Below are 57,671 nucleotides of genomic sequence, written 5' to 3'. Positions count from 1 at the left end.
GCGCACGGCGATGACGTCGGCCTGCTTGCCCGGTTCCAGCGATCCCGTGGTCTCGTCGAGCCCCATGGCGCGGGCACCGCCGCGGGTCGCCATCTCGAGGACCTGCCAGGAGTCCATGGCCGCCGCGTCGAGCGTGCGCAGCTTCCCGAGCAGGGAGGCCACCTTCATCTCCTCGAACAGGTCGAGGTTGTTGTTCTCCTTCTCGCCGTCGCTGCCGATCCCGACGGCCACCCCGGCCTCGAGGAGTTCGGCGACGGGGGCGAAACCGCTCGCGAGCTTCATGTTGCTGACCGGGTTGTGCGAGACGCCGCCACCGCGGGCGGCGAGGAGTTCGATCTCGGACGGGTCCAGCCAGACGGCGTGGGCCAGGACCGTGCGCGGGGTGTCGAAGAAACCCAACCGGTCGAGGGCGTGCACCGGACGGGCGCCGTAGCGCTGCTGGAACTGCTCGATCTCGACCTCCGCCTCGGAGCAGTGCGTGTACAGCCCCGTGCCGTACTCGTTGGCCAGGGCGATGGCGCGGCGCTGACCGGCCTCGTCGGCGTAGAAGGGGTGTTCGAGACCGACCCAGGGCACGATGCGGCCGTCGGCGGCGCCGGCCCACTCGCGCAGCATGCGCTCGTTGTCGTCGAGGGTGTCGAAGTAGTCGTGCTCGGGGTGGGCCCCGACGTAGTTCACGGTCACGAGCCGGTTCCCCAGCTGCGTGGCGGCCCGAGCGGCGCCGTCGAGGTAGCGCCACATGTCGACGACGGTCGTCGTGCCGGAGAGCAGACCCTCGGCGTAGCAGAGCCACGCGGCGGCCTCGGCCTCCTCGGGGCGCAGCACCCGGTGCATCGGGTCGATGTGCAGCCGGAGCCACTCCCAGACCGGCAGGTGTTCGGCTGTGCCGCGCAGCAGACCGGAGTGGTGGTGGGCGTTGACCAGACCGGGCATGAGGACCCGACCGGGCAGGTGCTCCACCGTGGCGTCGGGGTGAGCGGCCTGCACGTCCTCGGGCGTCCCGACCGCCACGATCGTCTGGCCGCTGACGGCCACGGCCCCGGGGGCGAGGATGCGGTGCCGCTCGGGACCGGCACCCGCGAGCGGCACCACGACGTCGGCGGTGAGGATGGTGGTGAGGGGCACGGGCACAGGGTCCCAGAACGGCCGGCGGGCGGGGACCTCGGGACCGCGCGTCGTAGGCTGACCCGGTGCGGGGACTGGAGCTCGGGGTGGCGGCGCTGCAGGTCGAGCGGGTTGCCCTGGGGTCGCGCCCGGTCGACTACCGCGAAGCCTGGGCGCTGCAGCGGGCCCGGCACACCGAGGTCGTCGCGGGTGATCGACCGGACACCGTCCTCCTGCTGGAGCACGCCCCCGTCTACACCGCCGGCAGGCGGACGAACTCCTGGGAACGTCCCGACGACGGAACCCCCGTCGTCGACGTCGACCGCGGTGGGCGGATCACCTGGCACGGACCGGGACAACTCGTGGGGTACCCGATCGTGCGGCTGCACGGGGCGCTGGACGTCGTGGGGTACGTGCGCCGCCTCGAGGAACTCCTCATCGCGGTCTGCGCCCGGTTCGGTGTCGAGGGCTACCGCGTGGCGGACCGCACCGGCGTCTGGACGGGAGCCGAACCGCTGGCCCCCGGGTGGCGTTCGGAGGGCAAGCTCGCCGCGATCGGGGTGCGGGTCGCGAAGGGGGTGACGATGCACGGTTTCGCCCTGAACTGCGACACCGACCTGCGGGGTTTCAGCCACATCGTCCCCTGCGGTCTGCCCGACGCCGGAGCGGCGTCGCTGAGCGCCCGGTCGGGGCGCCGCGTCGGCGTCCTCGACGCCGCGGACGTCGTCGAGGAACTCCTCCCCGCCGCGCACCTCCCCGGCTGAGGTATCCCGGCGACGGGCTCGGACCGGGAGCTCAGATCGGGAGCAGCTGGATGGCCGACCCCTTGGCGTAGCGGGCCTGCAGCGCGAGCCGCTGCGAGGACGAGCTCGCGGCGTCGCGCAGGACGTCCCACATCTTGCGGTAGCGGGTCGCCCTCCAGCGCAACAGGTTCGCCGGCGGGTTGTCGGGGAAGAACGTGCGGTGGACGGCAGCGTAGTCACCGGTGCCGATCCCGTGACCGGCCGAGGCCTCGTGCAACCGGACGTGCAGGGACGGGGTCGCCACCTCCACGAACCGGCCACGCAGCAGCAGTTGCCCGAGGAGGACCTGGTCCGAGCACGGGTAGCTGCCGAGCTGGTCGGTCCCCCACACGGCCTCGCTGCGGATCAGCCCGGACAGGTAGGCCAGCACCGCGATCGAGGAGCGGCCGTTGATCATGTCGAGGAACTGCGCCATCCGGCGACCCGGGTCCTCGTCCCAGCTGAACGAGGCCAGTTCCCGGTCGCCGCGGGCGGGGCGCCCCTCGGCGTCGATGAGGTCCCAGGTCGGCACGGCGAGCACCACCCCGGGATCCGCCTCGAGGGCGGCGACGCAGTCCGCGAGGTTGGTGCGGTCGACGAGGTCGTCGGCCATCGCCCAGCGGAAGTACTTCCCGCGGGAGAGCTGGAACACCCGGTTGAAGTTCTTCGCGAGACCGATGTTCCTCGGGTTGCGCAGGTAGCGGACGCGGTCGTCGCTGGCGGCGAACCCCTCCGCGATCTCGCGCGTGCGGTCGGTCGAGGCGTTGTCGCAGACGATGAGCTCGAAGTCGGTGTACGACTGGTCCAGCAGCGCCTCGAGGGTCTGCTCGAGGTACGCCTCGCCGTTGTAGACGGGGACGCCGACGCTGACCGTGGGCGCATCCGCACGTTCGTGCTCCCGCACTGTGCCCTCCCACCCTGACCCGACCCCGGAACTCGGTGTCGACTGCTGCGAGGGTGCACCGGCCGGGACCGCCACCACAACTCTCACCTGGGGTGACACCGTCACCCCAGGCGGACCGTGCGTCATCCCTCCCGCCGTGTGGGGGAGGGACGACACCGGGGGGTCAGAGCTGGGGTGCGACCTCGGCGGCGATCAGCTCGAGGTGGTCGAGGTCGTCCAGGTCCCAGATCTGCAGGTAGATCCGTTCGACCCCGGCCTCGGCGTAGCGACCGATCGCGTCGACGACCTCCGCGGGCGTTCCGGCGAGCCCGTTCTGCCGCAGTTCGTCGGGGTCGCGGCCCTCCGAGCCGATGTGCCGCGCCCGGCGGGCCACCTCCTCCTCGTCCCGACCGCAGCACACGACGAGGGCGGAGGAGTAGGCCAGCGAGGCGGGGTCGCGCCCCACGAGCGAGCACGCCTCACGCACCCGGCCGAAGGCGGCGGCCGTGTCGGCCGGTGAGGAGAACCCGGAGTTGAACTCGGCCGCGTACTGCGCCGCCAGCGCCGCCCCGCGCTTCTTCCCGGCCCCGCCGACGATGATCGGCGGCGGCGACTGGACGGGTTTGGGCAGCGCCGGCGAGCCCGTCAGCCGGTAGTGCTCACCGGCGAAGTCGAACGTCTCCCCCACGGGCGTCGCCCAGGACCCGGTGATGAGGGCGAGCTGCTCGGCGAAGCGGTCGAAGCGTTCCTTCAGCGGGGGGAACGGGATGCCGTAGGCGGTGTGCTCCTCCTCGTACCACCCGGTCCCGAGGCCGAGTTCGACGCGGCCGCCGGACATCTCGTCAACCTGGGCCACCTGGATGCCCAGCACCCCGGGGTGGCGGAAGGTCGCGGAGCTGACGAGCGTGCCCAGGCGGATCGAGGTGGTGTCGCGGGCCAGCGCGGCCAGCGTCGTCCACGCGTCGGTCGGACCGGGCAGGCCGGAGCCGCCCATGGTCAGGTAGTGGTCGGAACGGAAGAACGCCGAGAACCCGGTCTGCTCGGCGGCCACGGCCACCCGTCGCAGGTCCTCGTAGCTGGCGCCTTGCTGGGGTTCGGTGAAGATGCGCAGGTCCACGCCCCGATCCTGCCGGGTGGCCCGGAGGCGAGCTCTGGCAGGGTCGGAGCATGGACGTCACGTTGCTGCCGGGCACCACCCGCACCCTCGAGCACCTGCTCGCCCGTGAGCAGAGCAGTTCCCGGTTGCCCTCGGTGGTGGCCGGTCTCGTGCGCGGTGGGAGCCTGGTCTGGAGCGCCGCCGCCGGGAGCACCGGGGTCGAGGCCCCCCTGGACGCACGCGACACCCAGTACCGGGTCGGGTCGATCTCGAAGACGTTCGTCGCGGCCGCGGTGATGCGCGCCGTCGAGGACGGTCTCGTCGGTCTCGAGGACCCGGTGCGCGCGCACCTGCCCGAGCTCACCGACGGCGTGGGGCGGGTGAGCGTCGGCCAGCTGCTCGGCCAGGCCGGCGGCGTGCAGGCCGAGACCGACGGGCCCTGGTGGGAGCGCACGGAGGGCGGCGACTGGGGCTCCCTCCTCCCGATCCTAGGCGCCTCCGCCGTGCGGCACCGCCCGGGCACCCGCTTCCACTACTCCAACGTCGGTTTCGGCGTCCTCGGCGAGCTCGTGGGACGGGTCCGCGACAGCACGTGGCGCGACGTCGTCGCGACCCAGTTCCTCCTCCCCCTCGGCATGTCGCGCACCACGATGCGCCCGCAGGCCCCCGCCGCCCGCGGTCTGGCCGTGCACCCGTGGGCCGACGTCGTCCTGCCCGAACCCGAGCACGACGCCGGCGCGATGGCCCCCGCCGGCCAGATCTGGTCGACGGTCGCCGACCTCGCGCGCTGGGTGGGCGTCGTCGCCGGTACCTCGCCGGTGCTGCGGCGCGACACCGTCGAGGCGATGTGGGAACCGCAGAGCGTCGACGACGCCCGCGGGGGACCCTGGTCGGTCGGCTACGGCCTGGGGTTGCAGCTCTGGAACGTCGAGGGCCGCCGCCACGCCGGCCACTCCGGGTCGATGCCGGGGTTCGTGGCCATGCTGCGCGTCGACGTCGAGACCGGCGACGCGGTCATCGCCCTGACGAACTCGACCTCGGGGTTCGGGGACCTGCCGAGCCGGTTGCTGTCGACCCTCGCGACGCAGGAACCGCTCTCCCCCGCGCCGTGGGTCCCGCGGGAGGTCCCCGCCGACGTCCTCGAGCTCGTCGGGCCCTGGTACTGGGGGCCCACGCCGCTGCTGGTCCGCGCCACGAGCGACGGCTTCGAGCTGGGGGGCATGACCGGGCGCGGGCGGGCGTCCCGCTTCGTCCCCGCCGGCGAACCCGGGACCTGGCGCGGGCTGGACAACTACTACGCGGGCGAACTGCTGCGCCCGGTCCGCGGCGCCGACGGCATCGTCGGCCACCTGGACCTGGCCAGCTTCCGCCTCACCCGCACCCCCTACGACCCCGGGGCCGACGTCCCCGGCGGGGTCGACCCCCGGGGGTGGGCACCTCGCGGGTGAGCCCGACGTAGGCTGGTGGGCGTGACTCTCGCACCGGAAGGGCGGCGGATGCTGCGCATCGAAGCGCGCAACGCCGAGACGCCGATCGAGCGGAAGCCGTCGTGGATCCGCACGAAGGCCCGCACCGGTCCGGAGTACACCGAGCTCAAGGGCCTGGTGAAGTCCGGCGGACTGCACACGGTGTGCGAGGAGGCGGGCTGCCCCAACATCTACGAGTGCTGGGAGGACCGCGAGGCCACCTTCCTCATCGGGGGCTCGGAGTGCACCCGCCGCTGCGACTTCTGCCAGATCGACACCGGCAAGCCCTCGCCGCTGGACCGCGACGAACCGCGCCGCGTCGCGGAGTCGATCGCGACGATGGGGCTGCGCTACGCCACGATCACCGGGGTCGCCCGTGACGACCTGGCCGACGGCGGCGCGTGGCTCTACGCCGAGACGATCCGCCAGACCCACGCGCACAACGAGGGCACGGGCGTGGAGATCCTCGTCCCGGACTTCAACGGCCGCCCGGACCTGCTGCAGCAGGTGTTCGACGCCCGGCCCGAGGTGTTCGCGCACAACGTCGAGACCGTCCCGCGCATCTTCAAGAGCATCCGCCCGGCGTTCCGCTACGACCGTTCCCTCGACGTGATCACCCAGGGCCGCGACGCCGGGCTGGTGACGAAGTCGAACCTCATCCTCGGCATGGGTGAGACCGACGAGGAGGTCCTCGAGGCGCTGGCCGACCTGCACGGTGCGGGCTGCGACATCATCACCATCACCCAGTACCTGCGGCCGACCCCGCGCCACCACCCCGTGGCGCGGTGGGTGAAGCCGGAGAAGTTCGTGGAGTTCTCCGAGGCGGCCGAGCGCCTCGGCTTCTCCGGGGTCATGGCCGGTCCGCTGGTCCGCTCGTCCTACCGGGCAGGCCGCCTGTGGGCGCAGGCGATGAAGAAGCGCGGCGTCGCCCTCCCCGAGCAGCTGGCCCACCTGGACAAGGAGAGCCCCGCCGCACAGGAGGCGTCCAGCCTGCTCGCGCGCTGATCCAGGGCTCCCCGGCCGGGGCCGTATCCTTGCCCGCATGGCACGACGTGAGAAGCCTGCGGGCGCGACCCCGGCAGAGAAGCCGAAGAAGCAGCGGTTCGCCCGGACCCGCCAGCTGAAGCAGGTCTACGACATGACCGTCCGGGTCGACCCGGGCGCGAAGTGGGTGCTGCTGGCGGCCCTGCTGGGGCCGATCGTGGTGGGCCTCGTCCTGGGCCTGCTCGTGGACCACCCGATCTACTTCACGATCCTCGGCGTCATGGTCGGCGTCCTGCTCGCGATGTTCCTGCTCGGCCGGCGCGCCGAGCGCGCCGCCTACATGAACCTCGACGGGCAGAAGGGTGCCGCCGGCGCGGCCCTGAGCTCCATCCGCCGCGGCTGGACGATCGAGCAGGAACCCGTCGCCGCCGAGGCCCGCAGCCAGGACATGGTCTTCCGCGCGACCGGTCGCGCCGGGATCGTCCTCGTCGGGGACGGTCCGCCGACCCGGGTCAAGAAGCTGCTCGAGGCCGAACGCCGCAAGGTCAACCGGATCGCGCCCAACGTCCCGGTGCACCTGTTCACCGTCGGCGACGGTGGCGGCGAGAACGAGGTGCCGCTGCGCAAGCTGGCGTCGCGCGTCCAGCGCCTCAAGCCGCAGCTGACCAAGGACGAGGTGGCCACCGTGCAGAAGCGCCTCAAGGCCCTCGGCGGCATCCGTCCCCCGGTGCCCAAGGGCATCGACCCGATGCGCGCCCGCCCGGACCGTCGGGCCATGCGCGGTCGCTGACCGCCCGCTCGCACCGCAACGGGGAAGCCCGCCGTTCGCACGACCGTCGAGGTCGCGCAGAGCGGCGGGCTTCGTCGTGCGCGGGGGCGGTCAGCGCCGCACGACGACCACCTGGGCGGCCTTGTCGTGCAGCCCGCGGCGGTCGGGGTCGGTGATGACCGCGGGGATGACGATGCTCAGCAGCAGCGCGCGGGCGAAGCCGGCGACGAAGCCGACGGGACGCCCGTCCAGGCGCCGCACCGCGATCCCGACGACGGCGTGGCCGATGGTCATCCCGATCGTGGACACCAGCAGCAGGTGCATGACGAAGAAGACCAGCAGCGGACCGAACTGGGCCCCCAGGGACGTGAGGAAGGCGCGGGCGATGAGGCTCGCGATCACCCAGTCGACGAGCACCCCGAGGAAGCGACGCCCCCAGCCGGCCACGGAGCCGCGGCCCTCGACGGGCAGTCCGAGCCGGACCCCGGCGGGTTGCGGGGGCGTGTTCTCGATCGATCGCTCGGCCACCCGGTCAGCGTACGTGGGCTCGGCGGGTCTCCCTGTCCCCACCTCCACGATCTCGGTAAGCTGCCGGAAACGCGGTCGTAACGAGCACGAAACATCGTGCCCCTACGGTCAGCGCGTCCGCGGCGGCTCGACATCCGGGCCGGATCCGTTTCTGGAGGTTGGATGTTCAGCAACGCCCAAGAGGTCCTCGACTACATCGCGAGTGAGGACGTGAAGTTCGTCGACATCCGGTTCTGCGACCTGCCGGGCGTGATGCAGCACTTCACCATCCCCGCGAAGACGCTCGACCTCGACGCGCTCTCCGAGGGCCAGATGTTCGACGGATCCTCGATCCGCGGCTTCCAGGCCATCCACGAGTCGGACATGAAGCTCATCGCGGACCCGACGTCGGCCTTCCTGGACCCGTTCCGCAAGGAGAAGACCCTCGTCATCAACCACTCGATCGTGGACCCGTTCACGAACGAGGCGTACAGCCGGGACCCGCGCAACATCGCGGCCAAGGCCGAGGCGTACCTGAAGACGACCGGCATCGCCGACACCGTCTTCTTCGGCCCCGAGGCCGAGTTCTACATCTTCGACGACGTGCGCTTCGAGACGAACCAGCGCGAGTCGTACTACCACATCGACTCCATCGAGGCCGCGTGGAACACCGGTCGCAAGGAGGAGGGTGGCAACCTCGGGTACAAGACCCGGTACAAGGGTGGCTACTTCCCCGTCGCGCCGATCGACCACTTCTCGGACCTGCGTGACGAGATGGTCGTGGAGCTGGAGAAGGCCGGTCTCAGCGTCGAGCGCGCGCACCACGAGGTGGGCACCGCCGGTCAGGCCGAGATCAACTACCGGTTCGACACCCTGAAGAACGCCGGCGACCAGCTGCTGCTCTTCAAGTACATCATCAAGAACGTGGCGCTGCGCAACGGTCACACCGTGACCTTCATGCCCAAGCCGCTGTTCGGTGACAACGGTTCCGGCATGCACTGCCACCAGTCGCTCTGGAAGGACGGCGAGCCCCTCTTCTACGACGAGAAGGGCTACGGCGGTCTCTCCGACCTCGCGCGCTGGTACATCGGCGGTCTGCTGCACCACGCACCGTCGCTGCTGGCCTTCACGAACCCGACGGTGAACTCCTACCACCGTCTGGTCCCGGGCTACGAGGCACCGGTGAACCTGGTCTACTCGGCCCGCAACCGCTCGGCCTGCATCCGCATCCCGATCACGGGCAACTCACCCAAGGCCAAGCGCATCGAGTTCCGCGTGCCGGACCCGTCGGCGAACCCGTACCTCGCGTTCGCGGCGCAGCTGATGGCCGGCCTCGACGGCATCAAGAACCGCATCGAACCGGCCGACCCGGTCGACAAGGACCTCTACGAGCTCCCGCCCGAGGAGCACGCGAACATCAAGACGGTCCCCTACGACCTGGGGTCCGTGCTCGACGCGCTCGAAGCCGACCACGAGTACCTCCTCGAGGGCGGCGTGTTCACGCCCGACCTCATCGAGACGTGGATCGACTACAAGCGCACCAACGAGATCGACCCGATCCGGTTGCGTCCGCACCCGCACGAGTTCGAGCTCTACTACGACATCTGATCCTCGGACCACGATCTCGCAGTGAGTTCCCGGAGCCCCCGTCCCGACGCCGACCGCGTCGGGACGGGGGCTCCGTCCGTTCCGCTCCACCCCGGCCGGGGGGCTGACCCTGGACCCCGGCCGGGGGTACCTTGTGATCTCCCGGGGACAGGACGTCGCCGTGGCAGTTGCCCAGAACACCCAAGGACGGGGATCCTCCGACGTGCCGACGACGACGATCTGCCCGGCCTGCCGCGCAGGCATGCGTGAGGCCGACACCTTCTGCTGGACGTGCGGATCCCCGCGCGACGGGGCCGTCGGGGTGGTCGCGCCGGACCGGCTCGAGGTCGTCCACCGACCGGACCCGACGCGCCGGGCGGCCCGGTCCCACGGTCGGGGTCCTTCCCGACGCCAGTCCCGGCAGATCATCGCGGTGTTCTCCGTCGCCCTCGTCGCGGCCGTGGGGATCGCCGCGTGGTGGCTGCTGAAACCCGACGAGGACACCACGAGGACGGTGCAGGCGGCTACGACGCGTTCCGCGGCCCCCTCCACCCCCGCGGCCACCCCCTCCGCCGACCCGGTGCCGGTGAGCGCTCCCCCCGCGACGGCCGAGGCCACCCCCACCGTCCAGTACCCCACCGGGGTGCTCGCGCCGTCGAAGGTCACCGCGCCCAGCACGTCACCGGACTCCGCGGACTCCGCCGGACGCACGACCACCTACCGGGCCGCGAACGTCCTGGACGGCGACCCGAGCACGGCGTGGCGCACCGAGGGCAACGCCTCGGGTTCGACGCTGCAGTTCGCCTTCGACTCCCCCGTGCGCATCACCGAGGTCGGGCTGGTGAACGGCTTCGCGAAGGTCGACCCCCACGACGGTACCGACCGCTACACGCAGGGTCGGCGCATCCTCGCGGTGACCTGGACGTTCACCACCCCGACCGGACCCGTGACGGTGCAGCAACAGTTGCGCGACGGCGACCGTGCCCTGCAACGCGTGCCCGTCCCCGCGGTGGAGGCGAGTTCCGTGGCCCTCACCGTCGACTCCGTGACCCGACCGGGCGCGGGTGGGCGCTTCGACCGCACGGCCATCAGCGACGTGCAGTTCGTCAACGCCTGATCGCGGAGAAACTCCACGACGTGTGGTGTTGTGGGTACTGTCAGTACTCACAACGCTGCGACGTGGAGGTGGGACACCGTGCGACGAAGCACCGGCCAAGGTTCTCGGACCCGGAGCCTGCGGACCGCGGGTTTCGTCCTCGCCCTCGGGGCGCTGTCCCTCTCGGCGGCTCCGGCCCACGCAGCCGCTCGCCTGCCCTGCGGTGCCGGACTCACCGTCGACACGACGCTGACCGAGGACCTGGTCTGTCCCGACGCAGGGAACGGACTCGTCGTCAGGGGGGACGGCGTCGTCCTCGACCTGGCGGGGCACCGCATCGTCGGCGGCGGCTCGTCCGGGGTGCTCGTCCAGGGACGTGACGTCGTCGTGCGGGGCGGGACCGTCACCGCCTTCGGCGAGGGGATCTCCGTCTGGGGCGGCGCCTCGGCGACCGTCGAGCGGGTCACGTTGCTGCGCAACATCACCGGGATCGACAGCGACGGCGAGGCGGTGCTGCGCGATTCGGAGGTGCGCGCCAACTCCCGGGGCGTCCTCGCCGAAGGTGACGGCGTCGTCTCGGTCGAGGGGTCCGACCTGGCCCGCAACCCGACCGCGGTCTCCGCCTACGACGGTGGCGACGTGCGCATCACGGACTCCACGGTCCGCAGCAACCAGCGGGCGCTGGACTGCGACGCCGGGACGCTCCACGTACGACGCTCGGTCGTCCTCGACAGCGGGACCGCGGTGCGCGTGAACGGGTGCGCCGGCTCGTCGGTCGCAGGCAGCCTCTTCGTCCACAACGACGTGCAGGTCGTGGATCCCGCTCTGGCGACCCGCCAGATCGCCTTCTCCTGCACGCGCTTCCTCGACGGGCGCTCGGCTCCCGCCGCCGTGCCCTGCCCCTGAGTTCGCGATCTCTTCCCACCACTGTGACCACTCGTGAGGATCCGAGAGAGGACCACCCCGTGCGATTGCTCGCCACCACCCTGCTCGTCCCCGCCATGCTGTTCGCCGGAGCCGGAACCGCCGCCGCGGCGAACGACCCGGTGGCCTGCGGGGACGCCCTCACCGCGAACACCCGGCTCACCGAGTCCCTGTACTGCGAGGACGGCCCGGGACTGCGCATCGACACCCCGGGAGTCACCCTCGACCTCGGTGGGCACTCCATCGTCGGCAGCGCCGGGATCGGCGTCTCCGTGACCGCCGACGGGGTCACCGTCTCCGACGGCGAGGTCGTCGGGTTCCCGGTCGGCGTCTACACCGGCACGCCGGAGAACGAGTACGAGTACGCCGGCGGTTTCGACCTGCCGGACCTGCCCCCCACCGACGACCAGGGTCCCCCGGCGACGGTGGTGCTGGACCGCCTGCAGATCAACCGGAACGGCGACCTCGGTCTCGAGGTCGCCGGTGCCGCCACGACGCTGACCGGTTCCGCGCTCGTGGGCAACGACACCGGCGCCCGGGCCGAGTACGGCGGAGAACTCCGGGTGGCCGCCAGCGAGGTCACCGGCAACGGCCTCGGCCTGCAGGCCCTCGAAGGTGGCCCCGTCCGGGTGGAGAAGTCGTTGTTGCGCCTCAACGGCACCGCGGCGGGTTGCTCGGAGAGCGCGGTCTTCGTCGCCGACTCCGTGGTCGCCGACAACGGCACCGGGGTCGACTACTTCGTCTGCGGTGGTTCCTCGGTCGTCCGGTCGTTCTTCAGCCACAACGACCAGCACATCGCCAGTGAGGGGTTCCCCGACCAGCTCCCCACCGTCGGCTGCACGGTGTTCGTGCTGGGTGGCCCCGCCCCGGACTTCCCGAAGGCCCCTTGCTTCTGAGCGCTACAACTGCACGCCGCGGGTGAGGGCACCGTCCACCACGAGGTTGGTCCCGGTGACGAAGCTGGCCGCGGGGCTGGACAGGAACACCACCGGCCGGGCGATCTCCTCGGGGGTCGCCATCCGGCCGGTGGGGTTCAGGGCCAGGGCCTCGGCGAAGAACTGCGGGTCGTTGCGTTCGGTCAGCTGCCACACCCCACCCTCGAAGTAGGTGTTGCCCGGTGAGACGGTGTTCGCCCGCACCCCCTCCGCGGCGAACTGGTGGGCGAGACCCTGGGTGTAGGCGACGAGGGCGGCCTTGACCGTCCCGTAGGGGCCGGCGAAGGCGTCGACCTCGCGGCCGGAGACGCTGCCGATCGTCACGATGGACCCTCCGCCCCCGCGGCGCAGGTGCGGCAGGGAGGCGTCCACCAGGGCGACGGTGCCCATGAGGTCGACGTCGAGCGACAACCGCCAGGACTCCTGGTCGTTGGCCGCGGCGATGGCGCTGACGTTCGCGACGACGGCGTCGATCCCGCCGAGTTCGGCGACGACGTCGTCCACCCAGGCGAACACCTCGTCCCGGTGGGCGACGTCCACGACGGCACCGCGCAGGGTCCCCGGTCCGCCCGCGGCCGCGACGGCCGCCTCGACGTCGTCGGCCGTCCGCGCGCACATCGCGACGTCGGCCCCCTCGGCCAGGAACTCCGCGACGATGGCCGCGCCGATCCCCTTCGTCCCGCCGGTCACCAGGACGCGGGCACCGTCCAGCTGCAGGTCCACCAGTTCTCCTCTCAGCCGCGCGCGAGGGCGCGCAACCGGTCGTGGGCGCCGTCGTAGGCGGGCTTCGGCGTGGGCAGCAGGCGTTTCGGGAGCTTCGTCGGCACGCTGTAGTTCACGTCGACGGCGTTGGCCAGCGGGACCTCGCTGATCTGGGAGAGCAACTGGTAGGCGTCGAGGGTCTCCAGTCCGTAGAGCTCCTCGAGCCAGCCGACCGCCTCGACCTGGCCGATGCGCCAGGCGTCCTCGAGCGGGCGGGAGGAACCCACGACCGTCCAGTGGGTGTCGGACTCCATCCGCGGCCAGGCCGGGGCGGGAAAACCGGCGGAACCCTTGACGAGGTCGACCAGGACGAGCGAGTTCATCGCGCCCTCCACGGCCGTTCCGCAGGACTCGCCCTCGCCCTGGCGGTAGTGCCCGTCGCCCAGGGAGAACAGCGCCCCGGGGACGTTGACCCGCAGGTAGACCGTCGTGCCGGCCTTGGCCTCGGGGGTGTCCATGTTGCCGCCGAAGGAGTCCGGGACCAGCGACGAACGGACCTCCCCGGCCGCCGGGGCCACCCCGATGGTGCCGAGCATGGGTTCGAGCGGCAGCGCGACGCGGAAGTCCCCCGCGGAGGCCTCGAACGCGACGGTGCCGGCCGCGGAGTCGAGCTGGTAGATCCAGGTCCGCTCGGGCAGCGCGGGCTGCAGGGTGGCCGTGCGGTCGGTGCCGGTGAGACCCCCGAAGAACGGGATGAGCGCCGAGGCGCCCCAGGTCCGGGCCGGCGTCAGTTCGGCCAGGTGCAGGACCAGGGTGTCTCCCGGTTCGGCGCCCTCGACGAAGAACGGCCCGGTCTGCGGGTTGACGAACGGCATCTGCAGCGAGGCGCCGGGCAGGTCCGCGACGGAACGCAGCCTCCCGCAGAAGGCGTCGTCGCTCCACAACCGCAGGGCCGTCCCGGGACGCACGGTCATCACCGGCGCGACCCCGCCGAACGTCCAGGCGTACTGCTCGGGGGTCGGGGTGAACTCCACGATCTCGACGTCGGGGTGCACGGTCCTCCACTCGGAAACGGTTGCGCTCGATGATCTTCTACCGCACTTGCCGTCGCGACGGAAGACCTGGGCCCCGTCCCCGCTCACTGCGCGGGGGGCGGTGTGCCCTCCGACCGTGCCGTGGAGCTGCGCACGGCCTCGACGAACTCGGCGTCGACCCGGGCGAGTTCCCCGGCGAGTTCCGAGGCGAGGCTCGCGTCGTGGTCGGCGGTGGAGGCCCGTCGGGGGCGTTCGTCCTCAGGGAAACCGGTCGGGTGGGAGGACCGGGATCACAGGGCTCGGTACGGATCACGGAACGTCCCGGGGTGTCGGCTGCGGGGGCCCGGAGACGGGCGGTGGGACCTGTCGCCGCCGGAGCGCCCGCGGCGGGCGTTCACGCGGATCACCACCCGGACGGGCGTCGCCCCGGGGGCGGATTAGGTTGGGTCCGCACGGACGCGCGGAGGTGTCGTCCGGGACGACGAGAGGTGGGAACACGGTGAGCCAGACGGTGGACACGCACGGTCAACCCTTGAAGCTGGGGTACAAGGCGTCCGCGGAGCAGTTCGCGCCCGGCGAGCTCGCCGACTTCGCCGTCCAGGCCGAGGAGCAGGGGCTGGACTCGGTGTGGATCTCCGACCACTTCCAGCCGTGGCGCCACGTCGACGGCCACGCCCCCGCCGCCCTCGTCTGGCTGCCGTGGGTCGCGGCGAAGACGTCGCGCGTCCAGCTCGGCACCAGCGTCCTGACCCCGACGCTGCGCTACAACCCGGCCGTCATCGCCCAGGCCTTCGCGACGCTGGGCTGCCTCGCCCCGGGCCGCGCGATCCTCGGCATCGGCACGGGTGAGGCCCTCAACGAGACCGCCGTGGGCGCGGACTTCCCCGAGATCAAGGAACGCTTCGCCCGGATGCGCGAGGCCGTCCGTCTCATCAAGAAGCTCTGGAGCGAGGAACGCGTCACCTTCGAGGGCGACTACTACACCTTGCGCGACGCGACGGTCTACGACCGTCCCGAGCAGCCCGTCCCGATCTACATCGCCGGCGGCGGCCCCGGCGTCACGAAGTACGCCGGCCGCGCGGGTGACGGCTACATCTGCACCTCCGGCAAGGGCATGGACCTCTACTCCGAGACCCTCCTGCCCGCGCTGAAGGAGGGTCTGGAGGCCTCGGGTCGCACCGAGGAGCAGATCGACCGGACCATCGAGATCAAGCTGTCCTTCGACGAGGACCCCGCCCGGGCGCTGGAGAACACCCGGTTCTGGGCTCCGTTGTCCTTGACGCAGGAGCAGAAGGCCTCCGTCCACGACCCGATCGAGATGGCCCGCCTCGCCGACGAACTGCCCATCGAGCAGGTCGCCAAGCGCTGGATCGTCTCCTCCGATCCCGCCGAGGTCGCCGCCGCCGTGCAGGGCTACGTCGACGCCGGGTTCACCCACCTCGTCTTCCACGCCCCCGGCCAGGACCAGTCGCGGTTCCTGACCCAGTTCAGTGCCGACGTCGTGCCCCTCCTGCGTCCCTGAGTCAGGACTCCTCGCGGCCGTAGAAGACGCGTTCGACGACGGCGCGGCAGCGACGGGTCGTCCGCAGGTACAGCTCTTCGAACTCCCGTGAACTGCCGGGCTCGAACCCGAACATGCGGGCGACGCCGTCGAGGTCGCGGGCCTGGGTGGGCAGGGAGTCCCCGGACTTCCCCCGCCACAGGGCGACGGCGTTGCGCGCGCGGGACGCGAGGTCCCAGGCGGTGAGCAGCACGTCGGCGTCCCCGGCGGCGAGGAGACCGGCCTGGACGGCGGCCCGCAACGCCCGGGGCGTCGACGTCGTCCGCAGCCCCTCGTGCTCCCCGGCGTGCTGCAGCTGCAGCAGTTGCGCGGTCCACTCGACGTCGGAGATCCCCCCGCGGCCCAGTTTCAGGTGCCGCGACGGGTCCGCCCCGCGGGGCAGGCGTTCCGCCTCGACGCGGGCCTTGATCCGCCGGACCTCACGCACGTCGGCCTCGGCCAGACCCCCTGCGGGCCAGCGCAGCGGGTCGATGAGCTCGAGGAACGCCTCGCCGAGGTCGGCGTCGCCGGCGACGGGACGCGCACGCAGCAACGCTTGCGCCTCCCAGGACAGGGACCAGCGTTCGTAGTAGGCGCGGTAGCTCGACAACGACCGCACGAGGGGGCCGTTGCGGCCTTCCGGGCGCAGGTCGGCGTCGACCTCGAGGGCGGGTTCCGGGCCAGGCGCCCCGAGCGCCCGGCGCAGTTCCCCCACGACCTCGGTGGCGGCCTGCTGGGCCTTCGTCTCGTCCGCACCGGGCAGGGGGTCGTGCACGAACAGCACGTCCGCGTCGCTGCCGTAGCCGGTCTCCCCCGCGCCGAGACGGCCCATCCCGACGACGACGACCTTCGTCGGCAGCGGCTCACCGCGCCGGCGTTCCACCGCCCGCACGCTCAACCCGAGCGCCACCTCGAGGACGGCCTGGTCGGCGTCGCTCAGCGCCTGCCCGACGCCCGCGAGGTCGCGGACCCCGACGAGGTCGGCCACGACGGTGCGGAACTGCTCCCGGCGGCGGACCCCGCGGGCGGCGAGGACGGCGGCGCCGACGTCCTCGCGGCGACGGGCGGCGGCCTCCGCGTCGGCGATGACCTCGGAGACGTCCTCGGCCGCGAGCCGGTCCTCCCCCGCGAACACCGCGACCGCCTCCGGGGAACGCAGCAGCAGTTCCACCGGCAAGCGGGCCGCGGAGAGCACGTACGCCAGACGTTCCGCGGCGGCGCCCGCGTCGCGCAGCATGGTCAGGTACCACTGGGTCCCGGCGAGCGCCTCGGACACCTGCCGGAAGGCGAGCAACCCGGCGTCGGGGTCCGCGCCGTCGGCGAACCAGCCGAGCATGACGGGCAGCAGGGTGCGCTGGATGCTCGCGCGCCGGCTCACCCCGGAGGTCAGCGCCTCGAGGTGGCGCAGCGCCACGGCCGGGTCGCGGTAGCCGAGGGCGGCGAGGCGTTCGCGGGCGGCCTGCGGGCTGAGCTGCGCGTCGATGCGGGCGTCGGCGGCGGGCAGTTTCGCGACGGCCGTCAGCAACGGCCGGTAGAACAGCTTCTCGTGCAGGCGGCGGACGTCGCGCCGGGTTCCGCGCCACACCTCGTCGAGCGCCTTCACCGGGTCGGGGCGCAGGCCCAGGGAGCGTCCCAGCCGTCGGAGGTCCGCCTCCCCCGTGGGCATGACGTGGGTGCGCCGCAACCGGTGCACCTGGATGCGGTGCTCCAGCGACCGCAGCAGCCGGTAGTCGCGGTCGAGCTCACCGGCGTCGTGGCGTCCGACGTAGCCGTAGGCGGCGAGGGAGTCGAGGGCCTCGAGGGTGTTCGCGCTGCGGCGCAGGCGTTCGTCGCTGCGACCGTGGACCATCTGCAGCAGCTGGATGCTGAACTCGACGTCGCGCAGACCACCGGCACCGAGCTTCAGCTGCCGGTCGGCCTCCTTGGAGGGGATGAGCGCCTCGACGCGGCGCCGCATCGACTGCACGTCGGCGACGAAACCCTCGCGTTCGCTGGCGCTCCAGACCATCGGCGCGATCGCGGAGATGTAGGCCCAGCCCAGGTCGAGGTCCCCGGCGACGGGCCGGGCCTTGAGCAGGGCCTGGAACTCCCACGTCTTGGCCCACCGGCGGTAGTACTCGACGTGGCTGTCCAGGGTGCGGACCAGCGACCCGGACTTCCCCTCCGGGCGCAACGCCGCGTCGACCTCCCACAGCGATCCCTCGCCGGTGGGTTCGGAGCAGATGCGTTGCAGCGCGACGGCGAGTTTCGCGCCGACGGCGAGCGCGTCGTCCTCGGCGGCCCCCGGAGCGGGCTCGGCCACGTAGACGACGTCGACGTCGGAGAGGTAGTTCAGTTCCCGCCCGCCGGTCTTGCCCATCCCCAGGACGGCCAGGCGGCAGGCGCGCCAGGACCCGGGTTCCTCGCCCGGGTCGTGGTCGGGCAGTTCCGCACGGGCGATCGCGAGCGCCGCCTCGAGGGCCGCCGCCGCGAGGTCGGCGAGTTCGGCGGAGGTGACGGGCAGGACGGTGAGCGGGTCGGCGGAGGCGAGGTCGCGTCCGGCGAGGCCGAGGAGACGGCGGCGGTAGGCGACCCGCAGCGCGTCCGTGGGGGTCCGTCCGGAACGGCCCGCCGTGGCGACCGGGTCCGGGTCGTCGGCGTTCGCACCGACGGCGGCGAGCAGTTCGGCGCGCAGTTCCCCGGCGTCGGGCGGGGTCGCGGCGGCGAGGACCGTCCAGTGCCGGGGGTGGCGCACCAGGTGGTCGCCCAGCGCCATCGAGCCGCCGAGGACGGCGAGGAGGCGGGCGCGGGTCCCGACGACCTCGGGCACGTGGTCGCCCCGCAGGAGGTTCAGCGCGGCGGCGATCCCCTCGACCTCGTGGGAGGCGGAGCTGCGGTCGAACCCGGCGGTGAGGGACTCGGCCCACCGGACCAGGCCGAGCAGGGCCTGGTCCGGGTCGGCCGTGCGGGCCAGCGAACGGACGAGCTCGCCGGTGGAGTCGGTGAACTCGCCGTCGGCGGCCACGTCGTCCACGTCGCGGACGACGCCCCGCAGCGCCGGGTCGCGCAGCAGCCGTGCGGCCCGGTCCGGGTCGGCGAACCCGGCCCGGACCAGTTGCGCGGTGGCGGAGGAGCGGCGTCCGCGCGTGCCGCCCGGTGTGGTGCTCACAGCAGGGGCAGGTACCGCTTGAGCTCGAAGGGGGTCACCTGCGAGCGGTAGTCGGCCCACTCCTGGCGCTTGTTGCGCAGGAAGTAGTCGAACACCCCTTCACCGAGGGCCTCGGCGACGAGTTCGGACTTCTCCATGACGGCGATGGCGTGCTCGAGGCTCTGCGGGAGCGGTTCGATGCCCATCGAGCGGCGTTCGGCGTCGGTGAGGGACCAGACGTCGTCCTCGGCGCCGTCGGGCAGGTCGTAGCCCTCCTCGATGCCCTTGAGCCCGGCGGTGAGCAGCAGCGCGAAGGCGAGGTAGGGGTTGGCCGCGGAGTCCAGCGCGCGGTACTCGATGCGCACCGACTGGCCCTTGGAGGGTTTGTACATCGGTACCCGGACGAGCGCGGAGCGGTTGTTGTGGCCCCAGCAGACGTAGCTGGGGGCCTCACCCCCGGACCAGAGCCGCTTGTAGGAGTTGACGAACTGGTTCGTCACGGCGGTGATCTCGGCCGCGTGGCGGAGGATGCCGGCGATGAACTGCCGTCCGGTGCGGGAGAGCTGGTACTCCGCACCGGCCTCGTAGAAGGCGTTGGCGTCGCCGTCGAAGAGGGACAGGTGGGTGTGCATGCCCGAACCCGGTTCCCCGGCGAGGGGTTTGGGCATGAAGCTGGCGTACACGCCCTGGTCTCCCGCGACCTCCTTGAGGACGGTGCGGAAGGTCATGATGTTGTCGGCCGTGGTGAGGGCGTCGGCGTAGCGCAGGTCGATCTCGTTCTGCCCCGGGCCGCCCTCGTGGTGGCTGAACTCGACGGAGATGCCCATGCTCTCCAACGTCGAGATCGCCGTGCGGCGGAAGTCGGTGGTGGTGCTGCCCGGGTGGTTGTCGAAGTAGCCGACGTAGTCGACGGGTTCGGGCACCGCCCCGCGTTCCAGGGGGGTCTTGAAGAGGTAGAACTCGATCTCGGGGTGGGTGTAGAAGGTGTAGCCCTGCTGCGCCGCGCGGTCGAGGGCGCGCTTGAGCACGAACCGCGGGTCCGAGCGCGCCGGCTGCCCGTCCGGGGTGAGGATGTCGCAGAAGATGCGGGCCGTGCCCTGGTGCTCGTCGCTGGCGCGCCAGGGCAGCACCTGGAACGTCGACGGCTCGGGCTTGAGCAGCATGTCGGACTCCGACACCCGCGAGAGTCCCTCGATCGCGGAACCGTCGAACCCGATCCCCTCGCCGAAGGCTCCTTCGAGCTCGGCGGGTGCGATCGCCACCGACTTCAACGTCCCGATGACGTCGGTGAACCAGAGCCGGACGAAGCGGATGTCCCGCTCCTCCAGCGTCCGCAGCACGAACTCCTGCTGGCGGTCCATGGCACCCTTTCCGTCGCTTCCCTCGCCGGGCCGTCGGCGGTCGTCGCCGGCCCCGGCCTCATCATCGCGCACCCCCGCCCCCGGGGGGACGCACACCCCGCCGCGCCCGCCTGTCGCACCCACGAGGGTCACCACGGGCCGCACCCACCGGTGTCACCACGCGCGGACGCGTGGAGTGAGGTGTGGGTGTGCCGAAGTGGTCGCCAGAAGGCCTGGTTCGGGACACCCACGCCTCACTCCACGACCCGGCCTCCTCAGACGGCCAGCCGCGGACGCGCCACCACGGCGGGGCGCGTCGCCCGGCGCAGGGCGAGGTAGGCGCGCTCGACCGCCCGCAGCACCCGGCGGCCGTCGCTCCGCAGGGTGCGCGGCGAGAACGCCATCACCGGCACGCCCGCCGTCCCGAGGGCGGTGTCGCTGCGCAGCGTCCACTCCCAGTCCTCCTCGGCGAAGTGGTGGCTGCGGGAGTGCACCTGCAGCGCCAGGCCCACCTCGTCCACGAACCCGTCCGGGCTAGGGAGCGTCTCCCCCGTCACCGTGGTGAGGACCGGGTTGAGCAGGACCGTGGGGAGGACCGAGCTCGAGGCGAGCAGGTCCGCGAGTTCGCTCTCGGGGATGGACCAGGCGCCGCCGGAGACCTCCTGGACGGCGGCCCGGACGGCGGCGCTCCCCCGGACGGCCCCCGCCTCCACCTCCGACGCGAGGTGGTCCACCGTCACGAACCGCCGCTGCACCGCCTCGAACACCACGGCCCGGACGGCGTCACCGCGCAGCTGACGGGCCGCGTCGACGACGGTGCGCGGTGGTGAGGTGAAGGCCAGCGGGCCCCTGGACCACTCGTGGGGATCGGGTCGTCGCGTCCGACGGACCGACACCCCGGGACGTTCGCGACTCTTCGCCCCCCAGGGCACGAACAGGCGTCGCACCCCGTCCTCCGGCACCGAGGTGAGTCCGAAGTAGCGGGCCGCGGTGGTGGAGCCGATCTGCGCGCCCGGTCCGGCGAAGAGCTGCGCCGCGACGAGCCGCTGCGCCGGATCGAGCCGGCCCGTGGTCGTCGCGACGACGCTGCCGTGCACGAGCCGCCACTCACGTCCGAGGGCCCAGCGGATCTGGTGCGTGCTCACCCCCGCGTCGTAGAGCTGTCGTCGGGTGAGCAGGCCGTGCTGCTCGTGCAGGACGGGGCGCAGGGAGTCGGGGATCCAGGACACGTGCGGAGGGTGCACGTGGTTGCGCCCGTCGTCCCGCCGCTGCGGCGCACGCTGTGGACGACTCGGCGGCGGGGCGCCCTGTGGACACCGTGGTGACGCCCGGGCCGACCTCGTGGAGTGAGGTGTCGGTGCGACGAAGTGGGCGCCAGGGCAGCCGATCCGTCGCACCGACACCTCACTCCACGCCTCACGAGGGTGGTGACACCGATGGGTGCGACGGGGCGGGTGGTGAGCCACCCGTGCACCTGGGCAACCGCCCCTCGCCACGCTCACTACGCTGACCCCATGCCTCAGCTGCGGGTGGCCATGGCCCAGATCGACACGACGGTCGGTGACCTCGACGGCAACGTCGCGGCCATCCGCGCGTGGACGCGGCGGGCGGCGCAGGAAGGGGCGCACCTGGTGCTGTTCCCCGAGACCGCCGTCACGGGGTACCCGGTGGAGGACCTCGCGCTGCGCACGTCCTTCGTGGACGCCTCGAAGCAGGCCGTGAAGCGGTTGGCGCGCGAGCTCGCCGACGACGGTCACGGCGACGTGACGGTCGTGGTCGGCTACGTCGACCGGGCCGGGGAGGACACCCGGCCGGCGACGGCGGGACGGCCGAAGGGGCTGCCGCAGAACTGCGCGGCCGTGCTGCACGGCGGGCGCGTCGTGGCGCGCTACGCGAAGCACCACCTGCCCAACTACGGCGTCTTCGACGAGTACCGCATCTTCGTCCCGGGTGACGACCTCCTCGTGGTCCGGGTCAAGGGCGTCGACGTGGCCATCGCGATCTGCGAGGACCTCTGGCAGGACGGCGGACCGGTGCAGATGGCCGGTGACGCCGGGGCGGGGCTGCTCGCGGTCATCAACGCCTCGCCCTACGAACGCAACAAGGACGACGTCCGCCTGGAACTCGTCGCGCGGCGCGCGGCCGAGGCCGGCTGCCCCATCGCCTACGTCAACGCCGTCGGCGGTCAGGACGAACTCGTCTTCGACGGCGACTCCCTCGTCGTGGCGCCCGAGGGCACCGTCCTGGCCCGCGGCCCGCAGTTCCGCGAGGAACTCGTCGTCGTGGACCTCGAGGTCCCCGAGGGGGTGAAGACGCCGGGCTGGGAGGAGAACATCCAGCGCGCGACGATCAGCGCGGACCTCGTCCCGGCCTACCAGCCCACCGTCTCCCCGGTCCTGGAGCCACTGCCCGACGTGGCCGACGTGCACGCGGCGCTGGTGCTGGGTCTGCGCGACTACGTGCGCAAGAACGGTTTCCGTTCCGTCGTGATCGCGGTCTCCGGGGGCATCGACTCCGCGCTCGTCGCCAGCCTGGCCTGCGACGCGATCGGTCCGGAGAACGTCGTCGGGATCTCGTTGCCGTCGGGGTACTCCAGCCAGCACTCCAAGGACGACGCCGAGGACCTCGCGAACCGCTGCGGCTTCGAGTACCGGCAGTACCCGATCGCCCCGATGGTCGACGCCTTCCTCCAAACCGTTCCGCTGCAGGGGGTCGCGGAGGAGAACCTGCAGGCCCGGGTGCGCGGGACGACGATCATGGGACTCGCGAACCAGGAGGGTCACCTGACCCTGGCGACGAGCAACAAGAGCGAGCTCGCCGTGGGGTACTCGACGCTGTACGGCGACTCCGTGGGTGGCTACGCGCCGTTGAAGGACGTCCCCAAGACGCTGGTGTGGGACCTGTCGAACTGGCGCAACGCCGACGCGGCCTCGCGGGGCGAGCAGCCGCCGATCCCCGAGAACACCATCACCAAACCCCCGTCGGCGGAATTGCGCCCGGACCAGACCGACCAGGACTCGTTGCCGCCCTACGAGGTCCTCGACGCGATCCTCGAGGACTACGTCGAGGGTGACATGGGCCGCGCGGACATGCTCGAGGCGGGTTTCGACCCCACGGTCGTGGACTCCGTCGTCACCCTCGTCGACCGCGCGGAGTGGAAGCGGCGCCAGTTCGCGCCCGGACCGAAGATCTCCTACAAGGCGTTCGGGCGTGACCGGCGCCTGCCCATCACCAACCGCTGGCGCGAACCGGCGGCGTCGGCGACGCTGACGCCGCCGGTCGAGGTCAAGACGGACTCGCCGTTGGGACGGAACTGACATGGCCTACGCCACCGAGGCGCCCGCGAAAAGGCGCCGGACCCGCATCCACCACTTCCAGCAGTGGAAGGACGCGGGCGAGAAGTGGTCGATGCTGACCAGCTACGACGCGATGACCGCCGCGGTCTTCGACGAGGCGGGGATCCCGGCGCTGCTCGTGGGCGACTCCGCTGCCAACACCGTGTACGGGATGGCGACGACGATCCCGGTGACCATCGAGCAGTTGCTGCCGCTGGTGCGGGCCGTCGTCGCGGGCGCCCCGCACGCCTTCGTCGTGGCCGATCTCCCGTTCGGCTCCTACGAGGCCTCGGACGAGCTCGCGGTGACCTCCGCGGTGCGGATGATGAAGGAGGGCGGCGCGCACGCGGTGAAGTTCGAGGGCGGCGCGCAGCGCGCCGGCCGCGTCCGGGCCGTCGTCGACGCCGGCATCCCGGTGATGGCGCACATCGGGTTCACCCCCCAGTCCGAGCACGCCCTCGGCGGGTACCGGGTCCAGGGTCGCGGCGAGGCGGGCGACCGGGTCCTCACCGACGCCCGCGCGCTGGCCGAGGCGGGCGCCTTCGCGGTGCTCATGGAGATGGTCCCGGCCGACGTCGCGGAGCAGGTCACGAAGACCCTGGCCGTCCCGACGGTGGGCATCGGGGCCGGCAGCGGCACCGACGGTCAGGTCCTGGTCTGGCAGGACTTCGCGGGCCTGACGGAGCGCACCGCGTCGTTCGTGAAGAAGTTCGCCGACGTCCGCACCGCGCTGCTCGACGGGGCACGCGCCTACGCCGCCGAGGTCCGGGGCGGTTCGTTCCCCGGCCCCGAGCACTCCTTCCAGCAGGACCGCAGCCGGTGACGCCCGGCAGGTGCTCGCCACCGGCTGCTGCGGTGGTGAGCCTCGTCCGTGACGGCTCACGCGACCGACCGTGCGTGCGCCGCGTTCCCCGCTGAAACGCCGTCAGCCGCGCAGGGCCACCGCTTGGGCGGAACGGATGGCGTCGGCTGCGGTGAGGACCTCGTCCTTCCAGGAGCGGTAGTCGCTCTCACTGATCCCGTGCTCCGCGCACAGCTCCTCCAGCGGGCACTCCTCACGGATCCCGGCCAGGACGATGGCCAGTTTCTCGCGGGCAGGCAGCGGCCGGCTCGTCCGCCTCTGACCGAGGAAGGCTGCGGCGATGACCAGGGCAGCGCCGAGGAGGATGACGTCCTTGAGGACGTACTGCCCCTCCAACGTCGGGGCGTGGTGGGGACCGGCGAAGAGGCGGTGCGGCAGCAGGACGATCGGGGAGAGGATCCCCGCCAGCTGGGGAACCAGGAGGAGGAGGGCCGCGGGCAGGAACCTCCCGCCGAGCAGCAGGCACGCACCGATGACCGTCTCCAGCGAGGCGACGCCGATCAGTGCGAGGTGGTCGGGGACCAGTCCGAAGGTCAGCATGCGGGTGGTCGTCACCGCGAGGTCTTGCGCCGGGCTGGTTCCGGGAAAGAACTTCAGGACGCCGAAACCGAGGAACACGACTCCCATGCTCAGCCGCAGCACCAGGAGACTGTGAGCCATCAACACCCTGGACGCCGTGGCACTCGCTCGGTCCAGGTGTCCTCGGGGTGTCATCACGGTGGTTCTTCGGAGCGGACACCCCGTGCGATGGGTCCAGACCACCCCGGCCCGGACTGGACCGGAGTTCTCACCCGGTCGATCCGACGGCGCAGGCCCTGGTGACGATCCTGCCGATGCGGTGGGGCGGCAGGTCCGGAGCACGAGCGACTCGCCGCCAGCCCCCGCGGAGGGGCCGTATCGGCCGCGATCGTCCGGCGCTGGTTCCACCGACCCAGCAGACACGCCCTAGTCGAGGCGCAGCGAGAGGGCCTCGCCGCGCACGTGGTCCAGGGCGCGCCGCAACGCACCCAGGACGACGACGTCGCGACCCAGCGTCGAGGCGACCACGAGGGGGCGCGGCAGGTCGAGGAACGAGGGCAGTTCCCGGTTCACGACCTCCACGAGCGCCGGTGAGGCGGCACCGCCGGCCAGGATCACCCGTTCGGGGTCGAACAGGCTCACGAGCGTGACGACGATCCGCGTCAGGCGCAGTCCGGCGATCTCGACCTGCGCGGTCGCGACGAGCCCACCGGCCCGTGCGGCCGCCAGGACGTCGGCGGCCTCCTCCGTCCCGCCGAGGTCGCGCAGCACCTTGCCGAGACCCGCCGAGGACCCGACCCCCTCGACGATGTCGAGGTAGCGCATCTCCCCCACCCCACCGCGCACCCCGCGCAGCAGCCGCCCGTCGTCGACGACGCCGGCCCCGATGCGTTCCCCGGCGAGCACCGTGACCTGGTGCGCCAGACCGGCTCCGGCCCCGCACCAGCCCTCGGCCAGCGCCGCGAGGTTCGCGTCGTTCTCGACGAGGACGGGCCAGCCGAACCGGTCGCCGAGGACGCCGGCGAGGTCGGGGTTGGTGAACGCCCAGAAGGGGTTGTCCGTGCCGAGCGTCCGTCCGTCGACCCCCACCGGAGCCGGGACCCCGACCGAGACGGCCAGCACCCGGGGGGAGCCCGCCGCCGCGCACGCCTCCCGGAGGACCGCCTCGAGGGCGGCGATCCGGTGCGCGACCGGGGTCCGGCCGGCGGCCTGGTCGACGACCCGTTCGACCGTCGCCAGCGGGACATCCCGCAGGTCGGTGACCCGCACCGAGATCCGGTGCTCCCCCGCGTCGATGCCGACGACCGCCCCGGCGCGGGCGTCGAACCCGTAGCGACGGGCCGGGCGCCCCTTGACGTAGGTCCCGGTGGAGCGCTCGTTCTCCAGTTCCCGCAGCCAGCCGCGGTCGATGAGCTCGTCGCACACGTCGTGGACCGTCGCCCGGGAGAGTCCCGTCACGGCGATGAGGTCGCTGCCCGTGACGGCGGCGCCGGGGGGCAGGTCCCAGACGTGCAGGAGCACGGCGCGCGCGTTGTCGTCGCGCAGGCGGCGGGTCACCGACCCGGCGGTGGAACCCGTCGTCATCACCCCTTGACCCCTCCCCTCGACGCTGGGCACACTTTAGCCACGGCTTAGATTTAGGCCCCACATCAAATACTCACCGTCACTGGAGACCGTGTGTCCCACCTGCTGGAAGAACGACCCACCGCCCCCGCGACCGACGCCACCTGGTGGCGGCAGGCCGTCGTCTACCAGGTCTACCCGCGCAGCTTCGCCGACAGCGACGGCGACGGCATCGGCGACCTCCCCGGCATCACCGCCCACGTCCCGCACCTGCGCCGGCTCGGGGTCGACGCCGTCTGGCTCTCCCCCTTCTACCCCTCCGCACTCGCCGACGGCGGCTACGACGTCGACGACCACCGCGCCGTCGACCCGCGCATCGGCACCCTGGCGCAGTTCGACGACCTCGTCACCGCGCTCCACGCGGCCGGGATCCGGCTCGTCGTCGACATCGTGCCCAACCACTCCTCCGACCGGCACCGGTGGTTCCAGGCTGCGCTCGCGGCCGGTCCGGGTTCCCCCGAACGGGAGCGCTACGTGTTCCGGCGTGGCCTCGGCGCCGACGGGGAACGACCCCCGAGCGACTGGACCTCGGTGTTCGGCGGTCCGGCCTGGGAACCCGTCGGCGACGGCGACTGGTACCTGCACCTCTTCGCCCCCGAACAACCGGACTGGAACTGGGACCACCCCGACGTGCGTGCGGACCACCTCGAGACCCTGCGGTTCTGGGCCGACCGCGGGGTCGACGGGTTCCGGATCGACGTCGCCAACGCCCTCACCAAGCACCTCCCGGCCACGTTGCCGAGCGCCGAGGAACTGCGTGCCGCCGACCTGCCCGACGGAGCGCACCCCTACTTCGACCGCGACGAGGTGCACGAGGTCTACGCCGCCTGGCGCGAGGTGTTCGACTCCTACGACCCGCCGCGCACCGCGGTCGCCGAGGCCTGGGTCCCCGCCCACCGCCGCGCCCGCTACGCCTCCCCGCTCGGCCTCGGTCAGGCGTTCAACTTCGACCTGCTCCTGGCCCGCTTCGACGCGGCGACCTACCGCACCGTGGTCGAGGAGAACCTCCGCTTCGCCCGGGACGCCGAGAGCTCCTCGACCTGGGTGCTCTCCAACCACGACGTCGTCCGCCACGCCAGCCGGTTCGCCCTGCCGCCCGGCACCGACGAGAAGGCGTGGCTGCTCAGCGACGGCCACGACCCCGAACCCGACGTCGCCGGCGGTCTGCGCCGCGCCCGGGCGGCCACGGCCTTCGTCCTCGCCCTCCCCGGCAGCGCCTACCTCTACCAGGGGGAGGAACTCGGACTGCCGGAGGTCTCGGACCTGCCGCGGGCCGACCTGCAGGACCCGACGTGGCTGCGCTCGGGCGGCACCGAGAAGGGACGCGACGGGTGCCGGGTCCCGCTGCCCTGGAGCGCCGACGGTCCCTCGCACGGGTTCGGGCCGGGTGGTTCGCACCTCCCCCAGCCGTCGTGGTTCGCCGACGTCGCCGCCGACCGCCAGGACGGCACCCCGGGATCGACGTTGGAGTTCTACCGGACGGCGCTCGCGGTGCGGCGTCGACTCCAGACCGTCGAGGAACTGTCGTGGGTGGAGGGGACCCCCGAGGGAGTCGTGCAGTTCACCCGACCCGGCGGCTGGACGTGCCTGACGAACTTCGGCCCCGACCCGGTGCCGTTGCCCGCCGGGCGGGTCGTGCTGTGCAGCGGTGAACTCGGGAGCGACCTGGTTCCCGCGGACACCACGGTCTGGCTCGAGGACGAGCCGGGACGACCCTCCGCCTGACGGCGACGGCGATGGATGCGGCGGTAGCGCTCGGTCGTGTCCGGCGTCACCCGGGGCGCCGTCACGCGAACGCCCGGTCCCGCTGCGGCACCGGTCGCAGCAGGACCGTGGCAGCCAGGACCGCGAGCACCGCGGGCACCAGCACCGCGGCCACGTCGGGCCAGGGACCGCCCTGCAGGCTCGAGACGAAGATCACCGCGCCCTCGGTGGGTTGCGCGCTCTGCTCGCGCTGGAACGCGGTGGGCGGGGCGTACCAGGCCCACGCCGCGAGCCCGGCCAGCGCGACGCCGACGAGGGCGGCCACCAGGGCCACCACGCCCGCGCACCGTCGCCACCCCGAGGACCGCCCCCCGGGAGACGCCGCCGCAGCGCACGAGCCGAGGGCGGTGCAGAGCAACGGCAGCGCAGGGTCCAGCCACGCGACCGAGCGGAGGTGGTCGCCGAGACCGGGGGCCTCCGTGAGCCCCGGGTAGGCCGCGACGGCCTCCGCGTCGAGACCCCCGGCGAGGACCGCCGCCGCGGTCGCGAGGACGAGGAGCGTCGGAAGCGCCGACGCCAGCACGAGCACCCAGCCGCGAGCGCCGTTCACGACCGCGCCGGACGGGCCAGCACCGTCGCCGCGGTCGCGGCGACGAGGGTCGTGAAGACGAGCGGGCCGAGCACGGGGGCCTGCTGGACGGCGGCGGACAGGCTGAACCCGCCGTCGGAGTGCCCCGGGAAGGGGTCGGTCCAGAGGTCCGTCACGGTCACCACCGCGGTGAGGGCACCGACCACGGCGAGGACCACCGCGACGACGCCGCCGGCCACCCGCACCGGTGTCGGCACCGCCCGGCGCCGCAGGGCGGGAGCGGCCAGGACGAGCGCGGTGAGCACGAGCAGGGCGACGGTCGCGGCCACCAGGGCGGGGGCGGCGGCGATCCCGGACACGGCCGCACCCCAGCGTTGCCCGAAGGAGGTCGCCGAGGACGTGAGGTCCATCTGGTGTCGCAACGCCTCCGCGGCGGCGTCGACCTGCAGCGACCGGCCGGCGTCGAGGAGCAGCAGGGTCGTCGGGACGCCGGCGGCGAGCAGCAGGACGACGGCCGGCGCGGTCAGGGACGCCGGTGGTCGGTGGGGCGGGTCGTGCGGAGGTGCCATGATCCGACGGTAGGACAGCCCGCCCACCCCGTCGGAGGAAACCACCGTGGACCGCCCGCTCAGCCCACCGCAGGGGGCCGGCCCGGAGCCGGCGCCCGAGGAACCGCGCGACTGGGTGCACCGCGCCGTGCGCACGGTCGAGGCGGACGCCAACCGCAGCGCCGACACGCACCTGCGGGTGTTCCCGCTGCCGGCGAGCTGGGGGGTCCAGCTCTACCTCAAGGACGAGTCCGTCCACCCGACCGGTTCGCTGAAGCACCGCCTGGCCCGCTCGCTGTTCCTCTTCGGCCTGGCCAACGGCGCCATCGGTCCCGACACCACCCTCGTCGAGGCCTCGAGCGGGTCCACGGCCGTGTCCGAGGCCTACTTCGCCCGGATGCTCGGACTGGAGTTCGTCGCGGTGGTCCCCCGCCAGACCGCGGCGGTGAAGCTCGACCTCATCACCCGCTACGGCGGACGGTTGCACCTGGTCGACCACCCGGGCGAGGTCTACGCGGCCGCGGAGGACCTGGGCTCGCGGGAGGGCTGGTACTACTTCGACCAGTTCTCCACGGCCTCGACGGTCACGGACTGGCGCGGGAACAACAACATCGCCTGCTCGATCTTCGAGCAGATGGCGATGGAACCCCACCCGGAACCGGAGTGGATCGTGGTCGGCGCCGGGACCGGTGGGACGAGCGCGACGATCGGGCGCTACTGCCGCTACCAGCAGCACGCGACCCGCCTGGCCGTGGCCGACCCGGAGGGTTCCGTGTTCGCCGAGGCCTGGCGCACCGGATCGCGCACCGTGACCGGTCCGGGTTCGCGGATCGAGGGGATCGGGCGCCCCCGGGTCGAACCCTCGTTCGTGCCCTCGGTGATCGACGAGGTCTTCACCGTCCCCGACGCCGAGTCCGTCGCCGCGATGCGGATGTTGTTCGAGCGCACCGGGATCCGTGCCGGTGCCTCCACGGGGACGAACCTCTCCACGGCGCTGCGCCTCGTCGACCGGATGCGCCGGGACGGGCGGCCCGGGTCGGTCGTCACGCTCATCTGCGACGACGGGAACCGCTACCTGGACACGTACTACTCCGACGCGTGGGCCGAGGGGCGGGGCCTCGACCTCGACGGCGCCCGGGCGACGCTGGCCCCGCTCTTCGGCGACGTCGGTCGCTGAGCCGACCCCGGCGGCGGAATTCCCGCGAGGGGGCGGGTCCGCTTCGCTAGGTTCGGCTCGTGACGACGACGGAGTTCGATCTCGACCTTCCCGACGGGCGCGTCCTGCACGCCCACGACACGGGCGCGGCCCACGACCCGGCCACCCGCGGACCGGTCGTGCTGTGGCACGGCGGGACCCCGAACACCGGTGAACCACCGGCACCGCTGCTGACCCCCGGCGTCCGCTGGATCGGCGTCGACCGCCCCGGCTACGGCGGTTCGACGCGCCGGGAGGGGCGCGACGTCGCGAGCGTCGCCGCGGACGTGGTGGCCGTGCTCGACCACCTGGGGATCGAGCGCTGCGTGACGCTCGGGCACTCCGGGGGCGGGGCGCACGCCCTCGCCTGCGCGGCCCTGGCGCCCGACCGGGTCGTCGCGGCCCTGTCGATCTCGGGTCTGGCGCCCTACGACGGGAGCCCCGACTGGTTCGAGGGGATCGGTCCCGCGGGGCGGGCGAGCCTGGGTGCCGCCGTGGCGGGACGCACGGCACGGGAGGCGTTCGTACCGGGGCCCGACGCGATCGACTTCACCGCCGCGGACTGGCAGACGCTGGAGGGGCCGTGGGGCTGGTTCGGCCCGGTCGTGCAGCGGGCCACCGCGAACGGGCCGGGCGGGATGGTCGACGACGACCTCGCGGGGACGGGTCCGTGGGGTTTCGACCTGTCCTCGATCCCGGTCCCGGTGTTCCTGCTGCACGGCGACGCGGACCGGGTCGTCCCGGTCGGGCACGCCGTCCGGGTGGCCGCCGCCGTCCCGGGGTCCTCGCTGCGGGTCGTCCCGGGGGCGAGCCACCTCTCCGTGCTCGCCGAGGCGCCCGCGGCTCTCGCGGAGCTGGTGGAGATCTGGCGGTGACGCTCGGCTGATCGTGCGCCGGGCCCGACCGGTGGTCGTCCGCGTCCCTAGCGTCGAGGGGTGCCCACCCGCAGGTTGCCGATCGCCCTCGCCGTCGCCGTGGGTTTCGGCTGCCTCACCGCGGGGCTCGTGAACCTGGCCGAGCACCCGGCGGCGAGGTTCGGCGGGTACCTGCTGAACGCGGGGTGGGCCTGGGCGGGGTTGTCGGTGCTGGTGGGTGCCCTCGTCGCGCGGCCGGTCCTGGGCGCCGTGACCGGGTGGCTGGCCGCGGGGTGCGCGTTGTTCGCCTTCGACGCCACGGACGCGGTCGTCCGCGGTGCACCGCTGGTGTCGGCGCTGCGGGCGGACCTGTCCTGGTGGGCGGTCAGCCTGGTGCTCTGCCCCCTCCTGGGCCTCGTCGGCTCCCAGCTCCGGCGCCCGGACCGGCTCGGTCTGTCGGCCCGGCTGGTCGTCCCGGCCGGGGCCGCGCTGGAGATGGTTCTCCGCCCACCGGGCGGCGGCCTGCACCCCGAGGCGCTCGGGGTGCAGGTGAGCGTCTGGGCCGTCGCGGTCCTGACCGCGGTCCTCCTGCTGACCCGGTACCGGCGGAGCGGGCGGTCCTGATCAGCCCCGGCCCCAGAGCGCCGTCGGATCCTCGGCCGGGCGGAACCCGCACGTCGCGACGGCGGAGGCGACCTCGGGGAAGCGCCGGGCGAGTTCTGTCGGGTCGTGCGCGTCGCTGCCGAACGCGACTGCCGCACCCCCCACGTCGTGCCACCAGCGGACGACGCGGAGGTCGAGCGGCATCCGGGTGTTCACCTCCAGCGCCCGTCCAGACGCGGCGAGGACGGAGAGGGTGTGACGGACCTGTTCCTCGAGGACGTCCCAGGGCAGCGGACCGGCGGACCGGGGCCAGGCGCGGGCCGCGTAGTCGATGTGCCCGAGCACCTCGAAGGGCGCGTCGCCGGAGGCCATCACCTCCACCTCGTGCAGGTACCCGCGCACGACATCCAGGGGAACCCGCTGGTCGTAGGCCCCGCGGACCTCCGTCCGGTTCCCGGGAGCGGTCAGGTCCGGCAGCGAGTGCACGGACCCCACCACCCGCTCGAACCCCCGCTGCAGCAGGTCGCGCACCGCGGCGGGGTGACGGTGCCCCTCGGACAACTCGATGCCCGACCGGATCCGCAACTGCGGGAAGAGCGTGCGGCAGCGCTCGATCGCGGCGAGGTAGGCGTCGACCTCGAGGGGCGCACCGAGGAACCGACCGTGCTCGTCGATGGTGCCGCGCACCCCGGCGGGCCACGTCCACCCACCCTCCGGCGCCGACCACGCGTCGAGGTCGACGTGCTCGGTGAACGAGATCGCCGGCAGACCCAGCTCGAGAGCCCGGGCGCAGGTCCCCTCCAGGTCACCCGCGACGGCGTCCCAGGAGAACCGCGAGTGGACGTGGTCGTCGGCGGGGAGGTTCACCGGCGCCATGCTGCCGGGTTCCGGTGCCTGGACGCCAGACCGCCGACGGCATCAACCACTGCGCCACTGCTCAGCTGCCCAGTCGGGCGAGCAACCACGCCGCGATCTCCTCGCCCGCCGCGGCGCCGGTGGCGCCGGTGAGTTCGACGCCCGCGTGCTCCCAACCGGCCCGGAAGAGTTCCCCGTGGCGGGGACGGCGCGCCTCCTGCGCCGCGACCAGCAGGTCCACGTCGAGGAGGGAGTCCCCCGCCGAGACGAAACCCGAGGCACCGCAACGGGAGACGACCTCGGCCACCGCGGCGGACTTCGTCAGCGGCCGCGGTACGACGTACAGCTTCCGCCCCTGCAACGAGACGGTGTACCCCCACCCGTCCATCGACGCGACGAGTTCCCCGAGCCGGGGCCCTTCGAGTTCCGCCCGCTGACCGTCGCGCAGGACCACGTAGCAGAACAGGTCCGGGACGCTGCGCACGGCGGGCTCCTCCGACCCCGGGACGGCCCGGACCAGGTCCCCGGCCAACCGGAGGAGTTCCGCGTGCACCTCGGCCAGGGGGGCGCACCCGGACAACCGTTCCTGCACCGCCGCGGCCCACGCCGCGTCGGGGCGCCCGGAGGTCAGCAGCACCCCGCCGTTCGCGCACACGGCGTGGCGCGGGGCGGCACCGGGCCAGCGGATCCGTGCGTACTGCTCGGGGGTCCGCGTCGTCACGGGGACGAACCGGTCGGAGGCCACGAGGGAACCGAGCAGGGCCCACGCCGCGGGGGTGACGTAGGAGATGGTGCGCCCCTGGTACTCCTCGACCTCCACCAGACCCGCGACCGGGACCCCGGCGGAGCGGGCGGAGAACACCAGCGTCTGGTCGAGGTCGCTGGCCGCGAGGACCGTCACACCGCCAGCCCGTCCGCACCGGTCGCCCCGCGGGTGAACCGCGGGTGGATCAGGCCGATCGCGGAGTAGGACAACCCGGGGACCTCCTCGACGACGACACCGCGCTGGTCGGCGAGCAACCGCACGTGGGCCAGGTCGTCGGGGTGCGACAGTTCCGACGCCGGACGCACGAGGACCCGCCACGGCACCCGCCGCAGCAGCACGCGCGTCGTCTCCCCCACCCCGGGTTTCACCAGGTTCACGTCCCCGATGCCGTAGTGCTCGCTCACCCGCTCGACCTCCGCCCACCCGGTGAAGCTCGCCGTGCGATCCCCCGAGCGCAACCCCTCGACGACGGCGGGGACCTCGGCCGCGACGTCGTCGAACCAGGAACTCACGACGTCCAGGAACCGGTTCGACTCGTCCGCCGGGGCGAGGTCGGCGTAGAACTTCGCCCCGTGGAACTGCCCGGGCGCGAGCAGCCGCTCGTTCAGCACGGTGCGGCTCACCAGGCCCGACACCGTCGAGTTCAGGCAGGCCGAGGGGATCAGGTAGTCCTCGCGGGTCCCGAACGTCCGCACGCAGTGGCCGGGGTCGGCGAGGACGGCCAGGTCGTCGCTGAAACCCCCGAACCGCTCCAGGGCGGCGGACAGTTCCCGCACGATGGCGCCCTTGCCCGTCCAGCCGTCGACGAACACGACGGAGGCGGGGTCGTGGTGCGCCGCGATCCAGCGCAGGGCGACCTCGTCGATCCCCCGGCCGCGCACGATCGAGACCGCGACGTGCGGCCAGTGCAACCCCTGCCGGATCGCCCAGCGCCGCAGCAGGATCCCCACGGGGGTGCCGGCACGGGCCAGCGAGGCGAGCAGCAGGTCGTCACCGCGTTCGGCGCGCAGCAGTTCCGCGACGACGCCCACCCCCAGCGCGACCCGGCGCGCCGTGCGCTCCAGCGCGTCGGCGAACAGCTTCCGGTACTCCGCGCTCGGCTGGTACTCCACGGGCAGGGACTCCGCGTAGTGCGCGCCGCCGCTCTGGATCGCCTCCTCGCGCTCCTCCGCCGGGGCCTCCAGTTCCACCCCGGACAGGTCGGTGAGCAGCCAGCTCACCTCGTCGGGGAGGTAGGAACCGAACTGCGGCCCCGACAGCGGGGCGGGCGTGGACGTCACGGGGAGCTTCTCCAGGAATCAGCGGGCAGGGTCACGAGCAGCAGCCGCGACGTCAGCGGGGCCAGGGCGGCGAGCACCCCGTCGGGGGCGTGCAGGTCGGCGGGTGCGGAGGCGGAGTCGAGCACGAGCACGATCGCGTCCCACCCACCGGCGCGGGTCGCGTTGTGGGCGTAGCGGATTCCCGGCCCGTCGAGCACCGGGTCGTGGGAGACGAACGCCACCGAACTGCGCACCGCGTAGCCGGGGTCGTCGACGGCGAGCACGGGTGAGCGGGTCGTGGAGGAAAACCGCACCTCCCCCGGGTGACGTTCGGCGAGCTGCACCGCCACCGCCAGCGGGGCGTGCAGCAGTTCCTCCGACCCCAGCACGAGGACGGAACCGGCCGCGTGGACCTCCGGCAGCAGGTGGCGCACCAGGTCCGCCCCGGCCAGGAGTTCCACGTGCTCCGGCGCGCTGCCGAACCGGCCCGTCGTCGGGACACCGGCCGGCCAGTCGACCGCGACCGGGACCACGTCGCCGGGACGACCCACCCCGGGGAGGACGGGCGCGGCGTCCGCGACCAGGGCCGTGCCCCGGGCCAGCACGTCCGCGGGCAGCTCCACCCGTCCCTGCGCCAGGCTCACGACGTCGATGCGGGTCCCCAGCTCCACGGCCAGGGCGGCCAACCGGTCGTGGTCGGCCGCGGAGCGCACGTCCACCAGGCCCGCGACGACGTAGTGGCGGTGCGGGGCCCTGGCGTGCAGGACGCGCAGGGTGTTCGCCACGGTGCGGCCGGTGGACAGCTCGTCGTCGACGAGCACGACCGGCGCGTCCGGATCGGCCAGCGCCGCCAGCACGGCCGGTTCGCACGGCAGCAACTGGTGGCCGCTCGCGTGGGAGTGCTCCTCCTCGAAACCCGCGTAGTCGATCGCCTCGGGCACCGCGCGACGGGTGGAGTGCAGACCCGCGCAGCCCAGCGCGTCCGCCACCGTGTGCCCGAGGCCCGTGGCGGTCTCGGCGTAGCCGATGACCAGGGCGTCGGGGCGGGCCGGGGGCCGCCGGACCACGGCGTCGACCGCCGCCGTGGCCCGCGCCTCGCCCGCGAGCGCCGCCCGCCACGTCGGCGCGTCCAGCACGGGGGCGTCGGGGACGCCGAGGAGCTCCGCGACGCGGGCCCCGAGCCGCAGCCCGGCCGCCCGGACGAGGCGGGGGTCGGTGGGGACGTGCTTGCCGAGGACGTGGCTGACCAGCAGGTGCGCCCGTTTCGGGTTGCGGCGCAGCGCGAGCCCGAGGAGGTCGTGCACCGTCAGGCCGTCGGTGCCGGGCGGGCCCTCGACGTGGACGCCGAGCCGTTCCCCGACCCAGCGCGCGCTCGGGTGCGCGGCGGCGAGGTTCACGCGCGGACCCCGTCGAGGGCGGCGCGCACGGCCCGCCAGGAGTCGTCCTGCGCCTGCAGCAGGTGGGCGTAGGAGATGTCCTCGCGGGCGACCCCGAAGGCGTCGGCGCGGGCGAGGACGCGTTCGGCCCAGGGGCGGTGCGGGCCGGCCTCGTTCATCTTGTTCCGGTAGGTGGAGGCCATCGCGCCGCCCCCGTGCTGAGCGAGCACGTCGGAGGCGTCGCAGAAGTCCTCGTGGGTGACGACGGACATCGCGTGCACGACGGCGACGTGGCTGGGGTGGATGACCGTCTTGCCCTGCAACCCGTTGACCCGGTCGAGGACGAGTTCGCGGACGAGACCGTCGAGGTCGTCCGCGATGAGCTGCTCGCGCAGCTCCTCGTTGCCGGACTCCGCGAACGGGCTGGCCGCGAGCGAGGTGCGGAAGACGCGTTCACCGGAGGAGAAGTGCTCCCACACGGGGGCCGTGATCGGGTACCCGCTGCCGTCGGCCCGGCCGAGGACGTTGATGACGTCACCGAGGACGTCGGCGACGACGCGGACGTCCCAGACGGTGGAGCCGCGGGGGCGGCGCAGGCCGTAGGCGGCGGAGAGGTCCGTCGCCCCGGTGCGGACGGCGAGGACGACGTCGCGGTGGGCGTCGAGGACGTCGCGGATGGCGAACAGCGCGGCGTGGCGGGTGTCGAGGTGCGCGACGTCGCGGCTCTCCAGGACCGGCATGGCCCACAGCCGGCGCCCGGCCCGTTCGGAGGCCGTCCCGACGGCTTCGAGCCACTCGTCGGGCGAGGGCTGGCCGGCGCCGCCGAACTTGGGGAGGACGAAGCCCGTGAGGCAGTCCAGGCCCACCCCGCTGCGCTCGACGACGCTGAGCAGCTGCTGCGGGGTGCGGGTGCGGATGAAGAGCATCAGGGGGGCACCGTCGCGCCACTCCGGCGCGGTGGCGAGGCCGCGCAGTTCCCGGACGAGGATCTCCTCGGCCTCGGCGACGCGGTGGTCGGGGACGGAGTCCTCCAGGCAGGCGACGGCCGACATGACGCCCCGGCGGGCGAGGCGGACGAGATCGCCGGCGAGACGCTCGCGCGTCGCGGGGCAGTACAACGTGGCGCCGAGCGCGACGGCGAGTTCGTCGCGCCCGGCGGTGACGTCGACCGGCTGCGGAGGGTGCAGGAAGAGCTGGTTCTTCTGCTCCGCGTCGAGGGTGGCGAAGTGCCGCACGGTGTCGAGGAGGTTCAGACGTGGGCGGCGACGGCGTCGCGCAGGTCGCGGATGTGGCGGCCGTTGGCGGGGGCGCCGATGGCGGTCACGGCCCAGCCCGACCCCTCGCGGGTCAGCTTGGCCATGATCTGCGCCGTGTGCGGGCCGGCGTCGGAGAGCTCGTAGCGGGCCAGTTCGACCTCCTGCGGCTGCGCGGCGTCGACGACCCGGCAGACGGCGTTCTGGACCTGGGAGAAGTCCTGGCCGGTGAAGCTGGAGACGGTGAAGACCAGGGTCGTGACCTGCGCGGGCACGGCGGGCAGGTCGACGTAGATGGTCTCGTCGTCGCCGTCGCCCTCACCGGTGAGGTTGTCCCCGGTGTGGGTGATCGAGCCGTCCTTGCTGCGCAGCTGCTGGAACCACACCTCGTCGACGAGCTTGCCCGCGCTGTCGAAGAGCAGGCAGCTGGCGTCGAGGTCGACGTCGATCGACTTCTTGCGGAAGAGGCCCTTGGCGACGGCGTCCCAGCCGAGACCCATGAAGACCCGGGTGAGGGTGCCACCGCCGGACTTCTCCAGCGACAGCTTCTGGCCCTTGTTCAGACTGACGGCCACGGGTGGCCCCTCTCTCGTGGTGGTGCGGGTGGTCCTCAGGAAGGACGCGGGACGGTGCCCTCGTGGTTCCAGTCGAGGTCGTCGAAGCCGTAGGCGAGCGCGACGTCTCGGACCGGACCGAGGAAGAACTCGTTCTCGCGGCGGAGCACGAGGTCGCCGGCGACGTCGTGCACGGAGGCGATGACGCAGGTGCGCGCGTCGGGGGGTGGTTCGCCGGTCCACATCTGCAGCGTTCCCCCACCGCGACGGGCCAGCGTCAGGTGCGGCGCCAGTCGCGCGTAGTCCGGGGGCTGGGTTCCCTGCGCGTAGACGTAGAAGACCATCCGGCGCAGCAGGTCGAGGTGGGCGGCGTCGGCGAGGACCTCCTCGCCCTCCTGTTCGCTGCGGGGGCCCAGGCGCAGGACCTGACGTGCCCCGAACCCGGGCGCGGCGAGGAGTTCACCCAGGGACTGCAACGCACCCGAGTGACGGTCGCGCGTCTCCCAGAGGCACCCCAGGTGGACGTCGGACGAACGGTGCAGTCCGGCGGAGGTGACGAGCTGGTCCCAGCGCAGGGTGATGCGCAGCGATCCGGTCGAACGCTCCGCGGCGGTGATGGTGTGGGACGGGTGTTCGTCGTCGAGGACGATGCGGCGCTCGCTGGCCCGGGCCTGCCCGACGACCGCAGCCGGCGCCGGCACGGGTTCCCGCACCCGTGGGAGCACGGGAGCGGGAGCCGGTCGTGGCGCCGGCGGCCCCGGCGGCGCAGTTGGATTCGCGCGCACCGGGACGGGACGGGGCGGGTTCAGGTGGTCGGCGAAGGTCCGCGGACTGCGTGCCCGCCCCGGCCGGCCGAGGAAGTTGTGGACCTCCTCCGCCGGCCGGTCGTTCCTCGTGCCGCTCACCGTTCGTCCTCCCGTCCCGCGATGCCCTCCCCCCTCGTCCCCGGCGCTGCGTCAGCTCGCGTGCGAGGGCGACTTGTCCAGGTGCGCGTCCTCGGGGTGGGAACGGTTGTGCACGATCGAGGTGATGAGGGCCGCCACGATGAACGCGACACCGATGAGACCGGTGACGACCTCGGGCACCTCGTGCTCGATGCTGTAGAGCAGGATCGCGGCCAGGGCCCCGATCGCCCAGAGCGCACCGTTCTCGAGGTAGGGGTACATCGAGAGGGTGCCCTCGCGGACGAGGTGGACGGTCATCGACCGGATGTACATGGCGCCGACGCCCAGGCCGATCGCGATGATGATCGCGTCGTTGGTGATGGCGAAGGCGCCGATGACCCCGTCGAAGGAGAACGACGCGTCGAGGACCTCGAGGTAGAGGAAGAGGAAGAACGCGGCCTTGCCGCCGACCTTCGCGATCTCGGAGGGACCCTTGCGGGCCGGGGTGGACTGGCCGAACTCCTCCTCGTCGTCGGAGTCGTCGTCCTCCTCGATGTTGAAGAGCTCACCGAGACCGTTGACCAGCAGGTACACGACCATGCCGAGGACGCCGGAGGCCAGCACCGTCTGGGCGTGGTCGGTGGCGAAGGTCTCGGCCACGAGGAAGAGGACCGTGCCGCCGACGATGACCGACATGGCCTCGACCTGGCCGATCTTCTCCAGGAAGCGCTCGATCGGGCCGAGCCAGTGGTGCTCCTTCTCCCCGAAGATCCAGTTGAGGAAGAGCATCAGCAGGAACATGCCGCCGAAGGCCGCGATCGTGGGGTGCGCGGCGTTCAGCAGGTAGCCGTAGGTCCCCGGCTCGTCGACCGGCCCCTTCTCGAGCGCGAGCTTGACGGCGTCGACGGGGTTCAGCGAGGCCGTGATGCCCACGAGCAGCAGCGGGAAGACGAGTCGCATCCCGAAGACGGCGATGATGATGCCGACGGAGAGGAAGATCTTCTGCCAGAAGTCGTTCATCCGTCGCAGGACGGTGGCGTTGACGACGGCGTTGTCGAAGGAGAGGCTGATCTCGAGGACGGCCAGGATGGCGACGAGGCCGATGCCCGCCGCACCGTCGTAGAGGACGGCCAGGACGAGGCCCAGCGCGGTGACGCCGAAGGCCCACCCGTAGGTCTTGAGGATCAACGGTCAGCTTCCTGTTCGTGCGGAGCCCACTCGGGCCGGACGGGAAACCCTCTCACGAGCCGCACACCACACGCACGGACGGCGCACGGCTGACTGCCGGGCGCCGTCCTGCGTGCGGTGGGTGCGGTCAGCGGGTCAGACGCTGACGCCGAAGTCCGACGCGATGCCGCGCAGACCGTTGGCGTAGCCCTGACCGACGGCGCGGAACTTCCAGTCCGAGCCGTTGCGGTACAGCTCGCCGAAGACCATGGCGGTCTCGGTCGAGGCGTCCTCGGTCAGGTCGTAGCGTGCGACCTCGGTGCTCCCCTCGGCGTTCACGACGCGGATGAAGGCGTTGCGGACCTGGCCGAAGGACTGCTTGCGGGTGTCGGCGTCGTAGATGGCGACGGTGAAGACGACCTTCTCGATCTCGGCCGGGATGAGGGAGAGGTCGACGTTGATGGCTTCGTCGTCGCCGTCGCCCTCGCCGGTCCGGTTGTCACCGGTGTGCTCGACGGAGCCCTCGGGGGACTTCAGCTGGTTGAAGAAGACGAAGAACCCGTCGTTGGGGACCTTGCCGTCGGCGCCGACCATGATGGCCTGCGCGTCGAGGTCGAACTCCGAGCCGGTGAAGCTGTTGGAGTCCCAGCCCAGGCCGATGACGGCCTTGGTCATCCCCGGCGCTTCCTTGGTGAGGGAGACGTTGCCGCCCTTGCTGAGGCTGACGCCCATGGTGTTCGCTCCGTTCGTCTGGTGGTGCTTGCGAAGGGCCCAACGATCACGGGGCCCGATGAGTGCCCGCGCTCAGTCGCGCGAGCCTGAGAACAACCCTCCCAGGGCCCCGAGGCCCTGCTGGTCCGGCTTGGCCGTGTTCTTGACCAGGGCCTTGGCGAAGGCCTCGATGGTGACGGACTGCAGGATGACCCGCCCGTTGCCGCGCAGCGTGGCGAGGGTCATGCCCTCTCCGCCGAAGACGGCGCTCATGATCCCCTGCCGGTTGAGCCGGCCGACGGTCTCGACGCCGTAGGTGATGCGGTCGTCCCACGCGACGATGCACCCGGTGTCGACGCGGATCGTGCCGCCGTAGTCGGCGGGGTTGATGTCGATGAAGTCGCCGGCCCCGGCGATGAGCAGCGAGCCGCGGCCGGTGAACTTCTCGAGGATGAACCCCTCCCCGCCCATCAGCCCCTGCCCCATGCCGGAGAAGGCGATGTCGAAGTTCACCCCGGCCTCGGCCGCGACGAAGGCGTCCTTCTCGGCGAACCACGTCGTGCCCCCGTCGAGCTCGAGGTGGCGCATCTCGCCGGGCAGCACCCCCGCGAGACCGAGCAGCCCGTCCCCGCCGGGGGTGTGGAAGTGCTGGAAGGCGAAGGACTCCCCCGCGAGCATCCGCTTGCCGGCGTTGGCCGCTCCGCGCAGCAGGCCGCCGAGCCCGCCGCTCTCGCCCTTGCCGCCGGGGGCGCTGAGCTTGGTCTCCATGACGACGTCGCCGGAGGAGAAGAGGAACTTCCCCGCCTCGCAGTACAGCGTCTGGCCGGGGCGCAGGGTCACGACGGCCATCTGGGTCGTGGAACCGACGAGCTGCACGTCGAGGGTCATGGTCTCTTTCCTACCGCACTCGTCGGGTCCGGGGATCTGGTCGTCGTGGTCAGAGGTCCAGGTCGCCGCGGCGGAACTTCGCCTCCAGGAACCGGCTCTGCTGCTGCTGACGGTCGACGTCGGCGGAGAGGACGGAGTCCCGCAGCTGCCGGCACCCCTCGACCATGAGGTGCAGCTGGGTGCGCAGCTCCTCCGCCGGGGTGGTGCCGGAGGCGTTGCGGCTGGTGCGCGCCACGTCGGCCGGCAGGGCGAGGAAGTCCTCGACGGTGCGGGGCAGGTGCTCCCCCGCCAGGGTCTCGAGGTCGTGGCGGACCTGAGGGTCGCCGCCGCGTTCGGCGATGCGCAGCAGCAACGGGCCGAGCAGTTCGGCGACCTCGTGCACCAGGACGACGTCGGTCCGCTCGAAGCGGTCCACCGCGGTGTCCACCCGGCGCACCGTGACGACGAGCGCGCGTTCGGCGGCGCTGACCGCCGGGCTCTGGGCCACGGGAGCCACCGGCGCAGGGTGGGCGGGTTCCTCGGGGCGGAGCAGGACGGGGTTCGGGGAGATCAGCGCGTACTTCAGGGCCCGCCGGTAGTGCCGTCGCAGCCGGCGCCGCCGACGGGACTCGTTCTCGTAGGCGACGTTCGCCGCGATCCAGGCCCACATGGCCAGGAACCCGACCCACCACAGACCGTGCGGCCCGAGCGTGGCGTAGAGGACGATCCACCCGCCGAGGCCGACGAAGCGGAAGAGCTGGAACGCCGGGTCGGAGATCCAGCCGAGGACCGGCAGGGTCGCGCCGAGCCGGGGTTCGAGGTCGTTCGGCCCGATGACCTCGACCTCCCGCTCGGGCAGCACCGCGCGACGCGGTGCGTCGTCTCGGGATCCGTCGCGGGAGCCCTCGCCCCTGCTCAGCTCGATGCCCACCGCGACCCCCGTCACAGGTCCAGGTCGGAGCGGCGGAACTTCGCCTCGAGGAAGCGGCTCTGCTGCTGCTGACGGTCCACGTCACGGCTGAGGACCGAATCACGGAGCTGACGACAGCCCTCGACGAGCAGGTGCAGCTGAGCGCGCAGCTCGTCGGCGGGGGTCGTTCCCGCCGCCGTCCGGTGCTCGTGGGCGTAGTCGTCGGGCAGGACGAGGTAGTCGTCGATCGCCCGCGGGAGGTGCTCCCCCGCGAGGGTCTCCAGGTCGTGGCGAACCTGCGGGTCGGCGTCGCGGGTGCGCAGGTTCGCCAGCAGCGGGCGCAGGAGACGATCCACCTCGCGGACGAGGTCCACGGAGTCCGCGTCCATCCGGCCACCGGCGGTCTCAGCCGTGACGACGGCGGCGGCCAGCTTCCGCTCGACGGCGGAGACCGGATCTAGAAGTTGTTGCGGCGTAGCCGGTTCGACCGGTGAATGGCGACGTCGACGGGACTGGTGACGTTCGAGGCGACGTGCCCGACGTTCCTCACGGCCGCCGCCGAACTGGAAGCCCGAATTCTTGAGGTACCCGAAGAGCGCCCCCTGGATGATCAGCATGAAGAGCCCGATCGATCGGTGGTGGGTCGAGAAGGCGACGATCCAACCAGCCATCCACACCGTGTTGAGGAGCCCCAGTGCGTGCGGGTTCAGCCCACGGGACTTGTCCGGTTCGGGGACCGACGGTTCGCGCTTCTCGTAGGGAACCGGCGGCGGCGTCGTCCGCGCGACCGGCGCGTCCCGACGGACCTCCGGGAGCGGCTCTTGCACGCGCGGTGCCCTCGCCCCGTCACCCTTGCCGAGCTCAACACCCACGACGTGCTCCCTAGAGGTCCAGGTCGGAACGGCGGAACTTCGCGTCCAGGAACCGGCCCTGGACCGACAGCTTCTGCGCGTCGTGGTCGTAGACCGCGCGCTGCAGGTCCTTCGCGCCGTCCACCAGGAGGCGGAGCTGGGTCACGAGTTCCTCGGCCGGCGTGGAGCCCGAGGGACCGCGGTTGGTGAGGGCGTAGTCCTCGGGCAGGTCGAGGTAGTGGTCGAGGGCCCCGGGGAGGTACTCGGTGAGGATCGCCTCGAGGTTGTGCAGTTCCTCGACGTCCGCCCCGCGCTTGGCGACGTGGGCCAGCAGCGGCTTGAGCACGTCCTCGATCTCCCGGACCGCCGGGACGGCGCCGTCCGGCAGCCGACCACCGTTGCGGTTGGCGATCCGCACGACCTCGCGCAGCGAGTTCTGCAGACCCACGACGGGATCCACCGGGGCCGCCGGTTCCACCGGAGCCGGGGAGCTCTGCTCCAGCACGGGTTCGCCCGTGAAGGCCGCCTTGAGCCGCAGCCACGTCGAGTTCGCCATGACGGAGTGCACCAGACCCAATCCCCAGGTGCCCGCGCCGAGCAAGATGCCCAGCCACAACCACCAACCCTGCGCCGCCACGGCCGTGGCGGCACCGCTCATCGCGGCGGCGTAGGCCACCGCGGCGAAGACCCACCGGGCCCGACGTCCGCGCAACCCCATGTAGAGGAACGACAACCAGGGCAACCCGACCGCGGGGATCGCCAGCCACCAGGAGTTCGCCGCCCGCCACGTCCGGCTCCGCAGCCGACGCGACACGAGTTCCGGCAGCGCCTGCGCCGGGCCGCGTCGCACGACCTTCCCCTCGACCGCCGCTGCCCGCCGCAACGCCCGCGAGGGGCGCTGGTCGGGCCGGGACGGGGCCACGGAACTCACCGTGGACCTTCGAGCGCCGGACCGGAGCCCTGCTCACCGTTGCGCGCCCGCTCGAGGTAGGAGCGCGAGCGGTGCACCTGACCCTCGAGGGCGTCGACGGTGTTCGCCATGCTGACGACGGCCTGCTGCTTGAACGTGTCGATGGCGTCCATCGTCGCGAAGACGTTGTCGAACGCCTTCTGCAGCGTCGCGACGTCCACCATCGCCGTCGAGGCCTGTTCGTGGATCTGCCCGGTCTGCTGCTTGAGCATCTCCGACGTCGACAGGATCATCTGGTTCGTCGTCGAGTTCAGGGCGTTGATCTGGTCGAGCACGAGCTTCTGGTTGGCCAGCGCCTGCGCGACGATCACGGCGGTCCGCAGCGCCGCGACGGTCGTCGTCTGCGCCCGGTCGACCCCCTTGATGAGCTCGATGTTGTTCTTGCGCACCAGGTCCAGCGCGAGGTACCCCTGCACGCTGACGGCGAGCTGGGTCAGCAGGTCCTGGTGGCGCTGGCGGATCGGGAAGAGCGCGTCGGAGGTGAGCGCGTCGGCGGCCTGCGGGTTGGTGGCCCGGACCTCGTCGATCTTCGCCACCGTCGCGGCGTCCAGCGCCTTGGCCAGCGTGGAGTACTCGGTGAGCTTGCCCATCGTGGTCCACAGGTTCTGCTTCTCGGACTCGATCGAGGCGTTGTCCTTGCGCAGCTCGTCCTGACCGCTCGCGAGCGCCTTGATGATCGCGTCGAGCTGGCTCTGGGCGTCCTGGTAGCGCTCGAAGTAGCGCTGGATCTTGTTGCCCATCGGGATGATCCCGAGGATCTTCTTCGCCCCGTGCAGGTCGGCGCGGCCCGGGTCGAGGCTGGTGACCGTCTGGCGCAGTTCCAGCAGCGTGTTCGCGACCTTCACCTGCGCATCGGCGCCCGGCCCCTTGGCCTTCTGCCCCTTGGCGCCGGCGAGGCTGGACTGCGGGCGTTCCAGCATCCGGTTCGAGACCTGCGCGGAGGAGCGGACCTCCTGCTCCCCCATGCGCGTGATGTCGTCGACCTTCTTCTGGAAGGCGGGACTGCGCGGGTCCTGCGCCGCGAGGTCGGCGACGAAGGCCTGCGCCTTGCGCTGCAGCTCGACCCGGGTGGCCTCGTCGAGCGGGATCATGCCCTCGGCCTGCTCGTCGGCCACCACCGGCACCGGTGCGGGCGGCGTCAACTGCAGGTCCGAGACCGGCGGCGTCGCCGGTGCGGCCGGCGGGTTCAGCGGTTTGCTCAGGTCCAGCGACTCCGACATCAGGCGGTTCCCCTCGTGTGCTCCGTGCGTGCCACCCGCGCCTCCCCCGGGCTCGTTTGCCGATCCTAGGTCCGCCACGTGCGGTCGTCCGATCCTGGCTCAGGGTGAGGGCCCGGGGCATCCACCCCTCGGTGGAGAGATCCGCGGCGCCCGTCGTCCTCCCGTCGGGGATGACCCCGGACGACGCGCGGCGCAGGTCAGGGGTCCCCCCTACCGCGGTAGCGCCACGATCAGGGGGATCCCGGGGTCACCAGTCGTTCTCCTCGCGATCCTTGCGGTCGTTCTCCTCGGTGCGCGCCCGCGCCGACTCCAGCGCGTGCTGGGCCTCCGCGCGGGAGGCGTAGGGCCCGAGCAGGTCCTTGTTCTGCCCCCGCTTCTCCAGCTCCTGGACCTCGCCGGTGTTCACGTCGTAGAACCACTGCGTCGCCATGGAGGCATCCTGGCGCGTGGGGGCCGAGTGCGCACCCGACCTAGACTCCACCCCATGAGCACGGGCACCTCCACCACCGCACCCCTCGGCACGCTGGTGCCCGGCACGATCTCCCCGCGCCGGCCGGTCCCACCGCAGATCGAGCGCCCGGAGTACGTCGACCAGCAGGCGCCGCTGCCCTACAAGGGCCCGAACGTCATCGACGCCGAGGGCATCGAGCGCATCCGACGCTCCAGCAAGCTCGCGGCGCAGGCGATGGCCCTGGTGGCCGAGAGCATCGTCCCGGGCACGACGACCGACGAGCTGGACCGGATCGGGCACGAGTTCCTCTGCGACCACGGCGCCTACCCGTCGACGCTGGGCTACCGGGCGTTCCCGAAGGCGTTGTGCAGCAGCGTCAACGAGGTCATCTGCCACGGGATCCCGGACTCCACGGTGCTCCAGGACGGCGACATCGTGAACCTGGACATCACCGCCTACCTGGACGGGATGCACGGCGACACCAACGCGACCTACCTCTGCGGCGACGTCGACGAGGAGTCCCGGCTGCTCGTCGAGCGCACCCACGAGGCGACGATGCGGGGCATCAAGGCCGTCGCACCGGGACGGGCCATCAACGTCATCGGCCGGGTCATCGAGAAGTACGCCAAGCGCTTCGGGTACGGGGTCGTGCGCGACTTCACCGGCCACGGCGTCGGGCCGGCCTTCCACACCGGGCTGATCGTCCCCCACTACGACGCCGCACCTTCGCACGCGCTGGTGATGGAGCCGGGCATGGTCTTCACCATCGAGCCGATGCTGACGCTGGGCACCCACGACTGGGACATGTGGGAGGACGGCTGGACGGTCGTCACGAAGGACCGCAAGCGCACCGCGCAGTTCGAGCACACCCTCGTGGTGACCGACACGGGCGCGGAGATCCTCACCCTTCCGTGACCCCGGGCGTAGCCCCCAGGTCGTGGTCGGTGGCGTGAAGATCAGCCCTGGGTAGCGCGACGGGGGCGGGGGCCGGGGCGTTGGATGGTCGTAGCCGGCACACCCCGGCGGACGACCCGAAGGAGCCCCACCCGTGAGCAGCACCGACCTCTCCCGCCCGACCTCCGGCAAGCTGATCGCCGGCGTCTGCGCCGGCCTCGGACGCCGGTTCGGACTGTCCAGCAACGTCGTGCGGGCGCTGTTCGTCGCCTCCTGCATCCTGCCCGGACCGCAGTTCCTCGTGTACATCGCGCTGTGGATCGTCATGCCGAAGGACACCGGTCGCTGACGGGCCTAGGCTCGCGCTCGTGACCAGCAGCGAGACGCACGCAACGACCACCCCCCCGACCGGCAGGGTCGGTCTCGGGGTGGACATCGGAGGTTCCGGCATCAAGGCGGCCCCGGTCGACCTGGAGGCCGGTGAGTTCGCCGCCGAGCGCGTGCGGATCGAGACCCCGCAGCCGGCGACGCCCGCGGCGGTGGCACCGGTCGTGGCCGAGGTGCTGGCCGGGTTCGACGTCCCCGGGGACACCCCGATCGGCATCACCTTCCCCGCCGTCATCCAGCACGGGATCGCGCGCAGCGCCGCGAACGTCGACGAGTCCTGGATCGGGACCGACGCGGAGACCCTGTTCTCGGAGGTCCTCGGCCGTCCGGTCCTCGTCGTCAACGACGCGGACGCCGCCGGGTACGCGGAGACGCAGTTCGGCGCGGCGAAGGGCGTCCACGGGGTCGTCCTGGTGACGACGCTGGGCACCGGCATCGGCACGGCCCTCATCGTCGACGGGCGCCTCGTCCCGAACACCGAACTCGGGCACCTGGAGATCGACGGTCACGACGCGGAGAAGAAGGCCGCCGACGCGGCCCGCGAACGCCACGACCTCTCCTGGTCGCAGTGGGCGAAGCGCCTGCAGCGCTACTACTCCCACCTCGAGGACCTGCTGTGGCCGGACCTCATCGTCGTCGGCGGTGGGGTGAGCAAGAAGCACGAGAAGTTCCTGCCGCTGCTGGACCTGCGCACCCCGATCGTGCCCGCGACCCTGCGCAACGACGCGGGGATCATCGGCGCGGCGGCCCTCGCCGCCGCCCGGGCGGCCGACCGCGGCTGACCTTCCGGTCATGGCCCGGGCGCACTAGTGTCCGGGCCATGACTGACGCGACGCCGCGGCTGAAGTTCGGGCTCTTCGTTCCCCAGGGCTGGAAGCACGACCTGGTGGGCGTGGACCCCGTCGACCACTGGAAGGTCATGAGCGGTCTGGCGCAGCGCGCCGACCGCGGTGACGTCTGGGACTCGATCTGGGTCTTCGACCACTTCCACACCGTTCCCGAACCCACCGACCAGGCGACCCACGAGGCGTGGAGCCTGATGGCCGCCTTCGGGGCGGTGACCTCCCGCATCCGCCTCGGGCAGATGTGCACCTGCATGAGCTACCGCAACCCCGCGTACCTGGCGAAGGTCGCGACCACGGTCGACGTCGTCTCCGGCGGCCGCCTCAACATGGGGATCGGCGCGGGCTGGTACGAGCACGAGTGGCGCGCCTACGACTACGGGTTCCCCGGGGCCGGTGAGCGCCTGGCCCGCCTCGACGAGGGCGTGCAGATCATGCGCCAGATGTGGACCGAGGGGATCTCCACCTTCGCGGGCAAGCACTACACCACCGACGGGGCCATCAACCGTCCGCTGCCCGTGCAGGAGGGCGGGATCCCGCTCTGGGTCGCCGGCGGCGGGGAACGCAAGACGCTGCTGACCGCGGCGAAGTACGCCGACTACACGAACTTCGACGGGACCCTCGAAGGGTTCACGCACAAGTCCGCCGTCCTGGAGCAGCACTGCAAGGACGTCGGACGCGACTACGCCACGATCACCCGCTCGGCCGACTACAACGTCGCCATCGGCCGCGACGAGGCCGAGGTCGCCGACCGGATCGCGGCGCGCCGTGCGCAACTCGAACCCCACGTCAGCGCCGAGGCCGTCGACCGTGACCTCGCGAGCCTCGCCCCGGGGTCGGCGGGAGTCGGCACCCCGGAGCAGATCGTGGAGAAGTTGCGGCCCCTGCTCGACGCGGGCCTGGGGTACGCGAACTTCTACTTCCCCGAGGCCGCGACCGACACCAGCGGCATCGAGTTGTTCGAGCGCGAGGTCGTGCCGGCGCTGCTCGGCTGAGCGTCACGGGTACTGCTGCAGAGCAGGGGTTCCGGGACCTGCGGCAGTACCCGTTCTCCTCCGGTCGGGGTCAGCGGGAGCCCGCGTCGGGTCGCTGGGCGGAGTTCACCGCGTGGACCACGGACCGGAACAGCGGGACACCGGCGACGTAGCACAACGCCTCGAGGACGCCGAGACCGGTGAGGATCCAGGCCGTCCACCAGAGCCGCAGCGGTGCCTCGACACCCCGGGGAGCCCGACGGCGGGACGCGGTCCAGACGTCCTCGACCAACTGGCGGGGGACGAAGAACAACGCGATCGGCGTGAACCAGCCGAACCACGCCCACACCGCCGCCCGGCGGTGCGGCACGGCCGGGGTGATGCGCTGGGCGTTGCGACGGGCCCGGCCCAGCCAGAGCGCGGTGACGACCAGGGCGGCGAGCAGGCCGCCGGAGAAGCCCGCGCCCCCCACCAGCAGCGCCACCCACCCGGCGAGGGAATCGCCCAGGCGCAGACCCGCCGCGCAGACGACGTCCGCGGCCGCCACCGGGACGTGCGTCCTCCTGCTCGCCGGGCTGGGTGCGAGACCCGGTGGGTCTCCTGCGTCTCCTCGGTCGCGAGGGACCACCGCTGCAGCGACCGCGATCCCCGGTCGGACGAAGGAATCAGCCGTGTGCGCCAACGACTTCTGGAGCAGGCATGCTTGCCCCGTGGACCTGCACACCCTCCCGGAGGAGAACCCGGTCAGCTGCGCGTTCTGCGGTTCCCGGGAACCGGACGCCGACGTCCGCACCCAGGAACGACTGGGGGTGCAGGTGGCGGTCTGCGCGGCCTGCCGGGAGCGTTTCGCGGGGGCGAACGCGCCGGCGACGAAGGCTCCGGTGATCGAGGAACCCCGTGGCCTGCCGCCGACGCTGGGTCAGCAGTCGGGTGCCGTCTTCGCCCTCGTCCAGCGGATGGCGAGGATCGCCGCGGACCGTCCGTACACCGAGGAGGAGTGCGAGCACTGCGGGCACCTCGTGCACCACTACCGCGACCGCGCGGGTGCCGACGTCGGACTGGCCAAGGAATCGGTGCTCGCGGTCAGCGTCCCCGCCGACGAACGCTGGCGGGTGGTCGCGGACCGGGCCGTCACGGTCGCCGAACTCGACCGGGACAGGGCGGACGACGGGTACGACGAGGACGACGAGGACGACGAGGACCAGGTCGGCGCACGGGTGCGGCACGCGGTGGTCTGCCCCGCGAACCCCGCACCCGCGAACCCCCGGCTGGCGCGGATGTGGAACGCCCACCGCACCCCGCCTCCCCCCGACCACTGACCGTGATCCCGCGGGGAGACCCAGCGGGATCACGGCGCGGGGTGGAGGGTCAGTCCTCGTCGGTGACGAGGACGAGTTCCTGCACGACGTTGCCGCGGGTCGCACGGCTGTAGGGGCAGGTCTGGTGCGCGGCGTCGAGGAGGTCGCGCGCGACGGACTCCTCGAGACCGGGCAGCTGCGCCTCGATCTTGACGGCGAGGTCGATGCCCTCGGCCATGCCACCGGTCACCCCGACGGTGACCGAGACGGCCGACTCCGAGACGTCCACCTTGCGCATGCGGGCGATGCCCTTGAGCGCGCTGTGGAAGCACGCCGCGTACCCGGCGGCGAACATCTGCTCGGGGTTCGTGCCGGGGCCGTCGTCGCCGCCCATGCCCTTGGGGATGGAGAGGCTGACGTCGAGGCGGTCGTCGGAGGAACTGACCCGGCCGTCGCGGCCGCCCCACGCGGTCGCGGTCGCTTCGTACATGGTCGCCATCGCGGAACTCCTTCGCTTTGATGCACCAGGCTGGTACGTGAATAGGATGACACGGTGCAGACCGCAAGGCGAGGCCGCCCCCGCGACCCGGAGATCGACGCCCGGGTGCTGACCGCCGCCGTCGAGGAACTCGCCGAGAAGGGCATCGCCGGGTTCAGCACCCGCGGGGTCGCGACCCGGGCCGGGGTCGACCGCCGCGGGGTGGGGGCGCGCTGGCCCAGCACCGACGACCTCGTCGTCGACGCCCTGGCGAGCCTCACCGCCCGGCTGGAACCTCCGCTCACCGGGTCGCTGCGCAGCGACCTGGAGCTCCTCGTACCGCCCATCGCGGCCGCGCTGTCGGGTCGCCGCCGCCAGGTCCTGCAACGCTGCGTCGACGAGGTGGCGACGTCGCCGGCCATCACCGGACGGTTCCGCCGCGACCACGTCGACCGGTGCGCCGCCGTCCTCGAGGACGCCTTCCACCGCGCCGCGGCCCGGGGTGAGCTCGTCGAGGGCACCACCCCCGCGCAGGCGACGGAGCTGCTGATGGGCTCGCTCCTGCTGCGCTCCCTGACCGTCGGCGACGCGGGCGTCGACGACCGCTCGCAGCGCGACGTCCTCGAGCACGTGCTGGGGTTGGTCACCCACTGGGCGCAGTCCGGGCGGAAGAGACCGTGACGGTCCGGCTGACCGGGTGACGCTGCAGGTCCGGGCGGGTGACGCCCGCTGCAGCCGGCGCCGGATCGGCCGACAACCTTGCAGTGCAGCAACAGAGTGACGCGCTCGCGTCGTGGTGGCGACAGTTGGAACCGGCCGTGCAGGGCGACCTGCTGACCCTGTCCCCGCACGCCCACCTGCCCGCGGACCTGGCCGCCGAACTGCGGTCCTTCGGTGTCGACGTCTCCGACGTGGGCCTCGCGCTGCACCTCGGCGAGCGGACCTTCGTCGTCCACGCCCAGCCGCCGGCGTTCCAGGACTTCCTGGCCGCGGCCCGCATCTGGGCGGCGATCTGGACCAGGGTGTGAGCGGACGAGCCGGCCTGTAAGCCGGATCCTGTACCCGCTCCGGGGAGCGGGCGGCGACCATCCCTCTAGGACGTGCGTTGCCGCACGCCTCAAGCGACCTACCCGACGACTCGGGCGGGCAGCCCTCGAACGCCGTCTGTCTGGTCTTGCTCCGGGTGGGGTTTACCTAGCCGCACTGGTCACCCAGCACGCTGGTGGTCTCTTGCACCACCGTTTCACCCTTACCCCTCCGCCGGAGCGGAGAGGCGGTCTGCTCTCTGTGGCACTGTCCCGCGGGTCACCCCGGGTGGCTGTTGGCCACCACCCTGCCCTGTGGAGTCCGGACTTTCCTCGGCGATCGGGTCACCCCGACCGACGCGGTCGCCCGGCCGACTCGTCCTTCAGGAAGCTTAGAGCATCACCCCGTAGGCTCCCGCCTCGTGCTCGTGCTGCTCCCCCCGTCGGAGACCAAGTGGGCGGGCCCGCGACGCGGCACGCCCGTCCGTCTCGACGCACTGTCGTCCCCCGAACTCACCGCGGCCCGGGAGCAGGTGCTCGACGCGCTCGTCGAGGTCTCCGCCCGACCCGACGCCCCCGAGGTCCTGGGCGCCGGGGCGAGCCTCGCCGACGTCGTCGCCGCCAACACGACGCTGTGGACCCGACCGGCCGCGAAGGTGTCGCAGGTCTACACCGGTGTCCTCCACGACGCCCTCGGCCTCTCGACCCTGCCCGCGACCGCAGCCCGGAAGGTACTGGTCTTCTCGGCCCTCTGGGGGGTCCTGCGACCCCGGGACCGGGTCCCCGGCTACCGGCTCTCGATGGGCACGAGCCTGCCGGGGATCGGTCCGCTGGCCTCCTTCTGGCGCCCTCGGCTCACCGCGGTGCTCGCCCCCGAGGGCGTCGTCGTCGACTGCCGTTCCGCCGCCTACGCGGCGGCGTGGGTCCCCGGGGGCGAGACCGCCGCCCGCACCGTCGGGGTCCGCGTCCTCGCCGGCGGGAAGGTCGTCTCGCACTCCGCCAAGCACACCCGCGGCCTGCTCGCCCGGCACCTGCTCACCCGCGGGGGTCGCGCCCCGAAGAACCCCGGCGCCCTGCACGACGCGGTGTCCGAGGCCTTCGACGCGAAGCTGCTCGAACCGGCACGACGCGGGGGTTCCTGGACCCTCGAGGTGGAGGCACGCTGACGTGTGGTGGATCTGTGGACTCGCCGGGGTCGCCGTCGTCGCGACCGGCCTGCTGGGGGGTGACGGCCTCCACGAGGTCGCCGGACGCGCCGCCCCCGTCCTCGCCTTCCTGCTGGCCGTCACGGTCGTGGCCGAACTCGCCGACGCCGCGGGGGTCTTCGACGCGGCCGCCCGGCTCGCGGCCCGCGCGGGCCGTGGCCGGACCTGGCTGCTGTGGCTGCTCGTCGTCGTCCTGGGCACCCTCGCGACGGTCGTCCTGTCGCTGGACACCACCGCGGTCCTGCTCACCCCGGTCGTCCTCGCCCTGGCTGCCCAGCTGAAGCTGAACCCGTTGCCGTTCGCGGTGACGACGGTGTGGCTGGCGAACACGACGTCGCTGCTGCTGCCGGTCAGCAACCTCACGAACCTCATCGGCCTCGACACCATGAAGGGTTTCGGGGTCTCCGGGACGGCGGGTTTCACCGCCCTCACCTGGGCACCGTTCCTGGCCGGTCTGGTGGGGGCCGTGCTCGTCCTCGGGCTCGCGCACCGACGGTCCCTGCGCGGGACCTACGGCGCACCACCGCCTGCGCCGGAACGGGATCCGGTGACGTTCTGGACGGCGGCCGTCGTCTGCTGCCTGCTCGCACCGGCCTTCGTCAGCGGCATCACCCCGGCGATCCCCGCCGCCGTCGCCGCCGTCGTGCTGGCCGTGGTGTTCGCGGTCCGCAAGCGCGACGCCCTGAGGTTCTCCCTGCTCCCCTGGCGGACGGTCGTCCTGGTGAGCGGGTTGTTCCTCGTCGTCGAGACGGCCCAGGTCCACGGCCTCGAGGACCTGCTGCGACCGCTCGCCGGGACGGGTGAGGGGTTCCTGGACCACCTGCAGCTCGCCGGGACGGCGGCCCTGACCGCGAACGTCGCCGACAACCTCCCCGCCTACCTCGCGGTGGAACCCCTCGCGGGTAGCGCGCACCGGCTCGTCGCCGTGCTGATCGGGGTGAACCTCGGACCGCTCGTGACCCCCTGGGCCTCGCTCGCGACGCTGCTCTGGCTGGACCGCTGCAAGGCCCGCGGGGTGACGATCTCGTTGCCGCGCTTCGCCCTGCTGGGTCTGGTCGGCGTCCTCGTCTGCGTCCCGCTCGCCGTCGCCGCCCTGCAGCTCACCCGCTGAACGGCGGCGCCGTCGTCCCCCGCACGACGAGACGGGTGGGGAAGCACCCCGTGTCACGCACCGGGCGCCCCTGCAACAGGTCCAGGACCTTCTGCCCCGCGGCGGACCCGAGCGCCTCCGGGTCCTGGGCCACCGTCGTCAGGTCCGTGAGCTCGGCCAACGGGTGGTCGTCGATCCCGATCACCGACATGTGCCGGGCCACCTCGATGCCGGCGCGTCGCAGGCTGCGGATGGCCCCCAGGGCCACCTCGTCGGAGAAGGCGAACACCCCGGTCGGGGACCGGCGACCGGACAGCAACCGGTCCATGCCCTGCGCCCCGCCGCGCGAACCCCCCGACCACGAGACGACGAGTTCCTCGTCCACGGGGATCCCCGCCATCGCCATCGCCGTCCGGTACCCCTCCTCGCGGTCCTGCTGCGCCTGCCAGGCCCGGTCGGAGTCGGCGACGGTGTTCAGCATCGCGATGCGCCGGTGGCCGAGCTGGAGCAGGTGGTTGACGGCCTGCTGCGCGGCGAGGACGTCGTCGACGGAGACGGACGGCACGGTCTCGGAGTGGCTGCCCGCGGCGACGGCCACCACCCCGGCGTCGTCCAGCTTGGCGAACTCCCCCGGGGTCAGCGCCATCGCGACGACGACGAGGGCGTCCACCTTGCGGCGCACCGGCATCCGGGCGAAGAACTCGACCCGGTCCTCGGGCTCGTCGACGCAGCGCACGAGGAGGTCGAGGCCGGCGGGGCGGAGTCTGCGTTCGAGCCCCAGGACGACGGAACTGCCGTACCAGGTGGTCAGGTCGTGCAGGACGACGGCCACCCTGCCGGTGGAACGCCCGGCCAGCGCGGCGGCCTCCGGGTTCACGACGTAGTCGAGTTCCGCCGCCACCTCCCGGATCCGCTCGCGCGTCGCCGCGCTCACGCCTTCGAGACCACGCAGCGCCCGCGACACCGTGCCCAGCGAGACCCCCGCGCGCTCGGCGACGTCCGCCATGCGGACCTCGGACACCGGGGGCTGGGAACGGTTCCCGGGTCGGGACGGAGAACGCGACGTCGCGGGCATGGCAGGAATGCAACACCCGGAAACCCGCCCCGGTCCAGTTCCCGCCCCGCGGACCGGGTGCCACAATCGCCTGTGTTACCAAAGTGCAACGCAAGCGCTTGCGGAGAGCTGACCTGCGGATTCGTGCACGCAACCGCTTGCGCGGCGGCCGGTTGCGCGTTGACGCTCGGGAACCGTCGGGTGTGTAGTTCTCCAGCCGGTCCGGGTTCGCCGTGGAACCCCGGTCGAAGGCACCCGGAGGCGCCGGAGTGCCCTGCTGCACTCCCGGCGGGAGTTCCCGCCTGCTCTCGACGAAGAGGAGAACGCTGTGTTCGGCACGTCCCGCCTTTCGCGCAAGGCCACCCACTCCCTCGCCCTCGCGGCGAGCAGCATCCTCGTCCTCGCCGCCTGCGGTGGCGGCAACGACTCCGGCGGGTCCGGCGACGCCGCCGCCGCCGGGAACTCCACCGGTCCCATCACCTACGTGCAGGGCAAGGACAACAGCAACATCGTCCAGCCGGCCGTCGACAAGTGGAACGCCGCGCACCCCGACGAGAAGGTCACGCTCAAGGAGCAGACCGACCAGGCCGACCAGCAGCACGACGACCTCGTGCAGAACTTCCAGGCCAAGAACGCCGACTACGACGTCGTCAGCGTCGACAACATCTGGACGTCGGAGTTCGCGGCCAAGGGGTGGCTGCAGCCCCTCACCGGCGAGTTCGCCCTGGACACCTCGGGCCTGCTGCCGGCGACCGTCACCGCCGAGACCTACAACAAGACCCTCTACGCCGGCCCCACCAGTTCCGACGGCGGGCTGCTCTACTACCGCAAGGACCTCGTCCCCACCCCGCCGAAGTCGTGGGACGAGATGATGTCCATGTGCAGCATCGCGAAGCAGAACGGCATCGACTGCTACGCCGGGCAGTACTCCCAGTACGAGGGCCTTACCGTGAACGTCGCCGAGGCCATCAACACCTTCGGCGGCTCGGTCCTGTCCGAGGACGGCAAGAAGGCCACCGTCGACACCCCCGAGGCCAAGAAGGGCCTGGACGCCCTGGTCCAGGGCTTCAAGGACGGCAACATCCCCAAGCAGGCCACCACCTACCAGGAGGAACAGGGCCGGCAGTCCTTCGAGGACGGCAAGCTGCTGTTCCTGCGCAACTGGCCCTACGTCTACAGCCTGGCCAAGACCGACGGATCCTCGACGGTGAAGGACACCTTCGGCGTCGCGGTGCTCCCCGGCGGCGGTGACGGCAAGCCGGGCGCGTCGAGCCTCGGCGGTCACGCCGCCGCCGTCAGCGTGTACTCCGACCACAAGAAGACCGCCTTCGAGTTCGTCAAGTTCCTGCAGTCCGAGGAGATCCAGAAGGACTGGCTGACCAAGGGTTCCGCGGCTCCGGTCATCGCCTCCCTCTACGACGACCCGGCGCTCGTCCAGCAGTTCCCGTACCTGCCCGAGCTGAAGACCTCCATCGAGAACGCCGTGCCGCGGCCGGTGACGCCGTTCTACCCGGCCGTCACCAAGGCCATCCAGGACAACGCCTTCGCCGCGGTGTCCGGCAGCAAGACCACCGACGCCGCGCTGAAGGACATGCAGGCCTCGCTCCAGAACGCCATCTCCGGCGGCAAGTGACCCGGAAGCCGTGAACCGGGGGCGGGACGCCGACGTCCCGCCCCCGGGGACGAGTCCTGAGGAGGACCCATGAGCTCCACGTCCGGTGTGGCCACCGGCGAGTTCGCGCAGGGCAAACCCCCGCTGAACCCCTCGGGGAAACGCGCCAGCCTGCACGACGGTTCCGGACGGCGTGCCGCCGTCCTCATCGCCCCCACCCTGATCCTGCTCGCCATCGTCATCCTGTACCCGGTCGTCTCGGCCGTCTCCCAGTCGTTCACGAAGGACGCCGGGCTCGACCCGACCACCGGGATGTTCGTCGAGGGCGGGTTCGCCGGCGTCTCGAACTACAAGCTGTGGCTCCTGCAGGACTGCGGCAGCGGCGCCTTCTCGTGCCCGCCCGGGACCCTCGGGTCGCAGTTCTGGACCGCGACGGGTGTGACGTTCCTCTTCACCGTCGTGGCCGTCTCCCTGGAGACGGTGCTCGGGTTCGTCTTCGCCCTCGTCATGCACCGCGACTTCAAGGGCCGGGCCATCCTGCGCGCCAGCGTCCTGGTGCCGTGGGCCATCCCGACGGCGGTCACCGCCAAGCTCTGGTACTTCATCTTCGCCTACGACGGGATCGCCAACAAGGTCCTCGGGACGAACATCCTGTGGACCGGCGAGGGATGGCCGCCCAAGGCGGCGATCATCATCGCCGACACCTGGAAGACGGCCCCGTTCATGGCCCTGCTGATCCTCGCCGGTCTGCAGGTCATCGACGGCAGCGTCTACGAGGCCTCCAAGATGGACGGCGCGAGCGCGTGGCAGCGGTTCCGCTACATCACCCTGCCGCTGGTCCGTCCCGCCCTCATCGTCGCGGTGCTCTTCCGCACCCTGGACACCCTGCGCATGTACGACCTCCCGAAGATCCTCACCGGCGGGGCCGGAGACACCTCGACGTTGTCGATGCTCGTCGTCGACCAGGTCCGGACGGGTTTCAACGCCGCCTCGGCGTTGTCGACGCTGAC

At 72.3% G+C, this 57,671-nt stretch carries 55 protein-coding genes, 1 other RNA gene and 1 pseudogene (2 of these 57 only partly in view); 26 read left to right on the top strand and 31 right to left on the bottom strand.

Annotated features, from left to right (window positions below; all coding sequences use genetic code 11):
- Positions 1-1,125, bottom strand: the 5' portion of a protein-coding gene (locus OG218_RS23310; RefSeq protein ID WP_328295602.1) for an amidohydrolase family protein. It extends 258 nt beyond the left edge of the window; the window shows 1,125 of its 1,383 coding nt (coding positions 1-1,125); the start codon lies at positions 1,123-1,125; the stop codon falls past the left edge of the window.
- Positions 1,126-1,199: 74 nt separating this feature from the next.
- Between OG218_RS23310 and lipB the strand changes: the two genes are divergently transcribed.
- The gene (lipB, locus tag OG218_RS23305; RefSeq protein ID WP_442906549.1) at positions 1,200-1,868 is read left to right on the top strand and encodes a lipoyl(octanoyl) transferase LipB; all 669 of its coding nucleotides are present in this window, start codon (positions 1,200-1,202) and stop codon (positions 1,866-1,868) included.
- Between the two features lie 31 nt (positions 1,869-1,899).
- Here the strand turns inward: lipB and OG218_RS23300 are convergent, their stop codons facing one another.
- Both OG218_RS23300 and OG218_RS23295 read right to left on the bottom strand, forming a co-directional pair.
- Positions 1,900-2,790, bottom strand: a complete 891-nt coding sequence (locus OG218_RS23300) for a glycosyltransferase family 2 protein (protein ID WP_328295600.1) — start codon at positions 2,788-2,790, stop codon at positions 1,900-1,902.
- A gap of 163 nt (positions 2,791-2,953) precedes the next feature.
- Positions 2,954-3,886: an LLM class F420-dependent oxidoreductase gene (locus OG218_RS23295; RefSeq protein ID WP_328295599.1), complete on the bottom strand. Its 933-nt coding sequence runs from the start codon at positions 3,884-3,886 to the stop codon at positions 2,954-2,956.
- A gap of 50 nt (positions 3,887-3,936) precedes the next feature.
- Here OG218_RS23295 and OG218_RS23290 point away from each other — a divergent pair, with 50 nt between their 5' ends.
- Genes OG218_RS23290 through OG218_RS23280 form a run of 3 tightly spaced genes read left to right on the top strand, consistent with a single transcriptional unit; the run spans position 3,937 to position 7,105 of the window.
- Positions 3,937-5,313: a serine hydrolase domain-containing protein gene (locus OG218_RS23290; RefSeq protein WP_328295598.1), complete on the top strand. Its 1,377-nt coding sequence runs from the start codon at positions 3,937-3,939 to the stop codon at positions 5,311-5,313.
- 21 nt (positions 5,314-5,334) lie between these two features.
- Complete coding sequence (gene lipA, locus OG218_RS23285; protein ID WP_328295597.1) at positions 5,335-6,336, top strand: lipoyl synthase; 1,002 nt, start codon at positions 5,335-5,337, stop codon at positions 6,334-6,336.
- Between the two features lie 37 nt (positions 6,337-6,373).
- Positions 6,374-7,105 carry a DUF4191 domain-containing protein gene (locus OG218_RS23280; RefSeq protein ID WP_328295596.1) on the top strand — a complete coding sequence of 244 codons (732 nt, stop codon included), beginning with the start codon at positions 6,374-6,376 and terminating at the stop codon, positions 7,103-7,105.
- A gap of 90 nt (positions 7,106-7,195) precedes the next feature.
- Here the strand turns inward: OG218_RS23280 and OG218_RS23275 are convergent, their stop codons facing one another.
- A complete protein-coding gene (locus tag OG218_RS23275) occupies positions 7,196-7,612 on the bottom strand; it encodes an RDD family protein (protein ID WP_328295595.1) in 417 nt (138 codons plus the stop codon).
- A gap of 162 nt (positions 7,613-7,774) precedes the next feature.
- Here OG218_RS23275 and glnA point away from each other — a divergent pair, with 162 nt between their 5' ends.
- The 4 genes from glnA to OG218_RS23255 all read left to right on the top strand — a co-directional run bounded on the left by glnA (position 7,775) and on the right by OG218_RS23255 (position 12,094).
- Positions 7,775-9,199 carry a type I glutamate--ammonia ligase gene (glnA, locus tag OG218_RS23270; RefSeq protein WP_328295594.1) on the top strand — a complete coding sequence of 475 codons (1,425 nt, stop codon included), beginning with the start codon at positions 7,775-7,777 and terminating at the stop codon, positions 9,197-9,199.
- Positions 9,200-9,359: 160 nt separating this feature from the next.
- Complete coding sequence (locus OG218_RS23265) at positions 9,360-10,295, top strand: discoidin domain-containing protein (RefSeq protein WP_328295593.1); 936 nt, start codon at positions 9,360-9,362, stop codon at positions 10,293-10,295.
- A 78-nt stretch (positions 10,296-10,373) separates the two neighbouring features.
- Entirely contained in the window at positions 10,374-11,180 is an 807-nt protein-coding gene (locus OG218_RS23260) for a right-handed parallel beta-helix repeat-containing protein (protein WP_328295592.1), read from the top strand.
- 59 nt (positions 11,181-11,239) lie between these two features.
- Entirely contained in the window at positions 11,240-12,094 is an 855-nt protein-coding gene (locus OG218_RS23255) for a hypothetical protein (RefSeq protein WP_328295591.1), read from the top strand.
- A gap of 3 nt (positions 12,095-12,097) precedes the next feature.
- Here the strand turns inward: OG218_RS23255 and OG218_RS23250 are convergent, their stop codons facing one another.
- Both OG218_RS23250 and OG218_RS23245 read right to left on the bottom strand, forming a co-directional pair.
- Positions 12,098-12,856: an SDR family NAD(P)-dependent oxidoreductase gene (locus tag OG218_RS23250; protein WP_328295590.1), complete on the bottom strand. Its 759-nt coding sequence runs from the start codon at positions 12,854-12,856 to the stop codon at positions 12,098-12,100.
- Positions 12,857-12,867: 11 nt separating this feature from the next.
- Positions 12,868-13,890, bottom strand: coding sequence for an acetamidase/formamidase family protein (locus OG218_RS23245; protein ID WP_328295589.1), 1,023 nt, complete (start codon positions 13,888-13,890; stop codon positions 12,868-12,870).
- A 478-nt stretch (positions 13,891-14,368) separates the two neighbouring features.
- On the opposite strand from OG218_RS23245, the gene fgd reads away from it, so the two are divergent.
- Entirely contained in the window at positions 14,369-15,391 is a 1,023-nt protein-coding gene (gene fgd, locus OG218_RS23240) for a glucose-6-phosphate dehydrogenase (coenzyme-F420) (protein WP_328295588.1), read from the top strand.
- Position 15,392: 1 nt separating this feature from the next.
- Here the strand turns inward: fgd and OG218_RS23235 are convergent, their stop codons facing one another.
- The 3 genes from OG218_RS23235 to OG218_RS23225 all read right to left on the bottom strand — a co-directional run bounded on the left by OG218_RS23235 (position 15,393) and on the right by OG218_RS23225 (position 21,105).
- Entirely contained in the window at positions 15,393-18,557 is a 3,165-nt protein-coding gene (locus OG218_RS23235) for a bifunctional [glutamine synthetase] adenylyltransferase/[glutamine synthetase]-adenylyl-L-tyrosine phosphorylase (RefSeq protein ID WP_328295587.1), read from the bottom strand.
- Positions 18,554-19,897: a glutamine synthetase family protein gene (locus tag OG218_RS23230; RefSeq protein WP_328295586.1), complete on the bottom strand. Its 1,344-nt coding sequence runs from the start codon at positions 19,895-19,897 to the stop codon at positions 18,554-18,556. The genes OG218_RS23235 and OG218_RS23230 overlap by 4 nt, the downstream gene beginning before the upstream one ends.
- Positions 19,898-20,151: 254 nt before the next feature.
- Positions 20,152-21,105 carry a hypothetical protein gene (locus OG218_RS23225; protein ID WP_328295585.1) on the bottom strand — a complete coding sequence of 318 codons (954 nt, stop codon included), beginning with the start codon at positions 21,103-21,105 and terminating at the stop codon, positions 20,152-20,154.
- A 285-nt stretch (positions 21,106-21,390) separates the two neighbouring features.
- On the opposite strand from OG218_RS23225, the gene OG218_RS23220 reads away from it, so the two are divergent.
- On the top strand, positions 21,391-23,193 hold the full coding sequence (locus OG218_RS23220) for an NAD+ synthase (protein WP_328295584.1): 1,803 nt from the start codon (positions 21,391-21,393) through the stop codon (positions 23,191-23,193).
- Position 23,194: 1 nt separating this feature from the next.
- Positions 23,195-24,034, top strand: coding sequence for a 3-methyl-2-oxobutanoate hydroxymethyltransferase (gene panB, locus OG218_RS23215; protein ID WP_328295583.1), 840 nt, complete (start codon positions 23,195-23,197; stop codon positions 24,032-24,034).
- 102 nt (positions 24,035-24,136) lie between these two features.
- Here panB and OG218_RS23210 read toward each other — a convergent pair whose 3' ends face one another.
- Together OG218_RS23210 and OG218_RS23205 are read right to left on the bottom strand one after the other, a co-directional pair.
- Positions 24,137-24,733 (bottom strand): DoxX family protein, encoded by a 597-nt coding sequence (locus OG218_RS23210; protein WP_328295582.1) that lies wholly within the window; start codon positions 24,731-24,733, stop codon positions 24,137-24,139.
- 285 nt (positions 24,734-25,018) lie between these two features.
- Positions 25,019-26,176, bottom strand: a complete 1,158-nt coding sequence (locus OG218_RS23205) for an ROK family protein (RefSeq protein ID WP_328295581.1) — start codon at positions 26,174-26,176, stop codon at positions 25,019-25,021.
- Between the two features lie 93 nt (positions 26,177-26,269).
- On the opposite strand from OG218_RS23205, the gene OG218_RS23200 reads away from it, so the two are divergent.
- Entirely contained in the window at positions 26,270-27,940 is a 1,671-nt protein-coding gene (locus OG218_RS23200) for a glycoside hydrolase family 13 protein (RefSeq protein WP_328295580.1), read from the top strand.
- A 61-nt stretch (positions 27,941-28,001) separates the two neighbouring features.
- On the opposite strand, the gene OG218_RS23195 is transcribed toward OG218_RS23200, so the two are convergent.
- Positions 28,002-28,529 (bottom strand): hypothetical protein, encoded by a 528-nt coding sequence (locus OG218_RS23195; protein ID WP_328295579.1) that lies wholly within the window; start codon positions 28,527-28,529, stop codon positions 28,002-28,004.
- A complete protein-coding gene (locus OG218_RS23190) occupies positions 28,526-29,077 on the bottom strand; it encodes a hypothetical protein (RefSeq protein ID WP_328295578.1) in 552 nt (183 codons plus the stop codon). The genes OG218_RS23195 and OG218_RS23190 overlap by 4 nt, the downstream gene beginning before the upstream one ends.
- A 46-nt stretch (positions 29,078-29,123) precedes the next feature.
- Here OG218_RS23190 and OG218_RS23185 point away from each other — a divergent pair, with 46 nt between their 5' ends.
- The 3 genes from OG218_RS23185 to OG218_RS23175 are packed head-to-tail and all read left to right on the top strand — an operon-like array spanning position 29,124 to position 31,729.
- On the top strand, positions 29,124-30,233 hold the full coding sequence (locus OG218_RS23185; RefSeq protein WP_328295577.1) for a PLP-dependent cysteine synthase family protein: 1,110 nt from the start codon (positions 29,124-29,126) through the stop codon (positions 30,231-30,233).
- A 59-nt stretch (positions 30,234-30,292) separates the two neighbouring features.
- Entirely contained in the window at positions 30,293-31,126 is an 834-nt protein-coding gene (locus OG218_RS23180; RefSeq protein WP_328295576.1) for an alpha/beta fold hydrolase, read from the top strand.
- A 60-nt stretch (positions 31,127-31,186) separates the two neighbouring features.
- On the top strand, positions 31,187-31,729 hold the full coding sequence (locus OG218_RS23175; protein WP_328295575.1) for a hypothetical protein: 543 nt from the start codon (positions 31,187-31,189) through the stop codon (positions 31,727-31,729).
- Here the strand turns inward: OG218_RS23175 and OG218_RS23170 are convergent, their stop codons facing one another.
- The 14 genes and pseudogenes from OG218_RS23170 to OG218_RS23100 form a co-directional block, all read right to left on the bottom strand.
- Complete coding sequence (locus tag OG218_RS23170; RefSeq protein WP_328295574.1) at positions 31,730-32,575, bottom strand: PHP domain-containing protein; 846 nt, start codon at positions 32,573-32,575, stop codon at positions 31,730-31,732. It lies immediately after the preceding gene.
- Positions 32,576-32,645: 70 nt separating this feature from the next.
- Complete coding sequence (locus OG218_RS23165; RefSeq protein ID WP_328295573.1) at positions 32,646-33,464, bottom strand: hypothetical protein; 819 nt, start codon at positions 33,462-33,464, stop codon at positions 32,646-32,648.
- Positions 33,461-35,985: pseudogene (locus OG218_RS26735) on the bottom strand (phosphoribosyltransferase). The gene OG218_RS23165 and the pseudogene OG218_RS26735 overlap by 4 nt, the downstream one beginning before the upstream one ends.
- Complete coding sequence (locus OG218_RS23150; protein WP_328295570.1) at positions 35,982-37,199, bottom strand: HpcH/HpaI aldolase/citrate lyase family protein; 1,218 nt, start codon at positions 37,197-37,199, stop codon at positions 35,982-35,984. Before OG218_RS23150 ends, OG218_RS26735 begins: the two are co-directional and overlap by 4 nt.
- A 14-nt stretch (positions 37,200-37,213) precedes the next feature.
- The gene (locus tag OG218_RS23145; protein WP_328295569.1) at positions 37,214-37,792 is read right to left on the bottom strand and encodes a TerD family protein; all 579 of its coding nucleotides are present in this window, start codon (positions 37,790-37,792) and stop codon (positions 37,214-37,216) included.
- A 35-nt stretch (positions 37,793-37,827) separates the two neighbouring features.
- Positions 37,828-38,676 (bottom strand): hypothetical protein, encoded by an 849-nt coding sequence (locus tag OG218_RS23140; RefSeq protein ID WP_328295568.1) that lies wholly within the window; start codon positions 38,674-38,676, stop codon positions 37,828-37,830.
- 51 nt (positions 38,677-38,727) lie between these two features.
- Positions 38,728-39,843, bottom strand: coding sequence for a DUF475 domain-containing protein (locus OG218_RS23135; RefSeq protein WP_328295567.1), 1,116 nt, complete (start codon positions 39,841-39,843; stop codon positions 38,728-38,730).
- 135 nt (positions 39,844-39,978) lie between these two features.
- Positions 39,979-40,554: a TerD family protein gene (locus OG218_RS23130; protein ID WP_328295566.1), complete on the bottom strand. Its 576-nt coding sequence runs from the start codon at positions 40,552-40,554 to the stop codon at positions 39,979-39,981.
- A gap of 72 nt (positions 40,555-40,626) precedes the next feature.
- The gene (locus tag OG218_RS23125) at positions 40,627-41,421 is read right to left on the bottom strand and encodes an AIM24 family protein (RefSeq protein ID WP_328295565.1); all 795 of its coding nucleotides are present in this window, start codon (positions 41,419-41,421) and stop codon (positions 40,627-40,629) included.
- A gap of 49 nt (positions 41,422-41,470) precedes the next feature.
- Entirely contained in the window at positions 41,471-42,331 is an 861-nt protein-coding gene (locus tag OG218_RS23120) for a hypothetical protein (protein WP_328295564.1), read from the bottom strand.
- An 11-nt stretch (positions 42,332-42,342) separates the two neighbouring features.
- Positions 42,343-43,137, bottom strand: coding sequence for a hypothetical protein (locus OG218_RS23115; protein WP_328295563.1), 795 nt, complete (start codon positions 43,135-43,137; stop codon positions 42,343-42,345).
- 55 nt (positions 43,138-43,192) lie between these two features.
- Positions 43,193-44,083, bottom strand: coding sequence for a hypothetical protein (locus tag OG218_RS23110; RefSeq protein ID WP_328295562.1), 891 nt, complete (start codon positions 44,081-44,083; stop codon positions 43,193-43,195).
- A gap of 5 nt (positions 44,084-44,088) precedes the next feature.
- The gene (locus tag OG218_RS23105; RefSeq protein WP_328295561.1) at positions 44,089-45,351 is read right to left on the bottom strand and encodes a toxic anion resistance protein; all 1,263 of its coding nucleotides are present in this window, start codon (positions 45,349-45,351) and stop codon (positions 44,089-44,091) included.
- Between the two features lie 247 nt (positions 45,352-45,598).
- Positions 45,599-45,781 (bottom strand): hypothetical protein, encoded by a 183-nt coding sequence (locus OG218_RS23100; RefSeq protein WP_328295560.1) that lies wholly within the window; start codon positions 45,779-45,781, stop codon positions 45,599-45,601.
- A 54-nt stretch (positions 45,782-45,835) separates the two neighbouring features.
- Here OG218_RS23100 and map point away from each other — a divergent pair, with 54 nt between their 5' ends.
- From map to OG218_RS23080, 4 genes are all read left to right on the top strand, one after another.
- Positions 45,836-46,717: a type I methionyl aminopeptidase gene (map, locus tag OG218_RS23095; RefSeq protein WP_328295559.1), complete on the top strand. Its 882-nt coding sequence runs from the start codon at positions 45,836-45,838 to the stop codon at positions 46,715-46,717.
- A gap of 133 nt (positions 46,718-46,850) precedes the next feature.
- Positions 46,851-47,045 (top strand): PspC domain-containing protein, encoded by a 195-nt coding sequence (locus tag OG218_RS23090; protein WP_328295558.1) that lies wholly within the window; start codon positions 46,851-46,853, stop codon positions 47,043-47,045.
- 19 nt (positions 47,046-47,064) lie between these two features.
- Positions 47,065-47,865, top strand: a complete 801-nt coding sequence (gene ppgK / locus OG218_RS23085) for a polyphosphate--glucose phosphotransferase (RefSeq protein ID WP_328295557.1) — start codon at positions 47,065-47,067, stop codon at positions 47,863-47,865.
- A 59-nt stretch (positions 47,866-47,924) separates the two neighbouring features.
- Complete coding sequence (locus OG218_RS23080) at positions 47,925-48,920, top strand: LLM class F420-dependent oxidoreductase (protein WP_442906548.1); 996 nt, start codon at positions 47,925-47,927, stop codon at positions 48,918-48,920.
- A 70-nt stretch (positions 48,921-48,990) separates the two neighbouring features.
- Here OG218_RS23080 and OG218_RS23075 read toward each other — a convergent pair whose 3' ends face one another.
- Positions 48,991-49,446, bottom strand: coding sequence for a DUF4328 domain-containing protein (locus tag OG218_RS23075; RefSeq protein ID WP_328295555.1), 456 nt, complete (start codon positions 49,444-49,446; stop codon positions 48,991-48,993).
- A gap of 163 nt (positions 49,447-49,609) precedes the next feature.
- Here OG218_RS23075 and OG218_RS23070 point away from each other — a divergent pair, with 163 nt between their 5' ends.
- Positions 49,610-50,218, top strand: coding sequence for a DUF6083 domain-containing protein (locus tag OG218_RS23070; protein ID WP_328295554.1), 609 nt, complete (start codon positions 49,610-49,612; stop codon positions 50,216-50,218).
- A gap of 49 nt (positions 50,219-50,267) precedes the next feature.
- Here the strand turns inward: OG218_RS23070 and OG218_RS23065 are convergent, their stop codons facing one another.
- Positions 50,268-50,696 (bottom strand): organic hydroperoxide resistance protein, encoded by a 429-nt coding sequence (locus OG218_RS23065; protein ID WP_328295553.1) that lies wholly within the window; start codon positions 50,694-50,696, stop codon positions 50,268-50,270.
- A 54-nt stretch (positions 50,697-50,750) separates the two neighbouring features.
- Between OG218_RS23065 and OG218_RS23060 the strand changes: the two genes are divergently transcribed.
- The gene (locus OG218_RS23060; protein WP_328295552.1) at positions 50,751-51,356 is read left to right on the top strand and encodes a TetR/AcrR family transcriptional regulator; all 606 of its coding nucleotides are present in this window, start codon (positions 50,751-50,753) and stop codon (positions 51,354-51,356) included.
- A gap of 83 nt (positions 51,357-51,439) precedes the next feature.
- On the top strand, positions 51,440-51,703 hold the full coding sequence (locus OG218_RS23055) for a hypothetical protein (protein ID WP_328295551.1): 264 nt from the start codon (positions 51,440-51,442) through the stop codon (positions 51,701-51,703).
- 1 nt (position 51,704) lies between these two features.
- On the opposite strand, the gene rnpB is transcribed toward OG218_RS23055, so the two are convergent.
- Positions 51,705-52,079: RNase P RNA component class A (gene rnpB / locus OG218_RS23050), an RNA gene on the bottom strand.
- Positions 52,080-52,122: 43 nt separating this feature from the next.
- On the opposite strand from rnpB, the gene OG218_RS23045 reads away from it, so the two are divergent.
- Positions 52,123-52,866, top strand: coding sequence for a YaaA family protein (locus tag OG218_RS23045; protein ID WP_328295550.1), 744 nt, complete (start codon positions 52,123-52,125; stop codon positions 52,864-52,866).
- Position 52,867: 1 nt separating this feature from the next.
- A complete protein-coding gene (locus OG218_RS23040; RefSeq protein ID WP_328295549.1) occupies positions 52,868-54,016 on the top strand; it encodes an SLC13 family permease in 1,149 nt (382 codons plus the stop codon).
- On the opposite strand, the gene OG218_RS23035 is transcribed toward OG218_RS23040, so the two are convergent.
- Positions 54,006-55,016: a LacI family DNA-binding transcriptional regulator gene (locus tag OG218_RS23035; protein WP_328295548.1), complete on the bottom strand. Its 1,011-nt coding sequence runs from the start codon at positions 55,014-55,016 to the stop codon at positions 54,006-54,008. The two genes, OG218_RS23040 and OG218_RS23035, sit on opposite strands and share 11 nt — an antisense overlap.
- 361 nt (positions 55,017-55,377) lie before the next feature.
- Between OG218_RS23035 and OG218_RS23030 the strand changes: the two genes are divergently transcribed.
- Both OG218_RS23030 and OG218_RS23025 read left to right on the top strand, forming a co-directional pair.
- On the top strand, positions 55,378-56,682 hold the full coding sequence (locus OG218_RS23030; RefSeq protein ID WP_328295547.1) for an ABC transporter substrate-binding protein: 1,305 nt from the start codon (positions 55,378-55,380) through the stop codon (positions 56,680-56,682).
- 69 nt (positions 56,683-56,751) lie between these two features.
- Positions 56,752-57,671: the 5' portion of a carbohydrate ABC transporter permease gene (locus OG218_RS23025; RefSeq protein ID WP_328295546.1), read on the top strand. The gene runs 97 nt beyond the window's last position; 920 of the gene's 1,017 nt are visible here — the first part of the coding sequence; the start codon lies at positions 56,752-56,754; its stop codon lies off the right edge, out of view.

This window comes from Kineococcus sp. NBC_00420 (assembly GCF_036021035.1).
Lineage (GTDB): Bacteria > Actinomycetota > Actinomycetes > Actinomycetales > Kineococcaceae > Kineococcus.
Note: the sequence above shows the minus strand (reverse complement) of the source record. Positions and strands in the feature narration are given on the sequence as shown.

Coding starts and splice junctions, on each gene's coding strand:
- OG218_RS23290 (WP_328295598.1), top strand. CDS start 3,937: ATGGACGTCACGTTGCTGCCGGGCACCACCCGCACCCTCGAGCACCTG.
- OG218_RS23280 (WP_328295596.1), top strand. CDS start 6,374: ATGGCACGACGTGAGAAGCCTGCGGGCGCGACCCCGGCAGAGAAGCCG.
- glnA (WP_328295594.1), top strand. CDS start 7,775: ATGTTCAGCAACGCCCAAGAGGTCCTCGACTACATCGCGAGTGAGGAC.
- OG218_RS23230 (WP_328295586.1), bottom strand. CDS start 19,897: ATGGACCGCCAGCAGGAGTTCGTGCTGCGGACGCTGGAGGAGCGGGAC.
- OG218_RS23220 (WP_328295584.1), top strand. CDS start 21,391: ATGCCTCAGCTGCGGGTGGCCATGGCCCAGATCGACACGACGGTCGGT.
- panB (WP_328295583.1), top strand. CDS start 23,195: ATGGCCTACGCCACCGAGGCGCCCGCGAAAAGGCGCCGGACCCGCATC.
- OG218_RS23210 (WP_328295582.1), bottom strand. CDS start 24,733: ATGGCTCACAGTCTCCTGGTGCTGCGGCTGAGCATGGGAGTCGTGTTC.
- OG218_RS23205 (WP_328295581.1), bottom strand. CDS start 26,176: ATGACGACGGGTTCCACCGCCGGGTCGGTGACCCGCCGCCTGCGCGAC.
- OG218_RS23190 (WP_328295578.1), bottom strand. CDS start 29,077: ATGGCACCTCCGCACGACCCGCCCCACCGACCACCGGCGTCCCTGACC.
- OG218_RS23130 (WP_328295566.1), bottom strand. CDS start 40,554: ATGGGCGTCAGCCTCAGCAAGGGCGGCAACGTCTCCCTCACCAAGGAA.
- OG218_RS23125 (WP_328295565.1), bottom strand. CDS start 41,421: ATGACCCTCGACGTGCAGCTCGTCGGTTCCACGACCCAGATGGCCGTC.
- OG218_RS23105 (WP_328295561.1), bottom strand. CDS start 45,351: ATGTCGGAGTCGCTGGACCTGAGCAAACCGCTGAACCCGCCGGCCGCA.
- OG218_RS23100 (WP_328295560.1), bottom strand. CDS start 45,781: ATGGCGACGCAGTGGTTCTACGACGTGAACACCGGCGAGGTCCAGGAG.
- map (WP_328295559.1), top strand. CDS start 45,836: ATGAGCACGGGCACCTCCACCACCGCACCCCTCGGCACGCTGGTGCCC.
- OG218_RS23065 (WP_328295553.1), bottom strand. CDS start 50,696: ATGGCGACCATGTACGAAGCGACCGCGACCGCGTGGGGCGGCCGCGAC.